The sequence below is a fragment of the Mesorhizobium sp. BR115XR7A genome, assembly GCF_020165315.1.
GTDB classification, from domain to species: domain Bacteria; phylum Pseudomonadota; class Alphaproteobacteria; order Rhizobiales; family Rhizobiaceae; genus Mesorhizobium; species Mesorhizobium australicum.
This window is the reverse complement of the sequence record NZ_JAIUHW010000007.1, coordinates 1-57671: the sequence shown is the minus strand read 5'-3', so window position 1 is coordinate 57671 and position 57671 is coordinate 1. Positions and strand designations below refer to the sequence as shown.

The 57671-nt window shown below is 60.8% G+C and carries 44 protein-coding genes and 2 pseudogenes (1 of these 46 running past the window's edge); 23 read left to right on the top strand and 23 right to left on the bottom strand.

Annotation, left to right across the window (positions count from 1 at the left end):
* Positions 1 to 272: the start of a glycosyltransferase family 2 protein gene (locus LB557_RS16365; RefSeq protein WP_210241762.1), read on the bottom strand. The gene continues 757 nt to the left of window position 1, outside the view; 272 of the gene's 1029 nt are visible here — the first part of the coding sequence; its start codon is at positions 270 to 272; its stop codon lies off the left edge, out of view.
* Between the two features lie 327 nt (positions 273 to 599).
* Between LB557_RS16365 and LB557_RS16360 the strand changes: the two genes are divergently transcribed.
* On the top strand, positions 600 to 863 hold the full coding sequence (locus tag LB557_RS16360) for a DUF6460 domain-containing protein (RefSeq protein WP_140614732.1): 264 nt from the start codon (positions 600 to 602) through the stop codon (positions 861 to 863).
* 3 nt (positions 864 to 866) lie between these two features.
* On the opposite strand, the gene LB557_RS16355 is transcribed toward LB557_RS16360, so the two are convergent.
* Positions 867 to 1769: a histone deacetylase gene (locus LB557_RS16355; protein ID WP_015319253.1), complete on the bottom strand. Its 903-nt coding sequence runs from the start codon at positions 1767 to 1769 to the stop codon at positions 867 to 869.
* Positions 1770 to 1901: 132 nt separating this feature from the next.
* On the opposite strand from LB557_RS16355, the gene LB557_RS16350 reads away from it, so the two are divergent.
* Positions 1902 to 3242, top strand: coding sequence for an MATE family efflux transporter (locus LB557_RS16350; protein ID WP_224642757.1), 1341 nt, complete (start codon positions 1902 to 1904; stop codon positions 3240 to 3242).
* On the opposite strand, the gene LB557_RS16345 is transcribed toward LB557_RS16350, so the two are convergent.
* Together LB557_RS16345 and LB557_RS16340 are read right to left on the bottom strand one after the other, a co-directional pair.
* Positions 3235 to 4314 carry a quinone-dependent dihydroorotate dehydrogenase gene (locus LB557_RS16345; RefSeq protein ID WP_224642758.1) on the bottom strand — a complete coding sequence of 360 codons (1080 nt, stop codon included), beginning with the start codon at positions 4312 to 4314 and terminating at the stop codon, positions 3235 to 3237. The genes LB557_RS16350 and LB557_RS16345 overlap by 8 nt on opposite strands.
* A complete protein-coding gene (locus LB557_RS16340; protein ID WP_140660695.1) occupies positions 4311 to 4661 on the bottom strand; it encodes a DUF952 domain-containing protein in 351 nt (116 codons plus the stop codon). The genes LB557_RS16345 and LB557_RS16340 overlap by 4 nt, the downstream gene beginning before the upstream one ends.
* A gap of 107 nt (positions 4662 to 4768) precedes the next feature.
* On the opposite strand from LB557_RS16340, the gene LB557_RS16335 reads away from it, so the two are divergent.
* Together LB557_RS16335 and LB557_RS16330 are read left to right on the top strand one after the other, a co-directional pair.
* Positions 4769 to 5203: a hypothetical protein gene (locus LB557_RS16335; RefSeq protein ID WP_015319249.1), complete on the top strand. Its 435-nt coding sequence runs from the start codon at positions 4769 to 4771 to the stop codon at positions 5201 to 5203.
* A gap of 122 nt (positions 5204 to 5325) precedes the next feature.
* Positions 5326 to 5985, top strand: a complete 660-nt coding sequence (locus LB557_RS16330) for a response regulator transcription factor (protein WP_015319247.1) — start codon at positions 5326 to 5328, stop codon at positions 5983 to 5985.
* 133 nt (positions 5986 to 6118) lie between these two features.
* Here the strand turns inward: LB557_RS16330 and LB557_RS16325 are convergent, their stop codons facing one another.
* Entirely contained in the window at positions 6119 to 9628 is a 3510-nt protein-coding gene (locus LB557_RS16325; RefSeq protein ID WP_224642759.1) for a NahK/ErcS family hybrid sensor histidine kinase/response regulator, read from the bottom strand.
* 240 nt (positions 9629 to 9868) lie between these two features.
* Here LB557_RS16325 and mscL point away from each other — a divergent pair, with 240 nt between their 5' ends.
* Both mscL and LB557_RS16315 read left to right on the top strand, forming a co-directional pair.
* Positions 9869 to 10291 carry a large conductance mechanosensitive channel protein MscL gene (gene mscL / locus LB557_RS16320; RefSeq protein WP_015319245.1) on the top strand — a complete coding sequence of 141 codons (423 nt, stop codon included), beginning with the start codon at positions 9869 to 9871 and terminating at the stop codon, positions 10289 to 10291.
* A gap of 110 nt (positions 10292 to 10401) precedes the next feature.
* Entirely contained in the window at positions 10402 to 11568 is a 1167-nt protein-coding gene (locus tag LB557_RS16315) for a pyridoxal phosphate-dependent aminotransferase (protein ID WP_224642760.1), read from the top strand.
* A gap of 65 nt (positions 11569 to 11633) precedes the next feature.
* On the opposite strand, the gene hemA is transcribed toward LB557_RS16315, so the two are convergent.
* A complete protein-coding gene (hemA, locus tag LB557_RS16310) occupies positions 11634 to 12911 on the bottom strand; it encodes a 5-aminolevulinate synthase (RefSeq protein WP_140787201.1) in 1278 nt (425 codons plus the stop codon).
* Positions 12912 to 13190: 279 nt separating this feature from the next.
* Here hemA and galE point away from each other — a divergent pair, with 279 nt between their 5' ends.
* The 3 genes from galE to LB557_RS16295 all read left to right on the top strand — a co-directional run bounded on the left by galE (position 13191) and on the right by LB557_RS16295 (position 17383).
* Positions 13191 to 14186: a UDP-glucose 4-epimerase GalE gene (galE, locus tag LB557_RS16305; protein WP_140614724.1), complete on the top strand. Its 996-nt coding sequence runs from the start codon at positions 13191 to 13193 to the stop codon at positions 14184 to 14186.
* Positions 14187 to 14304: 118 nt separating this feature from the next.
* Positions 14305 to 15555 (top strand): D-amino acid dehydrogenase, encoded by a 1251-nt coding sequence (locus tag LB557_RS16300; RefSeq protein ID WP_224642761.1) that lies wholly within the window; start codon positions 14305 to 14307, stop codon positions 15553 to 15555.
* A 1-nt stretch (position 15556) separates the two neighbouring features.
* Complete coding sequence (locus LB557_RS16295) at positions 15557 to 17383, top strand: alanine racemase (RefSeq protein WP_224642762.1); 1827 nt, start codon at positions 15557 to 15559, stop codon at positions 17381 to 17383.
* On the opposite strand, the gene LB557_RS16290 is transcribed toward LB557_RS16295, so the two are convergent.
* From LB557_RS16290 to LB557_RS16260, 7 genes are all read right to left on the bottom strand, one after another.
* A complete protein-coding gene (locus LB557_RS16290; RefSeq protein ID WP_224642763.1) occupies positions 17384 to 18760 on the bottom strand; it encodes an FGGY-family carbohydrate kinase in 1377 nt (458 codons plus the stop codon).
* Positions 18757 to 19074 (bottom strand): L-rhamnose mutarotase, encoded by a 318-nt coding sequence (gene rhaM, locus LB557_RS16285; RefSeq protein WP_224642787.1) that lies wholly within the window; start codon positions 19072 to 19074, stop codon positions 18757 to 18759. The genes LB557_RS16290 and rhaM overlap by 4 nt, the downstream gene beginning before the upstream one ends.
* Positions 19074 to 20075 carry an ABC transporter permease gene (locus LB557_RS16280; RefSeq protein WP_224642764.1) on the bottom strand — a complete coding sequence of 334 codons (1002 nt, stop codon included), beginning with the start codon at positions 20073 to 20075 and terminating at the stop codon, positions 19074 to 19076. The genes rhaM and LB557_RS16280 overlap by 1 nt, the downstream gene beginning before the upstream one ends.
* Positions 20072 to 21052, bottom strand: a complete 981-nt coding sequence (locus tag LB557_RS16275) for an ABC transporter permease (protein ID WP_224642765.1) — start codon at positions 21050 to 21052, stop codon at positions 20072 to 20074. The genes LB557_RS16280 and LB557_RS16275 overlap by 4 nt, the downstream gene beginning before the upstream one ends.
* Entirely contained in the window at positions 21049 to 22590 is a 1542-nt protein-coding gene (locus LB557_RS16270) for a sugar ABC transporter ATP-binding protein (protein WP_224642766.1), read from the bottom strand. Before LB557_RS16270 ends, LB557_RS16275 begins: the two co-directional genes overlap by 4 nt.
* Positions 22591 to 22673: 83 nt before the next feature.
* Positions 22674 to 23669 carry a rhamnose ABC transporter substrate-binding protein gene (gene rhaS, locus LB557_RS16265; RefSeq protein WP_015319234.1) on the bottom strand — a complete coding sequence of 332 codons (996 nt, stop codon included), beginning with the start codon at positions 23667 to 23669 and terminating at the stop codon, positions 22674 to 22676.
* A gap of 54 nt (positions 23670 to 23723) precedes the next feature.
* A complete protein-coding gene (locus tag LB557_RS16260) occupies positions 23724 to 24527 on the bottom strand; it encodes a DeoR/GlpR family DNA-binding transcription regulator (protein WP_140614716.1) in 804 nt (267 codons plus the stop codon).
* A gap of 188 nt (positions 24528 to 24715) precedes the next feature.
* On the opposite strand from LB557_RS16260, the gene LB557_RS16255 reads away from it, so the two are divergent.
* From LB557_RS16255 to ggt, 3 genes are all read left to right on the top strand, one after another.
* Positions 24716 to 26818 carry a bifunctional rhamnulose-1-phosphate aldolase/short-chain dehydrogenase gene (locus LB557_RS16255; RefSeq protein ID WP_224642767.1) on the top strand — a complete coding sequence of 701 codons (2103 nt, stop codon included), beginning with the start codon at positions 24716 to 24718 and terminating at the stop codon, positions 26816 to 26818.
* 112 nt (positions 26819 to 26930) lie between these two features.
* Positions 26931 to 28223 carry an L-rhamnose catabolism isomerase gene (gene rhaI, locus LB557_RS16250; protein ID WP_224642768.1) on the top strand — a complete coding sequence of 431 codons (1293 nt, stop codon included), beginning with the start codon at positions 26931 to 26933 and terminating at the stop codon, positions 28221 to 28223.
* A 215-nt stretch (positions 28224 to 28438) separates the two neighbouring features.
* Complete coding sequence (gene ggt, locus LB557_RS16245; protein WP_224642769.1) at positions 28439 to 30172, top strand: gamma-glutamyltransferase; 1734 nt, start codon at positions 28439 to 28441, stop codon at positions 30170 to 30172.
* 81 nt (positions 30173 to 30253) lie between these two features.
* Here ggt and LB557_RS16240 read toward each other — a convergent pair whose 3' ends face one another.
* Positions 30254 to 30595, bottom strand: a complete 342-nt coding sequence (locus tag LB557_RS16240) for a hypothetical protein (RefSeq protein WP_015319229.1) — start codon at positions 30593 to 30595, stop codon at positions 30254 to 30256.
* A 271-nt stretch (positions 30596 to 30866) separates the two neighbouring features.
* Here LB557_RS16240 and LB557_RS16235 point away from each other — a divergent pair, with 271 nt between their 5' ends.
* From LB557_RS16235 to LB557_RS16225, 3 genes are read left to right on the top strand one after another with little or no spacing between them, the layout of a single operon-like run.
* Positions 30867 to 31793, top strand: coding sequence for an ABC transporter substrate-binding protein (locus LB557_RS16235; protein ID WP_224588243.1), 927 nt, complete (start codon positions 30867 to 30869; stop codon positions 31791 to 31793).
* Entirely contained in the window at positions 31786 to 33834 is a 2049-nt protein-coding gene (fhuB, locus tag LB557_RS16230; protein ID WP_224642770.1) for a Fe(3+)-hydroxamate ABC transporter permease FhuB, read from the top strand. The genes LB557_RS16235 and fhuB overlap by 8 nt, the downstream gene beginning before the upstream one ends.
* Before the next feature lie 28 nt (positions 33835 to 33862).
* Entirely contained in the window at positions 33863 to 34723 is an 861-nt protein-coding gene (locus LB557_RS16225) for an alpha/beta hydrolase (RefSeq protein ID WP_224642771.1), read from the top strand.
* A 9-nt stretch (positions 34724 to 34732) separates the two neighbouring features.
* Here the strand turns inward: LB557_RS16225 and LB557_RS16220 are convergent, their stop codons facing one another.
* From LB557_RS16220 to LB557_RS16205, 4 genes and pseudogenes are all read right to left on the bottom strand, one after another.
* Positions 34733 to 35167: a hypothetical protein gene (locus tag LB557_RS16220; protein WP_140660712.1), complete on the bottom strand. Its 435-nt coding sequence runs from the start codon at positions 35165 to 35167 to the stop codon at positions 34733 to 34735.
* Positions 35168 to 36070: 903 nt separating this feature from the next.
* Positions 36071 to 36663: pseudogene (locus LB557_RS16215) on the bottom strand (integrase core domain-containing protein); the annotation flags it as partial.
* Between the two features lie 149 nt (positions 36664 to 36812).
* Positions 36813 to 37742 (bottom strand): S1/P1 nuclease, encoded by a 930-nt coding sequence (locus LB557_RS16210; protein WP_032932986.1) that lies wholly within the window; start codon positions 37740 to 37742, stop codon positions 36813 to 36815.
* 109 nt (positions 37743 to 37851) lie between these two features.
* On the bottom strand, positions 37852 to 38967 hold the full coding sequence (locus LB557_RS16205; RefSeq protein ID WP_027033115.1) for a DUF3800 domain-containing protein: 1116 nt from the start codon (positions 38965 to 38967) through the stop codon (positions 37852 to 37854).
* Positions 38968 to 39159: 192 nt separating this feature from the next.
* Between LB557_RS16205 and LB557_RS16200 the strand changes: the two genes are divergently transcribed.
* Positions 39160 to 39957 (top strand): glycoside hydrolase domain-containing protein, encoded by a 798-nt coding sequence (locus LB557_RS16200; RefSeq protein ID WP_080680385.1) that lies wholly within the window; start codon positions 39160 to 39162, stop codon positions 39955 to 39957.
* A gap of 182 nt (positions 39958 to 40139) precedes the next feature.
* Here the strand turns inward: LB557_RS16200 and LB557_RS16195 are convergent, their stop codons facing one another.
* Complete coding sequence (locus LB557_RS16195) at positions 40140 to 41876, bottom strand: metallophosphoesterase (RefSeq protein WP_051402052.1); 1737 nt, start codon at positions 41874 to 41876, stop codon at positions 40140 to 40142.
* 491 nt (positions 41877 to 42367) lie between these two features.
* On the opposite strand from LB557_RS16195, the gene LB557_RS16190 reads away from it, so the two are divergent.
* Both LB557_RS16190 and LB557_RS16185 read left to right on the top strand, forming a co-directional pair.
* Positions 42368 to 43378: a glycoside hydrolase family 25 protein gene (locus tag LB557_RS16190; protein ID WP_032932987.1), complete on the top strand. Its 1011-nt coding sequence runs from the start codon at positions 42368 to 42370 to the stop codon at positions 43376 to 43378.
* A gap of 38 nt (positions 43379 to 43416) precedes the next feature.
* Positions 43417 to 45279, top strand: coding sequence for a glycoside hydrolase family 25 protein (locus tag LB557_RS16185; RefSeq protein WP_027033119.1), 1863 nt, complete (start codon positions 43417 to 43419; stop codon positions 45277 to 45279).
* Between the two features lie 351 nt (positions 45280 to 45630).
* Here the strand turns inward: LB557_RS16185 and LB557_RS16180 are convergent, their stop codons facing one another.
* Positions 45631 to 46467, bottom strand: a complete 837-nt coding sequence (locus tag LB557_RS16180) for a hypothetical protein (protein WP_027033120.1) — start codon at positions 46465 to 46467, stop codon at positions 45631 to 45633.
* 252 nt (positions 46468 to 46719) lie between these two features.
* On the opposite strand from LB557_RS16180, the gene LB557_RS16175 reads away from it, so the two are divergent.
* The 3 genes from LB557_RS16175 (at position 46720) to LB557_RS16165 (ending at position 49541) form a co-directional block, all read left to right on the top strand.
* Complete coding sequence (locus tag LB557_RS16175) at positions 46720 to 48411, top strand: phospholipase D-like domain-containing protein (protein ID WP_051371323.1); 1692 nt, start codon at positions 46720 to 46722, stop codon at positions 48409 to 48411.
* Positions 48412 to 48600: 189 nt separating this feature from the next.
* Entirely contained in the window at positions 48601 to 48921 is a 321-nt protein-coding gene (locus tag LB557_RS16170; protein WP_152536217.1) for a hypothetical protein, read from the top strand.
* 173 nt (positions 48922 to 49094) lie between these two features.
* Positions 49095 to 49541: a hypothetical protein gene (locus LB557_RS16165; RefSeq protein ID WP_027062197.1), complete on the top strand. Its 447-nt coding sequence runs from the start codon at positions 49095 to 49097 to the stop codon at positions 49539 to 49541.
* 1425 nt (positions 49542 to 50966) lie between these two features.
* Here the strand turns inward: LB557_RS16165 and LB557_RS16160 are convergent.
* Positions 50967 to 51584: an SLATT domain-containing protein gene (locus LB557_RS16160; RefSeq protein WP_033838920.1), complete on the bottom strand. Its 618-nt coding sequence runs from the start codon at positions 51582 to 51584 to the stop codon at positions 50967 to 50969.
* A gap of 49 nt (positions 51585 to 51633) precedes the next feature.
* Here LB557_RS16160 and LB557_RS16155 point away from each other — a divergent pair, with 49 nt between their 5' ends.
* Both LB557_RS16155 and LB557_RS16150 read left to right on the top strand, forming a co-directional pair.
* Positions 51634 to 55215: a DEAD/DEAH box helicase gene (locus tag LB557_RS16155; RefSeq protein WP_051371313.1), complete on the top strand. Its 3582-nt coding sequence runs from the start codon at positions 51634 to 51636 to the stop codon at positions 55213 to 55215.
* Positions 55212 to 56987, top strand: a complete 1776-nt coding sequence (locus LB557_RS16150; RefSeq protein WP_152536216.1) for a hypothetical protein — start codon at positions 55212 to 55214, stop codon at positions 56985 to 56987. The genes LB557_RS16155 and LB557_RS16150 overlap by 4 nt, the downstream gene beginning before the upstream one ends.
* 74 nt (positions 56988 to 57061) lie before the next feature.
* Here LB557_RS16150 and LB557_RS16145 read toward each other — a convergent pair.
* Together LB557_RS16145 and LB557_RS16140 are read right to left on the bottom strand one after the other, a co-directional pair.
* Positions 57062 to 57378: pseudogene (locus LB557_RS16145) on the bottom strand (IS3 family transposase); the annotation flags it as partial.
* A 19-nt stretch (positions 57379 to 57397) separates the two neighbouring features.
* On the bottom strand, positions 57398 to 57671 hold a 274-nt coding region (locus tag LB557_RS16140), incomplete at its 5' end, for an integrase core domain-containing protein (protein ID WP_224713073.1).

Below are 57671 nucleotides of genomic sequence, written 5' to 3'. Positions count from 1 at the left end.
AGCCCGGCGCTCAAGGCGATCTGATGGCCGTAGTTGCGGGCAAGGTCGATGGCGACCACATGGTCGTCTTTTTCGGCCAGTTCGAAAACGGCATCACGGGTTCCGTCGGTCGCTCCATCGATGACGAGCACGACCTCGTAGGAGAGGCTTTGCTCGAGGCATGCCGCGCTGACGCGTCGATGAAGCTCCGCCACGCCGTCGCGCTCATTGTAGCAAGGCACGACGACCGACAACATGGGTGCGCGGTGCGCGCCGATTTTTCCCGTTCCCACCAAAGCCTGGCTCCCGCTTGGGAATGGCAATAGCGGCAATTGGTTAGAAAACAGAAAACAGGTAAGCCGGGGGTCGTGCGGCCGCCCGATGGCACGTGTCACGAACGAACTGGCAGTTCCATGCGGATGCGGGCACCGCGCCATAAGCCCGCCAGGATCCGGCTTTCACCAGCTGTGGCAGGGCAGAGCGCCCTGCCGATGGCGCCCAACATCTGCCGCGGCTTATCAATTCCCCCGCACCGGCCCCTGGCGGCTTGATGGATGGCCGCCAAGCACGTATCTCTGCGCCGTGCCCATGAATCGGGGCATCTCAATCGGGAGACGGCCTTGTCCGCACTGACGCGCTTTCTCGGCGACTCGCCGCTCAGGATTGTTCTGAAGCTGCTGGTGGTATCCTTTCTCGTCGGCCTGGTCATGAACGCTTTCGGTTGGTCGCCGATGGACGTGTTCTACGGCATCCAGAAGTTCTTCATTGATCTATGGAATCTCGGCTTCCACGCCATCGACCGTTTCCTCGGCTACATCCTGCTCGGTGCCGCGATCGTCGTGCCAGCCTTCATCCTGCTCAGGATCGCCAACTACCGGAAGTGACCTTCAGGCATAGTCCGATGCGACCTCGAACAGGATGGCGTGGCGCGCGGCAAGTGCCGGCACATCGGTGGAATAGCCGCCGCCGATGACACCGCAGACGGGAATGCCGAGCGCCCGGAAATGGCCGATGACCATCTTGTCGCGGGCGCGCAGGCCTTTGTCGGAAAGCGACAGCCTGCCGAGCCGGTCCTCGGCATGGACGTCGACGCCGGCATTGTAGAAGACGATGTCCCAACGCGCCTGGGCCGACAGCTCCAGCAGGATGGTATCGAGCCTTTCGACATAGGCGGCGTCGCCCGTGCCGTCGGGCAGGGCGACGTCGAGGTCGGAGGCGATCTTGCGCGCGGGGTAGTTGCGCTCGCCATGCATGGAGAAGGTAAAGGCGCGCGGCTCGTCGCCCAGAATATCCGCCGTGCCGTCGCCCTGGTGCACGTCGAGATCGACCACCAGGATACTGTGTGCCGCGCCCTCCTCAAGCAGCACCAGCGAGGCGACGGCGACGTCGTTGAAAGTGCAGAAGCCGGCGCCTTGCGCGCGCCGCGCGTGATGGCTGCCGCCGGCGGTGTTGCAGGCGATGCCGTGACGCAGGGCAAGCCGCGCCGCCGCCACCGTGCCACCGGCGGCAAGCTGCGCGCGCAACGAGACGCGCGGGCCGACCGGAAAGCCGATCTCGCGCTCGATTTTTTCCGGGACCGAACAACCGAGAACCTGCTCGACATAATCTGTCGCATGGGCGAGCTTAAGCCACGACGCAGGCGCGGGTTCGGCTGTGTTGAGCGCCCCGGCTCCGGCCAGGCCGCGTGCTCGCAAGGCCTCCATCAGCAGCGGATATTTGCTCATCGGAAAGCGATGGCTGGTCGCGAAGCCGGCGTCGTAGTCGGGATGGTGGACGATCTGCAGGGGCATGAACTGGATCGGACGGTTTCGCGCCAGAGCGGGATTTCGGTTGGCCGCCGCGGAAGGGCGATTGCGCGGCGGCCGGAAAATGGGGCACATCGGTTCCCCGATCAAGCCGCAAATCAGCAAGGCAGCAATCCTTTGGACAAGGGCGCCATCCCAATCGAAGCCAGGGCGTTTTCCGTCACCAACCGGTCGGTGCTTGCCATCGCCGTGCCGATGACGCTCGCCTATCTGACGACGCCGCTGCTTGGCCTCGTCGATACGGCTGTTGTCGGCCAGTTCGGTGACGCCGCCTTGCTTGGCGGCCTGGCCGCCGGCGCGCTGGCTTTCGACGTCGTCTTCACCACCTTCAATTTTCTGCGCTCGGGTACCACCGGCCTCGTCGCCCAGGCTTTCGGGCGTGGAGACGCGCTGGAGGAACAGGCGGTGTTCTGGCGCGCCGTGCTGATCGCGGTCGTTGCCGGTGTCGTGCTGGCAGCGCTTTCACCGCTCATCGCCGTTGGCGGCCGGTGGTTCATGGACGCCGGGCCACGCGTCAGCGACGCGATGGGTGTCTACATCAGGATCAGGCTGCTTGCCGCCCCGTTCTCGCTGATCAACTACGCCATCCTCGGCTACGTGCTGGGGCGCGGCGAGGGCGGGCTCGGCTTGATCCTCCAACTGGTGCTGAACGGCACCAACATCGCGCTGTGCTTCCTGCTCGGCCTTGAGCTCGGCTGGGGTGTTTCCGGCGTCGCCTGGGCAACCGTCACCGGCGAATTCCTCGCCATGCTGCTTGGTCTCGCGATCGTGGTTCGCCGGTTCCGATCCACCCCGCCCCTGCCTCGGCAGCGCCTGCTCGATATGGGCGCCTTCCTGCGCATGCTGTCGCTCAACCGCGACATCATGATCCGCTCGTTCTCGCTGCTCGCCGCCTTCGCGCTGTTCACCCGCCAGGGCGCGCAGTTCGGCACGGTGACGCTGGCCGCCAATGCGGTGCTGATGAACTTCTTTCTCGTCGCCGGCTATTTCCTCGACGGTTTCGCCACCGCCGCCGAACAACTCGCCGGCCGCGCCGTCGGCGCGCGCTCCGAACAGCCCTTCCGGCAGGCGGTGCGGCTGACCCTGTTCTGGGGCCTTGGTCTGGCCGGTGCCGCGACGCTGGTGCTGCTCATGGCCGGCACCAACCTGATTGCCGTCGTAACGACGTCGCAGCAGGTCCGCGCAGTGGCCGATACCTACCTGCCTTGGGCCGCCTTCACCGCGCTGAGCGGTGTGCTCGCCTTCCAGATGGATGGTGTTTTCATCGGCGCGACCTGGTCGCGCGACATGCGCAACATGATGCTCTTGTCGTTCCTCGCCTTTGCCGCCGCGCTGATCACGCTGGCGCCCGCCTTCGGCAATCACGGCCTGTGGGCGGCGCTGCACGTCTTTCTGCTGGTGCGTGGATTGAGCCTGCTGACAATTCTGCGGCTGCGGATGCAAACCGCGTTCAGCTGAGCGGCTTCGACGCCCATCGGTCGAGATGGCTGTCGCGCAACTCGCGCATCGACCTGAGTTTTTCCGTCTCGGCAAAACGTGCCATTCCGGCGACGATCCGGCCCGGCAGCGCCGGTCCGCCATAGATCATGCCGGTGTAGAGCTGGACGAGATCGGCGCCGGCGCGGATCTTTTCCAGAGCCGTCTCCATTGAGTTGACACCGCCGACACCGATGATGGCCATTTCGGGCCCGAGCAGCTTGCGCATCCTGGCCAGCACGATGGTCGAGCGCTCGAATAGCGGCTTTCCCGAAAGCCCGCCTGTCTCCCGCGCGGCATCCTCGCTGCGCAGCGCCGGGCGGGAAATGGTTGTGTTGGAAACGATGATGCCGTCGATCTGCTTCTCGATCACCTCGGCGGCGATATCCTCCAGTTCGGCCTCGACCAGGTCAGGCGCGATCTTGAGGAAGATCGGCGGCTGCGCGGACGCCGCGGCACGCGCGTCCCTGACCCGGGACAATAATTCGCCGAGCTGCTCGCGCGCCTGCATGGTGCGCAGGCCTGGTGTATTGGGCGAGGAAATGTTGACGGTGAGATAGCTGGCATAAGGAGCAAAGCGGGAAGCGCCGCTCTCATAGTCGCCGACGCGGTCGGTGCTGTCCTTGTTGGCACCAATGTTGACGCCGACGATGCCGCCGCGCCCCAAGCGCGCCACAAGCCTTTTTTCGGCGGCCGCATGGCCCTCATTGTTGAAGCCCAGCCGGTTGATGACAGCTTCATCCGATGTCAGCCGGAAGATGCGCGGCTTCGGGTTGCCGGCCTGCGGCAGCGGCGTCACCGTGCCGACTTCGGCAAAGCCAAAGCCGAGGCCAAGCAGCGCGTCGGGTACTTCGGCGTTCTTGTCGTAGCCAGCCGCCATGCCAAGTGGGTTCGGGAAATCGAGACCGCAAAGGCTGACCTTCAGCCTCGTATCGCGTACCGTCCGCGCGCCGCCCGGCAGGCCGCAGCGCAGTGCCGCGATCGACAAGCCATGCGCGGTTTCCGGATCGAAGGTGAACAGCAGTTTCTGGCCGATCCGGTCGAGCACGCTCATTGCCCCTCCAGGGCCGGGAACTGGTGGGTACCGTCGGCCCCAAGCGGCAGCGGCTTGACCCAGAGCACCGCTTTCAGGTCAAGCACGCCGTAGAGGTGCGGAAACAGCGCGCCGCCGCGCGAGATTTCGTATTTCAGCGCATCACCCAGGCGGGTTCCGTCGACGGCGACCAGCAGAAGGTCGGTCTGGCCCTGGAAATGCTTTGCCGCGGTTTCCCTGGCCTGCGCCGCCGTCGAAAAATGGATGAAGCCGTCGGCGGTGTCGATCGGCGCTCCGGCGAAGCGGCCTTTGGCTTCGGCCTCGCGCCAAGGCGCTTGCGGAGTTATCTTGTAGATAATCTGTGACATGGTTGCGCTATAATCCGAACCAGTCGCGCGGGGAAGGCCACGCCAAGGGTCTTCCCCATTTCCGGCGCAAACATGCGATATTTGAGGCCTTGGCCATGGAGGACAACATGCGTCTGCAGCACATTTTGATCCCCGCCGCGCTCGTTTCGCTGGTCGCGGCTTCAGCTTATTCGGAAGAAACGGACCGCTACCGGCTGGAAAAGTCGGCCACCGGCTATATCCGCATGGATACGCAGACCGGCGCGATGTCGATCTGCGAGGAGCGTTCGGGCCAGCTCGTCTGCAAGATGGCGGCCGACGAACGCGCCGCCTACCAGGACGAGGTCGATCGCTTGCAGGCCTCGATGAAGGCGATGGACGAGCGCGTCACCAAGCTGGAGAATTCGCTCTCCGCCCGTCTCGAATCGAAACTGCCGAGCGAGGAGGATTTCAACACGACGATGAGCTACATGGAGCGCTTCCTGAAGAGCTTCATGGGCATCGTCAAGGATATGGACAAGGACAGCGGCGACGGCGCCCGGCCCAACTCGCAGAAGACCTGAGCGCCATAGACGAGGGAAAACGCGGCGCGCTGGCTTTGCCGCTTGAAAACAGTGCGCAGCCCCTCATAATCGTCCAACTGATCCCGCAAAAAGCAGTAAATCGGGGATTCGGGGAGGGACATTTGCCGTCAGGCTATTCTTTCGTGATCGCCGACGATCATCCGCTGTTTCGCGGCGCGCTGCGCGAGGCGCTTGCCGGCATCGGCAATGTCGCCGCCATCCATGAGGCCGGTGATTTCGAAAGCGCCAAGGCGCTGGTCGTGGCCAATGAAGATGTCGATCTGGTGCTGCTCGACCTGTCGATGCCCGGCGCCAGCGGCCTCTCCGGCCTGATCTCGTTGCGCGGTATCCATCCTGCGGTGCCGCTGGTCGTGGTGTCGGCGCATGACGACCCGGCGACCATACGGCGTGCGCTCGATCTCGGCGCCTCCGGTTTCATCTCCAAGTCGGCCAGCATGGAGGAAATCCGCGGCGCCGTGCAGTCGGTGCTTGCCGGCGATATCGCGGCACCTGTCGGCGTCGATCTCGGCGTCGAACGCGATCCCGAAATATCGGACCTGATCAAACGATTGCAGACGTTGACCCCGCAGCAGACCCGCGTGCTCGGCATGCTGGCCGAGGGCCTGCTCAACAAGCAGATCGCTTATGAACTCGGCGTCTCCGAGGCGACGATCAAGGCGCATGTCTCGGCCATATTGCAAAAGCTCGGCGTCGACAGTCGCACCCAGGCGGTGATCCTGCTGTCCAAGATAGGCAGCGACCCGCTGCAGCCGGCGGGCTGAGTGCCGGCTGCTTGGCTCAGTCGGAACTTTTAACTTCGGCTCGCCGCATCGACCTGTTCCGATGCGCTCGCCGACATGTTCTGCGCCTATCTCGAAACCCTGGAGCACCAGGCCTGATTCAGGCGCTTCGACGTCACTCCGCCGCCCGCACCATCGGCCTGAACCTGGCCATCATCGAACGCAGCACCGCCGGCTTCAACGGCTTGTTGATCATCGGGATGTCGAGGCCTGCCGCGGCTGCTCGTACCTCGTTGGAACGGTCGGCCGTGACCAGCACGGCCGGCAGGTCGTCGCCGTGGGTGGCTCGCAGCCTGATAATGATATCGAGACCGGTTTCGCGGTCGAGATGGTAGTCGGCAAGCACGATGTCCGGACGGTCGATCGCGGCCCTCTCCAGATCCTCCGAGCCGGTCACCGTGGCGACATTGCAGCCCCAGCCCTCGAGCAGCAGCCGCATGCCCTCGAGGATACGGATGTCATTGTCGATGCACAGCACATGCAGGCCGGAGAGCGAAGCCGCCGCGCGGGCCGGCGCCCTGGTCTCGACCTCGCGTCGCGGCACCTGCGCGGCCGCCACGGGCAGGATGACGGAAAAGCGCGTGCCCTTGCCCGGGTTGGAGAAGATACGGATCTCAAGCCGCAACACCCTGGCGATGCGGTCGACGATGGACAGGCCAAGACCAAGACCTTCTGCTTCGCGTGCGCCTTCGTCCAGTCGGGTAAACTCATGGAAGACGGTGTTCAGCTTGTCACCGGCGATGCCAATGCCGGTGTCGATGATCTGGATTTCCGCCAGTTCGCCGCGCCGCCGCACGCCGACCAGGATGCGGCCCTGGCGGGTGTACTTGATGGCATTGGAAACTAGGTTCTGGATCAGGCGGCGCAAAAGGTTGCGGTCCGTCATCACGGTCAGTGAGGACGCAATGATGGTCAGCTCGAGCTTCTTTGCTGCGGCCATCGGTCGAAAATCATTGCCGATCTGGCTGAGCAGGCCGTCGAGGTTGAAGGCGGTATCGTCCGGCTTCATGGCGCCGGCATCGAGGCGCGAAATGTCGAGCACGGCGCCGAGAATGGTCTCGACCGATTCCAGCGAGGATTCGATGTTGATGGCCGCCTTGCCGGCCGGACCCTTGCCGGCCTTCTCGATCAGCGAGGAGCAATAGAGCCGGGCGGCGTTCAAGGGCTGCAGGATGTCGTGACCGGCGGCGGCAAGGAAGCGCGTCTTGCCGAGATTGGCCTCCTCGGCGAGCATCTGGGCCTGCGCCAGTTCCTCGTTGACCCGGGTCAATTCCTCGTTGACCCCAGTCAGTTCGATGGTGCGGGTCTTGACGCGCTGCTCCAGTGATTCATTGGCGCTTTTCAGCGCGAGATCCTGTTCGACGCGGCCGGAAATGTCGGCATAGGTGGCGACGATGCCGCCGTCAGGCATCGGGTTGGAGCGCAGTTCGAGGATGCGGCCGCTGGTCTTCAGCTCCATCTGCCAGGGGCTGACGAAGCTGGTCAGCCGGTTGAGCATCGTCACGCGCTGGTCGGCGGGAATGTCGCCGCGTTCGGCCAGATGGCGAAGGATCTGGTCGAGCGAAACGCCGACCTGGCCCATCTCGTCGGGCAGGTCGAACAGCGCCCGGTATTGGCGGTTCCAGCAGATCAGCCGGAAATCGCGGTCGAAGACGGTAATGCCTTGCTCCATCTGGTCCAGCGCGATCTGCAGCAGGTCGCGGTTGTGCTGCAGCGCTTCCGTGGCGTCGTCGAGCAGGCGGAAGGCGTCGCGGGATTCGCGGTCGTGGCGCCGGAACAGCAGCGACAGGATCAACCGTGCCGAGGAGGAGCCGACGGCGCTGGCCAAAAGCTGCTCGGAAAAGCGGATGACGTCCATGCTGGCCTGCTCGTTGCCATGCAGCGAGGTACCATTGCTCTTCTCGAAGGATTGAAACGACCGCTCGGTTCGTTCGACGCCGAGATAGCGTGCGATCGTATCCTTGAGGTCGTTGACGGTGATGGCGGTGCGGAAGCGGCGCAGGCTCGGCATCGGTCCGGCTTCGCGCGGCACGAAGATCGATGCCTGGATGCGCTCCAGCGGTACCGACGCGCGCGACAGTGACCCGAAGACGAAAAACAGCGCGTTGACCGAAAGGCTCCACAGCACGCCGTGGTTCAGCGGCTCGGCGACGGTGCCGAACAGTGCCTGCGGCCGCAGTGCCTCGAAGCCGAACAGTCCGTGGACGATGATGCCTGTATCGGGCGCGACGAGCGACGGGACCAGCAGCGTATAGCCCCAGACCAGGATGCCGGCGACCATGCCGAGTGCCGCACCCCGGCCATTGGCGCCGCGCCAGATCAGCCCAACAACCAGGGCAGGGGCGAACTGCGCGATCGCGGCGAAGGACATCAGGCCGATCGAGGACAGCCGGGCGCTGTTGGTGCTCTCGCGATAATAGAGAAAGGCGATGAACAAAAGGATGAAGATCGACGCCCGCCGCACATTGAGGATGAGCGTCGACCAATCCTCGTTCTCGGAGGTGGTCGTCCGCAACAGCCGGCGCACGAACAGCGGGATGATCAGGTCGTTGGAGATCATGATAGACAGCGCCACGCTTTCCACGATGACCATGGCGGTTGCCGCCGACAAGCCGCCGATGAAGGCGGCCATGGCCAGGAAATCGTGGCCGCTGAACAGCGGCAGCGACAGCACGTAAAGGTCGCTGCTCGTCCTCGTGCCGACCAGCGTCAAGCCGGCAAAGGCGATCGGCAGCACGAACAGGTTGATCGCCACAAGATACAGCGGGAACACCCAGGTCGCGGTGCGCAGTTCGGCCTCGCTGCGGTTCTCGACAATGGTGACGTAGAACTGCCGCGGCAAAAGGATGATGGCGAAGCCGCTCAGGCACGTCAGCACCAGCCAGGTGGCCAGCGATGTCGAGTAGCCCATTGCCTGCCGCACCTGGCCATTCTCGGCCAGCCGGTCGAACATGTCGCCGGGGCCGCCGAAGATCAGGAAGGTGACCATCAGGCCGATGGCCAGGAAGGCGGCGAGCTTGACCACGGTCTCGACCGCCACCGCCAGCACCAGCCCATCCTGGTGTTCGGTGGCATCGGCATGGCGCGTGCCGAACAGGACCGCGAACAGCGCAAGCAGCATGGCGACGACCAGCGAGATGTCGCTGACGAACGGATCGAAGGACGGCGGCGAGCCAGTATAATGCTCGACCATCAAGCTGACCGAGCCGGAGATCGCCTTCAATTGCAGCGCGATATAGGGCACGGCGCCGATCGTGGCGATCAGCGTGGCGATCGCTGCCACGGTGAAGCTCTTGCCGTAGCGCGCGCCGAGGAAGTCGGCGACCGAGGTGATCTTCTCGGTCTTGGCCAGCCGCACGATGCGGTTGAGCAAGGGAAAGCCGAACACGAACACCAGCACCGGGCCGGTATAGATGCCGAGGAACTCGAGGCCGCGTTCGGAGGAAAGGCCGACCGAGCCGAAGAAGGTCCAGGACGTGCAGTAAATGGCAAGGCTGAGCGCATAGATGAAAGGTCGCGCCCTGCTGGGCCCTGACAAGGCCGAGCGGCGGTCGCCCAGGCTGGCGATGGCGAACAGCAGCGTCACATAGGCGATCGCGATGATGACGATGAACAAGCCCTGCACGCCGGCAAGATCCTCCCTGTGCCGATTTTCACCTGGCCGGGTCAGACGCAATCACAGCTTGGGCGCCAAGTCCATCACGGCTTTGGGCACCTGATTTCAAAGAGGTAACGCAGGGTAAGGCGAAACCGGTTGTTTTCTCCTTTTTGCCCATGTTGCAACTTGAGGTTTTTGTTATGGTGTCGCCGGGGCGGTGCTTCCGGCATGGGACGGCTGCGCGGCCCGCCATGATAGGAGGGTCGAATGCTGAAAGAATTCCAGGAATTCATTTCCAAGGGCAATGTGATGGACTTGGCCGTCGGCGTCATCATCGGCGCTGCCTTCGGCAAGATCGTCGATTCCCTGGTCAACGACATCATCATGCCGATCGTCGGAGCGATCTTCGGCGGCTTGGACTTCAACAACTACTTCTTTGGGCTTTCCTCGGCCGTCAACGCCACCTCGCTGGCGGAAGCCAAAAAGCAAGGTGCTGTTTTTGCCTATGGCAGCTTCATCACCGTGGTGCTGAATTTCATCATCCTAGCCTTCATCATCTTCCTCATGGTCAAGGCCGTGAACAACATGCGCAGGCGCCTGGAAAGGGAAAAGCCGGCGCCAGCGGCCGCGCCACCGCCGGCCGATGTGCAGCTTTTGACCGAAATCCGCGATCTGCTGGCCAGGCGATAGACGGATAGGGTTCTTCTGGACCAAAACCCCGGTCGTTCGCGGCCGGGGTTTTCTGTTTTCGCATCTGGTAAACAGCACCTGCGAAATGCCCCGATACAATGGACCTGCCCATGACCTTGATCCAGACCCTGCGCCCCGAGGCCCTGGCCGCGCCTGAAAGCGGTATCGTCGCCGTCGTCAACTATGGCAGATTGCGCGAAGGCCTGATCCCGCTTTGGGCCGGCGAGGGCGACCTGCCGACGCCGTCCTTCATCACCGATGCGGCGTCGAAGGCGCTGGCCGGCGGTGAGACGTTCTACACCTGGCAGAGGGGCATTCCCGATCTCAGGCAGGCGCTGGCACGCTACTACGAAAGGCACTTCGCCAAGGCCTTCGCCGAGGAGCAATTCATCGTTACCGGCTCCGGCATGCATGCCATCCAGCTGGCGCTCGATGCGCTTGCGGGAGCCGGCGACGAGGTGATCTACCTGTCGCCCGCCTGGCCGAATTTCGACGCCGCCGCCGCCATCGCGGGTGCCGTTCCGGTGCCGGTCACACTCGACCATTCCGGAAATGGCTGGTTATGCGACGTCGAGAAAATAGCGGCGGCGGTCACACCGCGCACGAAGGCGTTGTTCATCAACACGCCGTCCAATCCGACCGGCTGGACCGCCGACCACGAGACCTTGCGGGCGATCCTCGATCTCGCCCGCGCCAAGGGCTTGTGGATCATCGCCGACGAGATCTATTCGCTGTTCCACTATGGGCACGGCCGCGCGCCGTCCTTCCTCGACATCGCGGAGGCGGAAGACCGCATCCTGTTTGTCAACAGTTTCTCCAAGAACTGGGCAATGACCGGCTGGCGCGTCGGCTGGATCAAGACGCATCCAAGCCTGCAGCAGGTGTTCGAGAACCTGATCCAGTATTCGAACTCGGGCGTCGCCCAGTTCATGCAGCGCGGCGCGGTCGCGGCGCTCGACGAGGGCGATGCCTTCGTCGCCGAACAGGTGGAGCGGGCGAGGCAAGCGCGCGATCTGGTCTGCGACATTCTGGGCGAAACCGGCAAGGCGCGCTTCACCGTGCCGCAGGGCGCCTTCTACCTGTTCTTCACCGTCGACGGCATCACGGATTCGCGGGCAGCCGCTTTCGAAATCGTCGACAAGGCCAATGTCGGCCTGGCGCCCGGCACCGCCTTCGGGCCCGGTGGCGAAGCGTTCCTGCGGCTGTGCTTCCACCGCCGCCTCGACCAGCTCGAGGATGCGGCAAACCGGCTGGCAAGGTGGATGAAGACTGTCTGAACTCTGACGAAGCCCGAATTGAAAGCCGCGTCAGCTGGCCGTCGGAGTAGAGTTTCAAACGGGCTTCAGCCGCCCGACTTGGGCACCAGCAGTGGAATGATGCGGTCGCTCTTGGTCACTGAGGGCCGTCCCGCCGAACCGTAGGGGATGCCGAGCGCGTCCCAGGTTTCGACCAGCGCGTCCTGCAGTTCGGCGATCAGCGCATCGGAATGGAACGGCGTCGGCGTGATGCGCAACCGTTCGGTACCGCGCGGCACCGTCGGGTAGTTGATCGGCTGGATGTAGATGCCGTGGACGCCGAGCAGGCGGTCGCTCGCCATCTTGCAGAGTTCAGGATCGCCAACCAGCACCGGCACGATATGTGTCGGCGACTCCATTACCGGCAGACCCGCCGCCGACAGGATCTGCTTGGTTCGGCTCGCCTGCTGCTGCTGGGCGTCGCGCTCGGCCTGGGAGCGCTTCAGGTGACGGATCGAGGTGGTGGCCGCCGCGGCGATCGCCGGCGGCAGCGCCGTGGTGAAGATGAAGCCCGGCGCGTAGGAGCGCACCGCGTCGATGACGGCGCTGGTGCCGGTGATGTAACCGCCCAGCGTGCCGAACGCCTTGGCCAGCGTGCCTTCGATGATGTCGATGCGGTCGGCCAGGCCTTCGCGCTCGGTGATGCCGCCGCCGCGCGGTCCGTACATGCCGACGGCATGGACCTCGTCGATATAGGTCATGGCGTTGTAGCGTTCGGCAAGTTCGACGATCTCCTTGATCGGCGCGATGTCGCCATCCATCGAATAGACGCTTTCGAAGACGATCAGCTTGGCGCGTTCGCGCCCCGCGGTCTGCAGCAGGCTTTCCAGATGCGCGACGTCATTGTGGCGGAAGATCTTTTTCTCGGCGCCCGAGCGCCGCACGCCTTCGATCATCGAGGCATGGTTCAGTTCGTCCGAGATGATCAGGCAATTGGGCAAAAGCCGCGCTATGGTCGAGATCGAGGCCTCGTTGGAGACGAAGCCGGAGGTGAAGACCAAGGCGGCTTCCTTGCCGTGCAGGTCGGCCAGCTCATGCTCGAGCTCGACCAGCGGGTTGGACGTGCCGGAAATGTTGCGGGTGCCGCCGGCGCCCGATCCCATCTTGCCGGCCGCGTTCTGGAATGCGGCGATCACGTCAGGATGCTGGCCCATGCCGAGATAGTCGTTGGAACACCAGACGGTGATTTCCTCGGCGCGGCCGTTGGAACGCCAGACGGCGCGCGGAAACTTGCCCGCGATACGCTCCAGGTCGGCGAAGACGCGGTAGCGACGCTCGGCATGGAGCTGATCGATCGCTTCCTCGAAAAACCGCTGATAGTTCATGTCGACTTCCCAATTTTGCGCGGCATCATAATCATTGGCCTTTTGGCCGTCCACCGGGCCATTTTGGTCAAAATGCCACGCCCCGCACCTGTTCCTAACGTTGGCGGATCGTGGCCTATTCCGCTTCACGACACGCTCAGTGGATCACTTTTGTTTCCGCATGATGCCACATCAAGTGAACGCCGGTTACCTCTCGTTCTAATGGTCATGCGCGGGGCTTTCCAGTAAGGCGGTTGTTGAGACAGTTTCCGATAAATCTTGGGTAAGCGAGGACTTGGGATGACGGTTTTGGTGACAGGCGGCGCCGGCTATATCGGCAGCCATATGGTCTGGGAATTGCTGGATGCAGGCGAAAGCGTGGTCGTTCTCGACCGCCTTTCCACCGGCTTCGAATGGGCAGTGGCGCCGGAGGCAAAGCTGATTGTCGGCGATGTCTCCGACAAGGAATTGGTCGGCGGGATCATCCGGGACAATCATGTCGACGCCATCATCCATTTCGCCGGCTCCATCGTGGTGCCGGAATCGGTAGCCGATCCGCTCGCCTACTACGAGAACAACACCTCGAAGACCCGCACGCTGATCGAAACAGCGGTCCGCGAAGGCGTGCCGAATTTCATCTTCTCCTCGACAGCCGCCGTCTATGGCGGCGCCGGGCTGGAGCCGGTGCGCGAGGATGCCCGCCTGGCGCCGGAATCGCCCTATGGCCTGTCCAAGCTGATGAGCGAGTGGATGCTGCGCGACGCGGCCCTTGCGCACGACATCCGCTACACGGCGCTGCGCTATTTCAACGTCGCCGGCGCCGACCCGAAGGGCCGCACCGGCCAATCCACTCCGGGCGCCACCCATCTGATCAAGGTCGCCTGTGAGACCGCGCTCGGCAAGCGACCCTTCATGCAGGTCTTCGGTACCGACTATCCGACCCCGGACGGCACCTGCATGCGCGACTATATCCACGTCAGCGATCTGGCCGCCGCGCATCGCCTGGCTTTGCAGCGGCTGCGCGCCGGGGGCGCCAGCCTCGTCGCCAATTGCGGCTACAGCCACGGTTATTCGGTGCTCGAGGTGATCGAAAGCGTGCGGCGTGCCTTCGGCCATGATTTCGAGGTCAGGATGGGCGACCGGCGTCCCGGGGATGCCGCGGCGGTGGTTGCGAATTCCGATCTCGCCCGGTCCGAACTGGGCTGGACCCCGCAACGCGACGATCTCGACCAGATCGTCAACGACGCGCTGTCCTGGGAACGCATCCTGACCAGCAAGAACTCCGCGCGGGGCTGAGCGCGCTTTCCCCAGGGGCTCACAAGCCCAGGGCTCGCAAGGCGCGTGGCGACGCGCTATGCAAGTGTTCGCGACACAGCGTGGAGGCGCGGTGTCGCAATGAGCTTTGGGGGATGGCATGAAGATAACGGTGCTTGGTGCCGGCGTCGTCGGTACGGCGGCAGCCTACTATCTGGCCGCAGACGGCCACGAGGTCACCGTGATCGAGCGTCATGCGGCGCCGGCGCGAGGCACCAGCCAGTCGAATGCCGGGCTGGTGTCTCCAGGTGACGCCACCGCCTGGGCCTCGCCCGCGGCACTCAAGACGTTCCTGCGCGGGCTCTACAATCATGATCTCGGCATCAAGGTGCGGCTGCGCTTCGATCCCTATTTCCTCGCCTGGAGCCTGCGCTTCCTTCGCCAGTGCACGGTGGCCCGCCTGCGGGCCAACAGCCAGGTCAAGCTGCGGCTGGCGCTCTATTCGCGCGACTGCATCAACGCCATATCCGCCGATACCGGCATCCACTATGACGAGCGCAAGAAGGGCATCCTCTACTTCTTCCGTTCGCAGCACAGTCTCGACACCGGCACCGACAATTACCGCTATCTGGCCGAGCATGGCCTGCCGATCGAGATCGTCGGCCGCGACCGGCTGGTCGAGCTTGAACCAGGTCTTGCCGGGGTGAAGGAAAAGATCGCCGGCGGTGTCTACTCGCCGATCGACCAGACCGGTGATTCCCGGCAGTTCGTGGAAAACCTCGCTGCCTATGCCGCCGAAAAGCTCGGCGTGAGATTCCTTTATGGGACGACGGTCGAGGGCCTCGACATCGAAGGCGACCGGGTGCGCGCCGTGATGACCTCATCCGGACCGATCGCGGGCGATGCGGTGGTCATATCGATGGGGCCGGAGAGCGGCCTGCTCGGCCGGCGCTACGGCATCGACCTGCCGGTCTATCCGGTGAAGGGCTATACCGCGACGATTCCGCTGGAGGATGAGAGCAAAGGCCCGACCATGGGCGGCGCCGACGAGGATCAGCTGATGGCCTATTCGCGCCTCGGCAATCGATTGCGGTTGGCTTCGACCGCCGAATTCACCGGCTTCGACCGCACCCACAAGCCCAGCGACTTCGCCATCATGTTCAGAACCGGCAAGGACCTGTTTCCCGGTGCTTTCGACGAGAGGAAGGCCGAGCTATGGGCAGGTTTGCGGCCGATGATGCCAAACTCGGTGCCGGTCATCGGCCAGGCGAAATACCGCAACCTTTACCTCGACACCGGCCACGGCCATGTCGGCTGGACCATGGCGTGCGGCTCGGGAAAATTTCTCGCCGACCTCATCGCCGGCCGCAAGCCGGAGATCGACCCGCAAGGCCTGGTCTACAGGGGATAGGATGTCGGGACCGCAAGTCGCCATCGACCTTGGCCGCATCGAGCGCAACGCCCGCACCGTTGTGGACCGCTGCGCGCTTTCGGGCATCAAGGTTTTCGGCGTCACCAAGGGCACTTGCGGCATGCCGCAAGTGGCGCGCGCCATGCTGCGCGGCGGCGTCTCCGGGATCGCCGAGTCGCGTTTCGAAAACATCCGCCGGCTGCGCGACAGCGGTATCAGCGCGCCGATCATGCTGTTGCGCAGCCCGCCGATGGCGCGCGTCGAGGAGGTGGTGCGCACCGTCGATGTCAGCCTGCAGTCGGAGCTGACGATCATCCGCGAGATCTCGCGCATCGCCGAGCGTATGGGCCGCGTCCACGACATCATGCTGATGATCGATCTCGGCGACCTCCGCGAAGGCATCTGGCCGAACGACCTCATCCCCACCGTCGAGCGGATTCTCGACATGAAGGGCGTGCGCATCGCCGGCATCGGCACCAATCTCGGTTGCTTCGGCGCCATCATGCCGACGGAGGAAAATCTCGGCCAGCTCGTCGCTCATGCCTACAAGACCGAACGCCTGTCCGGGAAAAGCCTGGACTTCATCTCCGGCGGCGCGTCGTCGTCGCTGCCGCTGCTGCTCGAAGGCAAATTGCCGGCCGGCATCAACAATTTGCGCATCGGCGAGGCGATCCTGCAGGGCGGTGTCGAGACCTTCCGCGATGTCCCATGGGCGGAACTCGAACCCGATGCCTGCCGGCTGACCAGCGACGTCATCGAGGTCAAGCTCAAGCCGTCGCGGCCGATCGGCACCTCCGGCTACGACGCCTTCGGCAATCAGCCGGTCTTTCCCGACGAAGGCGACAGGCTGCGCGCCATCGCCAATATCGGCCGCGAGGACGTACTGGTCGAGGGACTGACGCCGATCGCCAAGGGGATAAGGGTGCTCGGCGCCTCCAGTGACCATCTGCTGCTCGATGTGCAGGATGCCGACCCGCCGCTCGCCGTTGGTGACCGCGTCGCCTTCCGCATGAGCTACGGCGCCATGCTTCTGGCGATGACCTCGGAATATGTCGAAAAAGCACCGATGCACGATGTCGCGGATTTCTCCGGCCGCAAGATGGTGTCGATCTCGGCCGAAGCGGAAGCGGCTCGCATCCTCGCGCGCGAAGCAACCGGCGCCCGGCTGGAGGCGATGAATTTCGACGTCGTCGAACTGGCCGATGTCGATCGACCGCCCTCGGGCCTGATCCGGTTCGCCGCCGGCGCCGATCGTCGCATCGCGCACAAGGCGCTGACCGCAACGGCCCGCGCGACCCACTCCTTCGGCCTGATCTGGATCGATTCCATCGCCGCGCTGATGCCGGAGGACGAAGATGGCATCGACCTGCCGGAGGCGTCGGTACTGGCGCGCTCGCTTGGCCTCGACCACAAGGCCGGCGCGCTGCAGCCGCAGCTGTCGCCGGAAAACGTCGTCATCATCGGGCTGCGCCATGCCGACCCGGCGGAAGTGCGGGTGCTGAAGGATTCGCGCGTCTCGGCCTTCACGATGACCGATATCGACGCCATGGGCATGCGCGACCTGATGCACGAGGCAATCCGTATCGCCACCTCGGGCACGCAAGGGTTTCATGTCAGCTATTCGCCCACGGCGACCGAATTCGCCGGCTGGGCGGCTGGCTCCGGCGGCCTCACCGTCCGCGAGACGCATCAGGCGATGGAGGCGATCGCGCTTTCCGGCGGGCTGCTGTCGATGGATGTCTCCGGCCTGGGTACCGATCTGGAGCCCAGGATCGGTAGCGACGCGGTCAACTTCGTCATGTCGGCCTTCGGCAAGCGAATTCTCTGATCAGCCAATAGCCTCGACGCCCGCTCGCCACGCGCTGATATATTCCGCCCAGGCCGGATCGGCCGGCGGCTCCAGTGTTTGACCTTTGCCATGCGCCGCGCGCTGGTCCGATGCAAGCAGGGCGGCCCCGATGCTGGTGCCGGTAGCGGCTTCCGATGCGATGACGGCGCGGCCAGTGCTCGCAGCGAGCATCCGCGTGAACAATTGATTGCGCGCGAAAGGACCCTCGACGGTCGTCGGGCCATCGCCGCCGACGAGGTCGAAGCAGGTCGCCGTCATCAGCGCCAGGTAGAAGGAGATGGCGGCAAAGCGTTGGCCGGGAGGGATCGCCTCGCCCTTGCGCCAGGCGGCGGTGTGATGCGGAAACGGCCCCGAGCCTTGCTGGATCGAAGGCAAAAGCAACGTCTTGCGCGCCAGCACCGCGGCGACATCGCTGTCGCTCCAGCTCTGCGCCGAGCCCTCGGTCAGCAGCGAGAATTCGCGGCCGCCCATGAACCGCGCAGAGGGCACGGGGTTGCCGAGCGCATTGACATTGACCAGCGTATCCCTTGCCGGATCGAGCGCCACCGTCTTGCCGCCGACCGCCATCGACACCACCCAGGTGCCGGTCGAGACCACGCAGAAGGGCGGCGCATCTGACAGGAGGTGGGGCAGCAGCGAGGCGTTGGAATCGTGCAGGCCGCAAAAGACCGGGGTTTGTGGATCGAGCCCGGTCCGCTCCGCAAGCGCGGGCAGGATCGAGCCAAGCCGGTCCCTGGCCGGCCGCACCGGCGCCATCAGCTCGCGCCAGCCCAGGCGATCGACCAGCGCCGAAAAATCCCCCGTCCAGGGGTTCCACAAATCGGTGTGGCAGCCGAGCGAGGTGACCTCGTTGGCGGCCACGCCGGTCAGGCGCAGCGCCCAGTATTGCGGGTACATCAGCATCGCGGCGGCCCTGGCGAACTCCGTCGGGAAACTTTGCTGCTGCCAGAAGAATTGCGCGCCGAGATTGAGGCCGAGCGGCAGGCGCGGCGTGCCGGTCTCGGAGAAGGGCGGGCGGATCGCGTCATAGTCGGACGCGAGCTCATCGGGCCCATCGTATTCATAGTCGAGGACAGGCAGCACCAGCTCGCCCGTGGCATCGACCACAACGCCGGTCGCGCCATGCGTGGTGATCGAAACTGCGTCGATGCGCTGTTCGCGATTGAGGTCGGCAAGGCTGTCGAGGATGAACGCCCATAGCGCGTCGACATCGTGATGCGGGTAGGGCGCTTGTCGCACCGGCGCGTTCGCCATCCGGCGCAGCGTCACCTCGCTCAATGTGGCGAGATCGACCAGCGCCACCTTGGCGTTGGTCTTGCCGATGTCGATGACGGCGATGTGGCGGACCGCGCTCATTCCATATGGAACATTATTTCCAGCGGCACCGCCACCGGCTCGTTATCCGGTTTCGCCTCCATGATGTCGGCCATTTCAGCCCACCAGCGCTGCATCACCGGATGCTTAGGCAGATCGTCCATGCCGTGATCATCGCGCCGCCACAGCACGCCGAACAGGATGTTCGTCTCTTCGTCGAGATGGATGGAGTAGTCGGAGATGCCGGCCTGCTTCAGCAACGCGACCAGCCACGGCCAGATTTCATCGTGGCGCTTTTTGTACTCGGCCTTCATGCCGGGTTTGAGCATCATCTTGAATGCGTATTTCTCGGGCATCAGGCCAAGCATCCCCCGCGCAGCCGCCGCCAGACGATCGGCAGCGCAATGACGATGATCAACAGCAGGCCGATGAAGATCGACATGACGATGCCGGGCACGTTGAGCAGGCCGAGGCCGAAGGTCACCAGCCCCATGATCAGGGCGGCAAGCACCACGCCGACGATGCTGCCGGCGCCGCCGAGGATGCTGACGCCGCCGAGCACCACCATGGTGATGACCTCCAGCTCATAGCCCTGTGCGATCGACGGACGCGTCGAGCCGAGCCGCGACGTGATCAGCACCGAGGCGATGCCCGACATCAGGCCGGTCAGGCAAAACAGGATGAATTTTATGCGGCCGACGCGCACGCCGGAAAACTGCGCCGCGACCGGATTGTTGCCGATCGCGAAGACCCGGCGGCCGAAACTCGTGCGGTGCAGCAGGACCCAGTAGACCACCGCGGCGATGAGGAAGAGCACCAGTTCGAACGACACCACCCACCAGACATAACCCTGGCCGAAGAAGGCGAAGCTTTCGGGATAGCCCTTGTAGGCCTGGTCGCCGAGAGTGATGAAGGCGATGCCGCGAAACAGGCTCATCGTGCCGATGGTGACGACGATGGAAGGCAGGCCGAGGCGCGTGACCAGCAGTCCGTTGAAGGCGCCGCAGCCGAGCCCGACGACGATGCCGATCAGGACAAGCACTGGCGTGCCGGCGCCGGCCTGCACCGCCATGCCCATCATGGTCGAGGCGAGCGCGATGATGGCGGCCACCGACAGGTCGATCTCGCCCGAAATGATCAGCAGCGCCATGGCGAACGCGATCAGGCCCTTCTCTGTGAAATTGAAGGTCAGATCGGACAGCGAATACGGATCGAGAAAATAGGGTGAGGCGAAACTGTTGACGGCAAAGATGGCGATGGCCACCACGACCAGCAGCGCTTCCCAGGAAAAGATCGCCGAAGAGAGCGGCTTGTCGAGCCGGTCGGGAATGTGGCGAGGGGCGGGGACGTCGGTCATGTCACCGCTTCCACTTTCTTGAGGATGATGCGGCCCTGCTGGCGTTCGCCGCGCGCGTTGAGCACGACCGCCAGGATGATGGCGCTGCCCGAAATCGCCATCTGCCAGAAGGGCGAGATGTTGATGACCGGCAAAGCGTTGGAGATGATGCCGAGGAACAGCGCGCCGAGCACGGCGCCGCCGATCGAGCCGATGCCGCCGGCGATCGAGATGCCGCCGATGACGCAGGCGGCGATGATGTTCAACTCATAGCCGTTGGCGACCTCGACCGAGGCGATCACATAGCGCGAGATCCAGAGATAACCGCAGAGGCCACCGATCATCCCGGAGATGCAGAAGACGATGAATTTGGTCCGCCCGACATCGATGCCGGTGTAGACGGATGCCGTCGGATTGACGCCGATGGCATAGATCGAGCGGCCGAGCGCGGTGCGCGTCATCAGCACGAAGAACAGCGCGATCACCAGGATGGCGATCCAGGACAGAACCGGAATGCCGAGGAAAGCAGCGCGCTGGAAGCCGATGAAATCCGGACTCATCTTATCGGCGTTGACCCAGGCGCCGCCGGACAGGACGAAAGTGGCGCCGCGATAGATGGTGAGCGTGCCCAGCGTCACCACGATCGAGGGGATGTTCAGACGCCACACCAAAAGGCCGTTGATGGCGCCGAGCACCAGCCCGACTGCGAGCGCGATGACGATCAGCAGCGGGATCGGGATCGCCGGGTGCGCGGCGTTCAGCATCGCCACCACCATTCCGGTGAAACAGAGGTTCGACGCCATCGACAGGTCGATCGAGCGCGTCAGGATGACGACCATCTGGCCGAGCGCCAGGATCATCAGGATCGAGGTGTCGTTGAACACCTGGCGCAGATTGCCAGGGTCGGCAAAGGCGGGGAAGCGCGTCGAGATCAGCCCGATCAAGGCGACGATGGCCGCGAGCAGCCAGATTTCGCGGTATTTGAGGAAAGCTTTCATGCCGCGATCCCTGCTGCTGTCCTGACCAGCGTCTCGGCATCCAGTCCCTTGTTGTCGTAGACCGCCGCGACAAGGCCCTCGCGCATGACGACGACGCGATCGGACATGCCGAGAATTTCAGGCAGTTCGGACGACACCATGATTACCGACAAGCCCTGCGCCACCAGTTCGGCCATAAAGCCGTGCACGGCGGCCTTGGAGCCGATGTCGATGCCCTTGGTCGGCTCGTCCAGGATGATCACCTTGGGCGACGTCGCCAGCCATTTGGCGATGACCACCTTCTGCTGGTTGCCGCCCGATAGCGTGCCGACATCCTGGCTGAGCGAGGAGGCCCTGAGGTCGAGCCGTTCCGTGTAGGAACGGGCCAGCGAAAACTCCTCCGCCAGCCGCAGCATGCCTGATTTGGAGGTGCGGGCGAGCGATGGCAGCGAAACATTCTGGAAGATCGGCAGGCCGATAACCACGCCCTGCTTGCCGCGTTCTTCCGGGACGTAGACGATGCCGGCCTCGATCGAATCCGCGGCCGATTTCGGCGCGATCGCCTTGCCATCCAGCGTGATCGTGCCGGCGCTTATGCGGGTAATGCCTGAAATCGCCTGCATTACCTCGCTGCGCCCGGCGCCGACCAGGCCATAGAAGCCGAGAATCTCGCCCTTGTGCAGTTCGAACCCGATATCCCTGAACTCGGTCGGATGCGACAGGCCGGAAACGGAAAGCACCGGCGCGCCGATCTCGGCCTTGCGCTGCGGAAAGATGTGGTCGACCGAACGGCCGACCATCATGCGCACGATCTGGCTCTGGCCGGCATCCCTGATCAGGCCTTCGCCGACCATCTCGCCGTCGCGGAACACCGTGTAGCGGTCGGCAATGCGATAGATCTCGTCGAACTTGTGGCTGATGAACAGGATCGCCTTGCCCTGCTCCTTGAGGAATTCGATCAAAAGGAAAAGTTCCTCGATCTCCTTCATCGAAAGGGCTGCGGTCGGCTCGTCCATGATGACGATCTGGGAGTCGATCGACATGGCGCGCGCGACGGCGACGAGATGCTTGTTGGCGATGCCGAGATCCCTGAGCCGCGCATCGGCATCGATATGGCCAGCATGCATGGTGTCGAGCACTTCGCGCGCATTCTTGCGCATCGTGCGCCAGTCGATGGTGCCGAAGCGCGTGCGCGGCGCATGGCCGAGGAAGATGTTTTCGGCGACGCTGAGATCATCGAACAGCACGGTTTCCTGATGGATGGCGGTGACGCCATGGCCGAAGGCGGCGTGCGCGCTGGGCAGCGCGACGGCCTGGCCGTCGATGCTGATCGTGCCGGCATCGGGCTGGTAGATGCCGGTCATGATCTTGACCAGCGTCGACTTGCCGGCGCCGTTCTCGCCGATCAGCGCGGTCACCTGGCCGGGATAGAGCGACAGGCTGACATTGTGCAGGGCACGGACACCGGGGAAGCTCTTGGAGATGCCGGACAGTGCCAGGCGCGGAGCGGAGGCCGGAAGCCGCTCGTCAGTCTCGCTGTGTCGGGCCGTCGTGTCCATATCCGTATCAAGCCCTGAAACTAGGTCCGTTTGAAGTCGCGGCGGGATGTGAGTCCCGCCGCGCCAGCTTGAAAGCTCCGAGATCAATAGATCTTGGAGAACTTCTCGATGTTGCTCTTGTCGAACTGGAAGGGCGGAGCCATCGCGGCCGAGTTGGTGTCGTCGAGCGTCACCTTGCCGACGCGGCCGATCGACAGCGTCGCACCCGGCTTGGCCTCTTCCTTCTTCACCGCCAGGTCGTGGGCGAGGTAAACGGCGGAGTAGCCGAGGTCGATCGGGTTCCACAGCGCAACCGCCTGGCTGGCGCCGTTGTCGATGAACTTCTTGAACTCCGACGGCAGCGCAAGGCCGGTGACATTGACCTTGCCGATCAGGTTCTCGTCGGTGACGACCTGGGCGGCGGCGACGACGCCGACGGTGGTCGGCGCGATGATCGCCTTGAGGTTCGGATAGGACTTCAACAGGCCCTTGGCCTCGTCCGTGCTCTTGGCCGAATCGTCATCGCCATAGACGGTGGCGACCAGCTTGATCTTGGGGAACTTCTCCGGCAGCACCTTCTTGGCAGCTTCGATCCAGGAATTCTGGTTGGTCGCGGTCGAGGAAGCCGACAGGATGGCGACATCGCCGCCTTCCGGCAGATAGTCGGCGGCGAGCTTGATGATGGTCTCGCCGATCAGGCCGGTGTCGGACGGATTGAGGTGAAGCTGGCGGCCTTCCTTGGCGACGCCCGAATCCCAGGAGATGACGGTGATGCCGCGCTCCATCGCCTTCTTCAGCACCGGCACCAGAGCGTCGGCGTCATTGGCGGAAATCGCGATGGCGTTGACCTTCTGCGCGATCAGCGAATTGACCACTTCGATCTGCGCCTCGGCGGTCGCCTTGGTCGGGCCGGTGTAGATGATGTCGACGTCGCCGAGTTCCTTGGCCGCCTCTTGCGCGCCCTTGTTGGCGGCATCGAAGAAGCCGTTGCCGAGGGACTTCACCACCAGCGCGATCTTGACGTTTTCCGCGTAGGCGGCATTCACGAACATGGCGGCCGAGAAGGCCGCCGTCACCATCAATTTCTTCAAGAAGCTCATCGAATTTCCTCCCTTGAGCGTTGCATTCCATCGCCGCTGCGGGCGTGAGGTGTCTCAGGCCTGCAGTGAAGATTCTTCTTTTGTCGACTTGCGGGCGACGATCAACGTCACCCCCGCGGCTTCCAGCATCTTTGCCTCGCGGTCCTCGATGCCGTCGTCGGTGATGACGGTGGCAATGCGCGAAAGACCGCACAGGATCAGGCTGGAGCGTTTGCGGAATTTCGAGGAATCGACCAGCACCACCAACTCGTCGGCCTGGTCGATCAGCTTCTGCTCCGCCTGGATCAGCAGTGGATCGCCTTCCATCAGGCCGAGCGGCCCCAGTCCCTGAGCGCCCATGAACATGCGGCGTGCGTAGAAATTGCGCGTCACGTCATTGTCGAAGGGCGACAGGATGATGTTCTGCTCGCGATAGATGGTGCCGCCCGACAGCATGACCGTGTTCTTGGAGTGCTTGAGCAGGTGCTCGGCGATCGGGAACGAATTGGTGAAGATCGGCATGCGGAGGCCGGTCAGGAAATGCACCATCTGGAAGGTGGTGGTACCGCCATTGATGATGATCGGCTCGCCGTCCTTGCACAACTCGACCGCTTCACGAGCGATCGCCCGCTTCTGCGCCGCGTTGAGCGTTTCGTTGACGGAGAAGGGCCGGCCGGCCAGCCCGATGAACTGCGGCGGCGATATTGCTTCAGCACCGCCGCGCACACGGCGCAGGCGCTTCTGGACATGGAGAGCCGCGATGTCGCGCCGGATCGTCGCCTCGGACGATTCCGTCAGGTCGACCATTTCCTGCACCGTCACCACAGGTTTTTCCTGGACGGCGGACAGAATGATCCTGTGGCGCTCTTTTTCGTGCATGGTTCCTCCCTGCCTGAGCATCTAGGCACCCAAACCGAGCAGTGTCAATCATTTCCGATCATATAATTTCATTGTGCAGTGCAATATGATTGATATTGATCGTTTGTGATTGACAAGCTCGCCTCTTGCGTAGACATTCCCGAGCGAAAAAGGAGCGCATGGTGCGCGCTCCAAATGGAGGATTACCTATGCTCGACAAGCGCTCCGGCTCGCGCCTCGCCAATCTGTGGGACGATGCGAAGGCGAAGGGGATGAGCGAGCCCGAGCTGCTGGTCTATCGCTCGAACACGCTCGGCTCCGACAAGCGCGTCACCAATTATGGCGGCGGCAACACCTCCTCGAAGATATGGCAGAAGGATCCGCTCACCGGCCAGGATGTGGAAGTGCTGTGGGTGAAGGGGTCGGGCGGCGACAGCGCCTCGATCAAGCTTGATGGCTTCGCAACGCTCTACATGGACAAGCTGCGGGCGCTGAAGGGGCTTTATCACGGCGTCGAGCACGAGGACGAGATGGTGGGCTATCTTCCCCACTGCACCTTCAACCTCAATCCGCGCGCGGCCTCGATCGACACACCGCTGCACGCCTATGTGCCGAAGCCTTTTGTCGACCACATGCATCCCGATGCCATCATCGCCATCGCCGCCGCCAAGGATTCCAGGGTGCTGACGAACGAGATATTCGGCGATGCCATTGGCTGGCTGCCGTGGAAGCGGCCGGGCTTCGAACTCGGCCTGTGGCTGGAGAAATTCTGCCTCGAACACCCCACCGCCAGGGGCGTCATCCTCGAAAGCCACGGGCTGTTCACTTGGGGCGATACGCCGAAGGAGTGCTACGAAACGACGATTTCGGTGATCAACCAGGCGATAGAGTGGTTCGAGCGCCGCGCCGAAGGCGTGGCGATCTTCGGTGGGGAGGTGGTGAAGTCGCTCGATGCGGCTGCCCGCCGAGCGATTGCCGCCAAGCTGATGCCCAGGATTCGCGGCCTGATCTCGGAAAAGAGCCACAAGCTTGGCCACTTTGATGACTCGCCCGCCGTGCTCGAATTCGTCAACTCCAGGGATTTGCGCCCACTGGCCGCACTCGGCACCTCGTGCCCGGACCACTTCCTGCGCACCAAGATCCGTCCGCTGGTGATCGAATTCGATCCCGCAAAGCCCGACGTCGATGCCGTCATCGCGCGCCTCGCCGACGACATTGCCGAATATCGTGTCGGCTACCAAGCCTATTACGACAGCTGCAAGCATGCGGATTCGCCTGCTATCCGTGACCCCAACGCGGTGGTGTATCTGATGCCCGGCGTCGGCATGTTCACCTTCGCCGGCGACAAGGCGACAGCGCGCATCTCGGGCGAATTCTACGTCAACGCCATCAACGTCATGCGCGGTGCGTCGACCGTCTCGTCCTATGTCGGCCTGCCGGCGCAGGAGGCCTTTGACATCGAGTATTGGCTGCTCGAGGATTTGAAGCTGCAGCGCATGCCGAAGCCGAAGTCTCTCGCCGGCCAGATCGCACTGGTCACCGGCGGCGCCGGCGGCATCGGCCGCGCCACGGCCAACCGCCTGCTGCGCGAAGGCGCCTGCGTCGTGCTGGCCGATATCGACGAGGCGGCACTCGCCGGCGCCAACGAGGAACTGGCAAAAGCCTATGGCAGGGATTTCGTCCGCCCAGTTCTCATCAACGTCACCTCGGAGGACCAGGTCGTCGCCGGCTTCGCCGAGACGGCCGTCGAGTTCGGCGGCATCGACATTCTGGTCTCGAATGCCGGCTTGGCATCGTCGGCGCCGATCGAGGAGACGACCCTGGCGCTGTGGAACAAGAACATGGACATCCTGTCCACAGGCTATTTCCTGGTCTCCAGAGAAGCATTCCGGCTGTTCCGGGTACAGAAGATCGGCGGCAACGTCGTCTTTGTCGCCTCCAAGAATGGCCTGGCGGCATCGCCCAACGCCGCCGCCTACTGCACCGCCAAGGCCGCCGAAATTCATCTCGCCCGCTGCCTGGCGCTGGAGGGCGCGGAAGCCCAGATCAGGGTCAATGTCGTCAACCCGGATGCGGTGCTGCGCGGCTCGAAGATATGGACCGGCGAGTGGAAGGAACAGCGTGCCGCCGCCTACAAGATGTCGACCGACGATCTGGAAGAGCACTACCGCTCGCGTTCGATGCTGAAGCGCTCCGTCTTCCCGGAAGACATCGCCGAGGCGATCTATTTCCTCGCCTCCGACATGTCGGCCAAGTCGACAGGCAACATCATCAACGTCGACGCCGGCAACGCACAGAGCTTTACGCGGTAGCCGCTCGCCGGCGCTCACGCTGGCCCCTTCTCTCCCGTCGCTATACGGGGAGAAGTTTCCGGCAGGCGGATGAGGGGCGCCGCCGACCGAATGCATTCTGGGAGGAACAGCAGTGTCAGAATCCATCATTTCCGCCGACATCGTCGCCAGCAGTAACGCCGCGCGCAAGATTGACCTCGAGCGTGACTATGCCTCGCTCGGCGAGCGCCTCGACCGACGCGGCATCGCCATCGACTCTATCCGCGACAAGGTGGAAAAGTTCGCGGTCGCGATCCCGTCCTGGGGCGTCGGCACCGGCGGCACCCGCTTCGCCCGCTTTCCCGGCGCCGGTGAGCCGCGCGACATCTTCGACAAGATCGAGGATTGCGCTGTCATCCAGCAGTTGACGCAGGCGACGCCGACCGTGTCGCTGCACATTCCTTGGGACAAGGCCGATCCGAACCGGCTGAAGCAGGCGGCCTCCCGCTTCGGGCTTGGCTTCGATGCGATGAACTCCAACACCTTTTCCGACGCGAAGGACCAGACGCTTTCCTACAAATTCGGTTCGCTGTCGCATGCCGACGCCGACACGCGTCGTCAGGCGGTCGAGCACAATCTCGAATGCATCGAGATCGGCAAGACGCTTGGGTCGAAGGCGCTGACGGTGTGGATCGGCGACGGCTCCAACTTCCCCGGCCAGGTCAATTTCGCCAAGGCGTTCGAGCGCTATCTCGACGCGATGAAGGAGATCTATGCCGGGCTGCCGGACGACTGGAAGCTGTTCACCGAACACAAGATGTATGAACCTGCCTTTTACTCCACCGTCGTGCAGGACTGGGGCACCAACTACATCATATCAAGGGAGCTCGGCGACAAGGCCTTCTGCCTGGTCGACCTCGGCCATCATGCGCCCAACGTCAACATCGAGATGATCGTCTCACGGCTGATTCAGTTCAAAAAACTCGGCGGCTTCCACTTCAACGATTCGAAATATGGCGACGACGACCTCGATGCCGGGTCGATCGACCCCTATCGGCTGTTCCTGGTTTTCAACGAATTGGTCGATGCCGAGCTGTCAGGCCCCGAGGGGTTCGACCCCGCCCATATGCTCGACCAGAGCCACAACGTCACCGATCCGATCGAAAGCCTGATGCTGTCGGCGGTCGAGGTGCAGCGCGCCTACGCGCAGGCGCTGCTGGTCGACCGAAAGGCGCTTGAAGGGTTCCAGGACGGCAATGACGCGCTGATGGCGACGCAGACGCTGAAGGCGGCCTACCGAACCGATGTCGAGCCGATCCTTGCCATGGCACGGCTGAAGACAGGTGGCGCCATCGATCCTGTCGCCGCATACCGGGCGGCGGGCTATCGCGCCAAGGTCGCGGCGGAGCGGCCAGCCGTCGCAGGTGGTTCCGGCGGGATCGTTTGAGGTAGAGCCGATCTTCCCCTTTGCGGGGGAGATGTCCGGCAGGACAGAGGGGACGCTGTCGCGCCGACGTCCGAAAGTTGGCGATCCTTCACGCCTCCTCTGCCCTGCATCTCCACCACAAGCGAGCAGTCACCAACCCGTGAATGTCTTTATTGAAGATGGACTCGATCGCTCCAAGTAGCTCTTCTAGGCAAGCACCACTTGGAGAACCCGCCATGCATCTCACCCGTAGGACATTGATCGCCCTCGGTCTTTCCATCGCCTTCGCCTTTTCGCCATCGGCTTTCGCCGCGTCGCCGGCACCGGCCAAGGGCGAGAACGGCATGGTCGTCACGGCCCAGCATCTGGCTTCCGAAGTCGGCGTCGAGGTGTTGAAAAAGGGCGGCAATGCCGTCGATGCGGCGGTCGCCGTCGGCTATGCCTTGGCCGTCGTCTATCCCAATGCCGGTAATATCGGCGGCGGTGGCTTCATGACCATCCGCTTCAAGGACGGCAAATCGACCTTCCTCGATTTCCGCGAGCGGGCGCCGCTTGCCGCGACCAAGACCATGTATCTCGACAAGGACAGCAACCCGGTGAAGGGCGCTAGCCTGAACGGCTATCTCGCGGTCGGCGTACCAGGCTCGGTGGCTGGTTTCGAGATGGCGCGCCAGAAATACGGCACCTTGTCCAGGCAGGACCTGATGGCGCCGGCGATCGCCTATGCCAGAGACGGGTTCGTCCTCAACCAGGGCGATGCGGCTTCGTTCGCCGGCAGCGCCGAAAGGTTGGCGAAGGACCCAGCCGCGGCGGCGGCCTTCCTCAAGACCGATGGCAAGCCCTATGGCATCGGCGAGAAGCTGGTTCAGCCCGACCTTGCCACGTCGCTCTCGGCCATTTCCGAGGGAGGTCCCGATGCCTTTTACAAGGGCGCCATCGCCGACGCCATCGTCAAGGCGAGCGGCGCCAAGGGCGGTATCCTGGCCAAGGGTGATTTCGAACAATACGCGGTGCGCGAGTTGAAGCCCGTCACCTGCTCCTATCGCGGCTACGAGATCATCTCTTCGCCGCCGCCGAGCTCAGGCGGCGTCATCATCTGCGAAATCCTCAACGTGCTGGAAGGCTATCCGCTGTCCTATCTCGGCGCCGGCTCGGCCGAGACCGTCCACGTCATGGTCGAGGCGATGCGCCACGCCTATGTCGACCGCAACTCCGCGCTCGGCGATCCCGATTTCGTCGACAACCCCGTCTCCAGGCTGCTGGACAAAGCCTATGCCAAGGACATCCGCGACAAGATCGATCCGTTCCGCGCCGGCGTGTCGCAGGATCTGATGCCGAAGGGCTTCGGCGAGTCGAAGGAGACGACGCATTATTCGATCATCGACAAGGACGGCAACGCGGTCGCGGTCACCTACACGCTGAACGGTTCGTTCGGTGCCGGCGTCGTCGCCGACGGCACCGGCATCCTGCTCAACAACGAGATGGACGACTTCACCCAGAAACCCGGCGTGCCCAACCTCTATGGCCTCGTCCAGGGCGAAGCCAATGCCATCCAGCCGAAGAAGACGCCGCTGTCCTCGATGAGCCCGACCGTGGTGGCCAAGGATGGCAAGCCGTTCATGGTCATCGGCAGCCCAGGCGGCTCGCGCATCATCACCATCACGCTGGAAGCCATCGTCAACGTGATCGACCACGGCATGAACATCCAGGAGGCTATCGACGCGCCGCGCATTCATCACCAATGGCTGCCCGATACCGTCTATGTCGAGCCGTTCGGCCTTTCGCCGGATACAGAAAGACTGCTGGCCGGGATGGGCTATCGCCTTGATCTCAGTGACCAGAGCTGGGGCCAGGCGGCGGGCATTCTCGTCGGCGGCAAGAGCCTGGCGGAAATCGAGAAGGGCGGCGGCGCGCGCTACAATGGCGCCATCGACAGCCGCGCGGCATCCGGCGAAGCGCTCGGATATTGATAGGCCGCAAGACCGTTGCTTTCCGGATGAGGCCGGATTCCGCCTTTCGGGACCGGCCTCCGCCTCATGGCCCGGGAGCCGTCAGGTCACCAGCGTGATGGTCGACGCGATCAGCATCAAGGCGGCGATGCCGACGAACAGCGCATAGATGCGTGGCCGGTCGAGCAGCAGCGCGTTTCCCGATATCCAGGCCGACGTGGCACCGCCCAGCGCGAACAGGAACCCGTTGCGGTGGCCGAAAGTCATCGACGCGGCCATCAAGCCGCCGATGATCAGGGCGCCGAACACGATGATCACGGCGACCGCGTATTTCTCGAAGTCGTTATTGCCGATCCCTGGTCCGATCGCGTTCAAATTCGGCAGGTCGTCCGGATCGAAGGGGTTCGCCGACCCGTATTCGTCTTGACCCATGGATTCTCGCATCACTTGATCTCCGCTGACCGGCAACAAACCATCAACGCCTGCCGAGCGCAACCCGATCACGCTGTGGCGGATGCGCCCGGCACCGCCTCCGACCCCTTTTCGTGGATAGTTTGCTGACGGATTTTAGGAGCTGTTGCCGGATCGCGTCACCTGCCTTCTTGGGGTTTGTCGCCGCCGGCCTCGTCTTAAAACTTGACTAAGAATATCCTGTTTAATAGTCAACTCGGATTGGTCTCCGGAGACCAGGGCCCCGGGCAACAGGCAAGCCAAGTTGAATACAGATCATCAACCCCGGCCAGGAGAGGTCAATCGTCCGCGCGTCCGGATCACGCGTCGCCACGCGCTCGCGCTGTTCACTCTGCCGTTCACCGGCGTCGTGACGCCAGCCGCGGCCAGCCCGCCGCGCATCGTCTGCCTCGATGACGGCTTGGCGGAGACCTTGCTCATGCTCGGCATCACGCCGGTCGCTATCGCCGACCGTGAGGTCTGGGAAAGGTGGGTGGTCGAGCCGCCGCTGCCGCCCCAAGTCGCCGACATCGGCACGATCCTGGAGCCCAATCTCGAATTCCTGCAACAGCTTCGTCCCGACATCATCCTCTCCATCCCTTATCTCGACGGCATCAAGCCGCTGCTCGAGCGCGTGGCACCGGTGACGACGATCGGCATCTATACGCCCGACGGTCAGCCCTATCAGCGCGCCATCGAGGCGACCCGGCAATTGGCCAGGCTTGTCGGCAAGGAAAGGGAGGGCGAGGCGCTGATAGCGGCGACGGAGGCGCATTTTTCGACCATCAAGCAGCAGCTGGAACCGCTTTCGGCGCGGCCGATCTATGTCGTCAGCTTCCTCGATCCGCGCAATGTGCGCGTCTATGGCGAAAAAAGCTTGTTTCAGGCGGTGTTCGACCGCATCGGCATCCGCAACGCCTGGGCCGGAGAGACTAATTACTGGGGATTTGCAACCGTCGGCATCGACGGGCTGGCAACGTCTGATGATGCGCGCCTTGCCTATCTCGAACCCTTGCCCGAAGGGGCGGGCGGAACGCTGACCGAGAGCCCGGTCTGGAATGCCATGCCGTTCGTGCGCAAGCGCTCGATCATGCGCCTGCCTGCGGTGCTGATGTTCGGCACGCTGCCCTCGGCGAGCCGTTTTGCCCGCCTGCTGGCCGCGGCGCTGACGGCGGAGACCGCCCGTGGTTGAGCAGGAAGCGATCTTGCCCGACAATGCCGGCCTCGTCCGCGGTCGCGCCCCGTCGCCTCGCATATCAGGCGGTTATCCTCTGGGCGCAATCCTGCTTTGCGTCGTGCTTCTCTGCGCGGCCGGCGCCGCGACCCTCTCCAACATGAGCGTGCAATTGCCGCCGGCACTCTGGCTGGGGGCGCTCGCAAGCCCCGATATCGAGGATATCAGGCAGGTGCTCGTCCACTACGCCTTCCTGCCCCGGCTCGCCGTCAGCCTTCTCTGCGGTGCGGCCCTCGGACTGGCCGGGACGGTGCTGCAGCAGGTTTTGCGCAATCCGCTCGCCTCGCCCGAAACCGTCGGTGTCTCGGCCGGCGCCTATCTGGCGCTGGCGCTGGCGACGCTTCTGGCGCCGCCGCTGTTTGCCTTCGGCCGCGAATGGGTGGCGCTTGCCGGCGCCTTCACTGCCCTTGCGGCGGTCCTGGCACTCTCCTGGCACAAGGGCCTGTCGCCGCTTTCGGTTGTGCTCGCCGGGCTGGTCGTCAGCCTTTATGCCGGCGCCATCGGTGCTGCGTTTGTGGTGCTTCGGCATGAATGGCTGGCCAGCCTGTTCCTCTGGGGCGCCGGTTCGCTCGGCCAGCAGGACTGGTCGGTGACGCGGTGGCTCTTGCCGCGCCTTGGCGGTGCCGCGCTGGCGATCGGCCTCATGGTGCGGCCGCTGACCCTGCTTGGCCTCGACGACGAAGGCGCGCGCAGCCTCGGCGTCCCGCTCGGTGCCTATCGCTTCGCCGGACTGGCGGCGGCGGTCGCCCTGATCGCCTTCGTCGTTGCCGCCGTCGGCGTCATCGGCTTCGTCGGCCTTGCCGCCGCCACGCTCGCGCGCATCGGCGGCGCCCGCCGGCTCGGCCAGCAACTGGTGATGGCGCCGCTGATCGGCGCGGCACTGCTGTGGGCCGCGGACCAGGGAGTGCAGGTCGCGACCGGGCCACAGGGCGACCTGCTGCCGACCGGCGCGATGACGGCGCTTCTCGGCGCGCCTCTGCTTCTTTGGCTCCTGCCGCGCCTCGCGCTTGGCGCGGAAGCACCGGCACTCGCCGCCGAGCGCTTGCCCAGAACGAAAAGGCCCGGCCTTGTGCTGGCGGCGATCGGCGGCCTCCTGCTTTTGCTGCTCGTGCTGGCGCTGCTCTACGCGCCGGGCACCGATGGTTGGACATTCGCGTCCGGCGATCAGCTGCGGCCCTTGCTGGCCTGGCGGCTGCCTCGAGTGTCCGCGGCACTTGCCGCCGGCGCCATGCTGGCGCTGGCCGGGCTGATGATGCAGCGGCTGACCGGCAATCCGATGGCCAGCCCCGAAGTGCTCGGCATCAGCGCCGGTGCTGCGCTCGGCATGATGGTGGCGCTGTTCGCGCTCGCCGATGCCAGCCGCCCGGTACAGACCCTGGCCGCCACGATCGGCGCCTTCGCCGCCCTTCTGGTGACGCTGGCGATCGGCCGCCGTACCGCCTATGCGCCAGAGCGGCTGCTGCTTGCCGGTGTCGCCTTGACGGCCCTGTTCGACGCGCTGATCCTGGTGCTCACCGCCACGGGCGATCCGCGCGCCATGCTTTTGCTCAATTGGCTCACCGGCTCGACCTACGGCGTCGACGCCGGCTCGGCGCTTCTGACCTCGACGTTTGCCTTTTGCCTGTTCCTGCTCGCACCGTTCTTCCTGCGCTGGCTGGACATGCTGCCGCTCGGCTCCGCCGCGGTGCAAAGCCTCGGGGTCAACCTCAAGGCAACACGGCTGCTGGTGCTTTTGATGGTGGCAGCGCTCACCGCCGCCTCGACCCTGGTCGTCGGGCCGCTGACCTTCATCGGCCTTATGGCGCCGCACCTGGCGTGGCGCCTTGGCCTGTCGCGTGCGCTGTCGCAAGCGATCGGCGCGATGCTTGCCGGCGCGCTGATCATGGTCTGCGCCGACTGGATCGGCCGCACCGCCATCTTCCCGCGCCAGATTCCGGCCGGCCTCGTCGCGACGCTGATCGGCGGCCCCGTCCTGATGTGGCTCTTGCGCCGCCGCTGAGCCTTGTCCCGTGGAGATATCCAAGCCGATGGCGACGCCAGCCTTGATTGCCGACACCACCGTCCACGACTTCGTTGGCAAAAGCGGAGGCGATCCCTGGCGGGTCTTCATCCATGTGCCGTCGGGGCCAATGCCCGAGGCCGGCTGGCCGGTGCTCTACATGACCGACGGCAACGCCGTTATCGGCACTGCGGTCGACGCGATGCGCGCGCAGGCCTTCTATCCCGCCGGCACCAATGTCGGCTGGGGCGTCATCGTCGCCATCGGCTACCCCGTCGAGGGCGCCTATGACCCGCTGCGCCGCTCATGGGATCTGGGGCCACCGCCGGGCAGGACCTATCCGCCCTTCCACGAGGGCACGCCGGAAGTCAGGACCGGCGGGGCGGGGGATTTTCTGGCCTTCATCGAAGCCGAGCTGAAGCCGTGGGTCGCCAGCCGGTCCAGGATCGATGAGAGCCGCCAGGCACTGTACGGCCACTCTTTCGGTGGCCTGTTCGCGCTCTACGCCCTGTTCACCCGCCCGCTCTCATTCAGCACCTTCATTGCGGCCAGCCCAGCCATCTATTGGGAAGATCGCGTTATCGACCGCTTTCTCGAAAGGTTCGAAGCCGCTGTTCCTGAAGGCCTGAAGGCCGACGTAATCCTGTCGGCCGGAGAGTATGAGACCGAAAAGCTGGCGCCGTTCCAGGTCGGCGCGGAAGACGAGGAAAAGCGCCTGGCGCAGAAAAAGCTCATCCTTACCGACGAATTCGCCAGGGCGATGGCGGAACGCCTCGACGCGCTCCCGGGCCTGCGGGCAAGCTTCGAACTCCATGCCGGCGAAAACCACATGTCGATCCTGCCGGTGACGGTCAACCGAGCGGTGCAGGCGGCATTCGCGGTGCGGTAGAATTTCTATTCAGCGCGCAGGCGGCAGTTCGAACAGCTTTGCGCCGTTTTCCTGGCCGCGCTCGACATAGCCGATAATGCCGAACCACCTGGCGACATCGGGCCCCTGGAGCCAACTGCGCGAGTGGATGGGAAGGTTGCCGGCAAGCGCCTGGATATGCCTGATATGCCGCTTGCAGAAACGGACGGTCGAGCCGCGGAAGAAATCCTCCTGGGCGGCGAACAGTGTATCGGCGGCATCGCTGTTTTCATGCCACGCGATGATCGCCACGGCCTTCTCGCCCTCGACAAGCGCGTGCGCGCGCCCTTCCTTCAAATTCATCATCAGATTGTCGTAGGCGATCTTGCTGTCCTTGCCGGCCGCCGCGTACTCGTCCGACATCCGCTTGGACAGGCCATGGAAGACATCCTCGAGATCCCCAAGCGTTGCTGCGCGTGCTCTCATTTCACCTCCTGCAGCCCCGGCAGGGAGTTTGCCCTAGGGTTGTGGGATCACCAAGCAAATTGAATCCTCCATAAGCCCGGCGAAGGCAAAGTCGTTCCGTCCATCGATCTTTGTGACAGGGCGGGCACCCGCACCAAGCCGACAGAAGGCTTCGGCCTCCCGGTTCTTTAAGACACGAGGGAACAAGAGCCTGTGGTTGCGGTTAACTGGATATGCCAGCCAAGATCCAAGAACCACGGCCGAAGCCCGGCCCGCAGCCACCCGTCCGTCGGCCGGACAAGGAAGCACCGTCAGAGCCTGAGCATGTCGATCCGCCACCACGAGACGTGCGAGAGGCACCGGCACCAAATCCCGATGGCGACAAGAAAACCTAAGCGACGACACGCGAACGCCCGTGCAACAGGCGCATGCGATTGATAGCGATCAGGTGGTCACGCCATAAGCGCTTGGAGTTTTTAAAATGATGGTGCCCAGAGGCGGAATCCAAGAGAAACAAATTTGACTTTGTTTACAAATGTTTGGCCTCCAACATCGTCCCTGCGTGCCAACAGAAGTACCAACTAAATATTTCTGTGGATTAGTTTGGTTCCCAAACCTCGCTCTGCACGCTACGACGCCGGCATACCTGCACCTTATCTCACAAGCCGATAGCGGTTGCTACTTGGGGTGGCCCAGTTCGTCCCCCTCAATGACATCCCATGATGCGGGGGGTCGAGTCGGGAGAGCGCTACCGCCAATACAGCGCTGCAACCGAGTTCGTCTATTGAAGGGACTTCGCAAGCGAAGTCAGCAGATTCAAATCCTGGCCCCGCAACCAATTTCATCATAAATCAATAAGCGTCCTGGTCTAACCGGGGCGGTTTTTGCGTTTCAAAGCGGCGAATGGGACGCAATGACGTTGCCCTATTGGGCGGTTTGAACGACGGGCACAGGCGCGGAGCTGATCATCGTGCGCAGCGCTGCGTCCCGTCGCGGGGGGAAGGTGTGGGCGAACTCGAAGGGGTCTGCCATCCGAGCCGCGAATGTGGGCTATTGAAGTTGTAACCTGCCCGCCAACTGGCCAAGACCGCGCGAGCCTGTGCCAATGAGGTGAACAGCATCTCGTTCAGCAGTTCGTCATGGAGGCGACCGTTGAAGCTGTCGATGAAGCCGTTCTGCATTGGCTTGCCCGGCGTGATATAATGTCAGTCCACGCGGCTTGCATTGGCCCAGGCAGGGATCGCATTGCTGGTCAGTTCGCTGCCATTGTCACTGACCACCATCTTCGGCTTGCCGCGTTCGATCATGAACCGATCGAGTTCGTGGGCAACCCTCACGCCGGACAGAGACGTATCCGCGACCAACCCTGGGCACCGGCGCGTGCAGTCGTCGACGACGGTCAATATCCGGAAGCGACGGCCATCGGTCAGCTGATCCGACCCGAAGTCCAGTGACCAACGGTCGTTGGGTGCAACGGGGACCATCATCGGTGCCCGCGTTCCAATGGCTCGCTGGCGGGCCGACATCTCCTACCGACCGCAACATCTGCTGCAATGGGCAAAGAGGATCGGAGCTGACCGTCTGGGATTACGCAGTCGGTCCTTGCCGCCGATCCGAAGATCGTCGTGCGCATTGCTTGAGTCGAGAGGCGAGGGCGGGATAACCCTTACTTTCCGCCCTTAAGCGCCTCATTCAGTTCCGCAGCCAGATGCAGGCCGCCTAAAGCCAGTTGCTGCGTGACTACAGGATGGAACTTTTCAAAATACGCCTGATCCAGAATCACGGGATGACCAATATCCGACTTTAACGGGGTTCCTGCCGGCAAGGCCTGATACGCAGCCTCGGCTTGGCGGTGACATTCGGCAAGCCATTTCTCCGGTGTGTCGTCGGCCAGCAGGTCGGCCGCGAGGGTCGGAAGCAGCTTCTCGGCCTCGGCGGCCGCCAGCCCCCAGTCGTAGTATTTGAATGTAATGAGGTCGGTGTCCCAGACAGAATGGAAGGTCGTGAAATCCCTAAAAGTCGAGTTGTCGGGCGCGGGCCGGGTGACGTTGAAGGTCACCGTCAGGGTGTTTCCTCCCTGGTCTTTCTGGCTCCCATCAACGCGTTGAACGCAATGCAGGGGCTGGGCCAAGTCGCCCGTCAGGTGGATCACAAACGCCAAGGCCTTCCACCGGGATTCATCATCCTTTGTTGCATCCGACAATATCGCTTCCTGGGCGGGCAGGGCCTTTAGAAGGCAGCTTCCATAGGTGGCGTCATCGGCACAATCACGTATCGCATCATAGTCGGTTGTAGCGCTCGATCCTCCGGGCAGCGACGCCAGCGGGATGTCAACAAAATGCCAGTTGCTGGTATCCTTGTGTCCGTCTGCCCGATAGTCGTCAGCCCAGCTGGCAATCGACGCCATCGAGACGACCTGCTGACCTGTCAGCCCCAAATGCGCCCGCAAGAGCCGCTGAACGACATCACTAGCCGATGAGGTGAGGCGGTGCTGCGCGATCTCGGCAACGGCCGCGTGACCTTCCTGACCCCACGCGAAGGCGTGCGTGGGGGACGCCAGGACCACCGCCGCCGCAATAATTTCTCTGACTTTCATGGTTTTCCTCCCGTAGAGACACGCCGTTCGGAGGCGTCGATGATCAATCATTTACCCCTGACTGCGGCGTCGTAACCCACCTCGGCCGCATAGTGCGTTCGCGTAGCCCTCATGAACCCGTTCTATCCAGGAAGAACGCTGCCCCGTGCCTGTCACGCTCGCTCAAGATGTAGTGGGCAAATACTGCGTTCTCTTCAACTGACTGTTCCATAAGCGCAGCCAAACGTTCCAGCGTGCGGGTCTGCTGAGCAGAGAGATTCTGACGGTCCTGAACAAGCTCCTCGCCGGCCGTGACGCAGACGTAGGTGAAGAACTTTCCAAGGAGACCAGCAACGACGTCAGACAATTGAATGCCCGGCTCGTCATGGGATGACGCGAACCGGTAGTTCGCCAAGGGCTTGGCCCCGTTCGTGAGCCCCAGTCCGGAGAGATAGGGCTCGACTCCGTATTCGTCGTCGAGAATGTGGGTCGAGTTTTTGAGCATGGCAATGCGCTCTAGATAGAACGGACCAAAACCCTCGATCAGGACATTTGGCGTCTCGTCTTCGAGGAAGGGCAGGGCGTCAAGACGGGTGGCGATTTGCAGGACGCCCTTCAGCATGTTTCGTCGCAGAGGCGGGAGAAGGTTTGCGCGATGCGTCAACAGATCCAGGAGCTCGTTGACAAACTCCCGGCGCCGGGCTCTGCCCACGTCCGGGTAGGTGTAGCGGCGGAACATGTCGACGGTGGTCTCATAGTCGTGTCGCAAGACCGTATAGAGGTCGTTCTTGAGGGCTTGGTTCCAAGGTAGGAGAGCATTTTCGCCGGCTTCAGCGAGGATCGAGTCAATGATGTCGACGATCGACCAGTACAGCGGGTCGAGGACGGTGAAGTGCGTGTACAAATCCTGGGCTGACAGCCAAGCTAAGAAGGCCTCCATCTTTGGCGAGGTGAGCGCCTCCAGAAAGCTACCAGTGGCGATGTGCTTCAGTTTGATCTCTTTGGCGCTGGCTTGGATCCTAAGCTCCGACCGAAGAGCCTCCAGTGATATCGGCCGAGGCGGTCCTCGGTGTGCAACACCGGCAATGACGAAACATTTTGGGTCTCGCTCGTTGAGACCGTCTGCGCGGACATGCAGTCGGCGGATGTTGTTCGTTTCATCGTAGTAAACGGCATAAGCGTCATCAGCCTTGACCAAACCGTGGAGTGCGATCGTAGGGTCCCGAAGCATGTTCACGTCACTCACGGTTCACCTTTGTGGGTCGCTTCTCGCATCCCGATTTAACATAATGGATATTATACGAATATTATCAAATAGTTAGAGAGTATCGATATTTTCACACTAACGCACTTGCGAGGCAAGACCTTTCGATAGCAATATTTAATCCAAGCAACAACAATGCCAGAGGACCGGCCAGTAAGGGCGAAGTGACGAACCATGGGACGCCTTTCCAGACGAGCATTCCTCTCAGCTTCTGCGTCAGCGGCTTCATCGCTGCTGTTGCCATCGGGCAACGTCCCCACTGCACGAGCAGACGATAAAACTCCGCGAACTTACAGCGCAGTCGACTGCTACTCATACCCGGGCGACGACGCCATCAAACAGCTCCGCGAGCAGCTCAAATTCGATATTGTCGGCTTCTATCTCAACCATGTCCGCGGTACGCCCGACCTCACCTGGACCTATGATCGGCGATCTGATCTGGCTATGAGCGGCTGGGGCTTTTTTCCCACGTACATCGGCGGAGATCTCAGCCTGATGGTTTCGAAGCCGGAGCTCGGCATAAAGCATGGACTGGAGGCGGCGCAATTCATGACGGACGTTGGCTTCGGTCAAGGTTCTGTTGTGTACCTGGACATCGAAAAGCCGGCAGGGGAACTGCAGCTTTCCCCCTACCTCAACAATTGGATCAAAGCGGTGAAAAGCCGGAAATTTTACCCTGGGTTCTATGGATCTTACAGCATGGCCGATTGGCTGAAGAACCTCAGCAGCGCACTATGGTCGGTTGAGTTACCTGCGCCTGTGGCGGCGGTAAGCTACGACTCTGACGACAATCCAACAGGCCTCATCACGTCTCGCTGCATAGCCACTCAGTATCTGCAAAAACAGAAACTTGCGATTATAAAAGGAACACCCGGCGGTGATGGGACCTATGATTTGTCGCGCTCGCTGGCAGCTGATCCGTCGGACACCGCTTGCATTGCGGCGGCACTAAATATTAAAACATTGAAATGAGGTGTCCCTACATTTATTATAGAACCAATTTTTCACAACCTATTGGTTTTGATTAATTTTCTAAGTGCCGTAATTACACTTGTACAAATTTGACTTTTCACTGTGATATATTAGCTTGTATGAAACACCCATTGCCATCAGGTGTTATCCTGCTCAATACGGCCAATGGAGCGTGTCTAGACCTATGCTAGGCTGTCCGTATCGTTTTGAGCCGGTGTGGCTCCAACTGAGAATGGCTGCTCGATCAGTTGCGGCTTGAGCGCTGATTGCGGCGTGTAGACTGGCGCCGGATTTCCCAGCTTCTCGGAATTAAGCCGCCAATCTCTCCGTTTCGGAACATCCGTGAGTCCAACCGGGAAGACGGTAACAGTATCCCCCTTGATCCTCATCCTCAGAAAATGGCGGTGGCTGTCGCGCCGCATGGAGCTGAAGGCGTCGTTGTGGTTCATGTTGAGCCAACGCGACGTCACGTAGAGATAGGCGCCAAATAGCGAGCCACCCACCAAGCCGCCGATCAGGATCGTCTCGGCAGCGGTCAGCAGGAAGGACGTCCGAGGCCACCCGCCCAGTCCGCCAAAGCGGCCATTGAACCAAGCGACCAGAGTTACGGTTGCCGCGACGCAGAGACTGTGTACAATTCCGTTCGCCAACGACACCAGCCCCGTTTTGGCGCCACCACCTTCCTGGTTCTTTGTGTATCCCCAGAAACCTGCGACCAGCAGAATAGGGGCGATATAGTAGATGTCATAGGTCAGCGCTTTCCCCATGAGCGATATTAGCCAATAGGCAGATCCCAGGACGAGCGCGAATGCCGGATTGTAAGCAACGAACACAAAGTTGCCTCGCAGCATCGACAGGCTGTCCGCCTTCGAGGGATAGACCGCCTCCCTGCCCTGTTCATTCGCGCCGAGGCGGAGCCCCTTGATTTGCCCGCTCAGCCAGGAATACCCATCACTGACCCGGTCGAGATTAACGCTCGGCTCGACCTGATGCGTGGGATGAAGGAAGGCCCCGCCGCCGCCCGACGTCACGAACTGCGCGCTGCCGTCGTCAGCGACGTATCGGCTGTAGTGATGGGTGTCGCCGGACAGCACCAGCGGAATTGTCAGCCCACGGCGCTGCTTCAAGGCGATCGATCCAATGTAGCTCATGACTCTAAGCGCCCTGTTCCCAGCCTTGCCCGTATAGAGCCATCCCGGCTCCGGCCCGCAGAGAATGATTTTCGCGTTGTCAGGCATCGCCTTGGCTATTTCGAGGAAGTACTCTTTCTGGGGTTGATCGACATCGTCCACGAGCTGGGCATCGATCGCCCACAACCACCACTGATCCGTCAATTGCACGGCAAAATAGCTCCGGCGCTGATGTGTGCGCCAGCCACCAAGGTGCATGTGGTCCTTGCGGCAGAACAGGGCAAGAAACAGAACGAGACCGTCATACCAGTCATGATTGCCTGGTACTGCGTAGACCGGCGGCCCCTTGAGCAGCCCCGGATTAGGGTCTGGAAAGGCCCAGTCATACGGATCGCGGAGTTGCTTCTGATAGGTTTCGGAGGCGGCACGTGGATAAACTTCATCGCCTCCCATGACCAGGAGTTGCCCGCGCCTCGTCTGCTGTCCGCCGACGGTTAATTTCTCCTGGCTAATTAGCGACGCGATCGCGTAGGTCGCATCGAACCCGTCTCCCAAATCGGCCACGAAGTCGACCCAAACAGCTCCGTCGCTATCGGGACCGAAGTTCCAAACTTCCTGGTTGTCTTGCCCCGGCAAAAATTGCCTAGCCCGCTTCACGAGTTCGTCCTCGGGCACCGTGTCGAGGGCCGCCACGATAAGCCGCCTGTCCGCGTATTGGCCGAAAAGATCCGAGAGGACGACGCGCCACAACAGTCGCAGCAAGAGCCCTGGACTGAACCAACCCGTCATCTTGGGGTATCGAGCGAGTCCGGCTAGATCGGGCGGCGGCGTCGGCACGTTGGTTCCCCCCATCGCAGTTTCTGCAAAGTGGGAACATATCGTTATTTCTATAGAAAAGGACTGTAATTCAACATAATCCCCAAACATTTTGGCGATCAGTCATACGATTTTAACATGGCCAGTCGCGCCGCAAGGCGGCTGCAACTTGTCTTTCGGGCCGCAATGCTTACGGGCGGCAATTGGGGCCAGCAACTTGATCGCCTCCGAAGTCTCTGCATGGGTCACATTTTCGTGAATACGACATGTGCTGAGCTTCTATCATCTCCTATATTCACAGCCAAATCGCTAGCCTTTTCAGTTGGTTCCTGCCCTGTCCGGGAACCGCTTTTTCACACCCGGCCCGGCGCGGACGACCTTCTTGGGGCATAAGGCCCGTATGCAAAGCGGATCAGATAGTTCATTCTACCCGCAGGTTCCATTTACATTTGGGGGATGAAGAAATGTGTGCCGTTAGACTGAATCGCCGCTCTGTTTTGTTATCCACCTTGGCTTCGGCAATCTATGTCGGAACAAACAATTCGCTGGCAAAGAAGGCCCCGGCGGGCCAGCTGCCGACTGACGATTTGACCAGAAGTGAGATATTCAACGAATACCTCGTCAAACCTTGGGATGCGGCAAATCCTGCCAACGGTGGGACACTCGCGATCCCAGCGAAATTCAGTTTCCCTGACGACGCCCTGTATGACTGCAAGGTCAACGCCCGGAATGAGTGCGTGACCGATCCAAAAACGCCTCGGCCCGCAGACATGATGTTCGGCATCGACATCAGTCACTACACGGATCCGAACTTCTCGTTCAACGAGTTGCGTAGCCAGCAAGTTCGTTTCGTGCAAATGAAGACAAGCCAGCGGCACGACATCAGGGATAAAAGATTCCCGGATTTTTGGAAACGCTGCGGCAGCCTGACGGGAGATGCCAAAGTCTATCGCGGTCCATATCATTTCCTGGCTTACGGAGCCAAGGGCAAGCAGCAGGCGGATTGGTTTATTCAATGCCTCGAAAATGCCGACCCCCACGGTCTCGGCCCTGAGGACATGGCCCCCGGCGTCGACCTCGAGTGGGACGTCTACAAGAGCACGGGAAAGACGGACCACTGGGCCGGCAAGGGTGCGGATCATATCCAGGAAGTCGCGCTGGAGTGCCTCGAGACCTTGAAGAGCCGTTTGGGAAGAACGCCCATTCTCTATACGGGAAAGAGCTGGTTTAGCGATCAGACGCTGCCCCTGGACCGCTTCAAGAACTTTGCTGACTACCCGCTCTGGGTCTTCGACTATAACCCTCGGCGCAAGATCCAAGAAAAGCCGGTGCTCCCGGATGCGTCGAAGCCGGCGGCGCTCTGGCAGTATACCGCTTCCGCAAAGGTGCCGGACTACAAGAAGACGGTTGACGCATCGGTGTTTTATGGCACGGAGGCCGACTTCCGCAAAACGTTCGGCATTGCCCCAGTTTGAGCCGCCGGCAAACAAGTTCGTCTAGCTCAGGGGGACAGATGCGCAAGATCGCCTTGCTTGTAGCGCTGCTTTTGGGAGCGTTCGTCGATGACGCCTCAGCGGCGTATGATTGCGAGAACCACCCTGTATCGGTGGCCGACGCTGACTGGTGCAAGTACTTCGATGAATTTCCATACACCCGGCAAGATGACCTTGGGAGGAAGGTCAATTGGCTGGTGAAGGAGTCGATGGCGGCAATCGACCTGCCAGATAAGGCTATCAGGAGCTACGCCTTCGTGGTCTCGGTGTGGGACTATCGCAAAGGCCAGGTCGATGAAGACGAGGTGGAGGGCATCAAGGCTGATAAGCCGGCCATCCTCAAGTTTATTTCGGGACAGGGCTTCGACGAGGCCATCGTCCTGAACAATGGCGACGCCACAGCTGATCGGATCAGGAAGATTTTCACGGAATACTATATCCCTAAGTTCGAATCGGCAGCTGCCGCTGGCCAAAAGATCAGGTTCATGTTCATTTTTGACGGGCACGGATGGCAGCCGCGGACCAGCGGGGGCACCGGCGCCTTGGCGCTGGCCGAGATAACCGATGATCGCGACCTCGACTACGACCACCGCTTTTCACTGGCCGAATTGCGCGGGCTTCTCCAGGACGTATCGCAATACACGCAGGCCAGTATAGCGCTACTAGGTTCGTGCTATTCCGGCAGCGTGTTCGAGGACGGCGCCGGTCACGAAGAGGATTTCGCACCGGGCAGCGCCGCGTGGATCGCGGCGGCCGCTCCGCGCGGTATCGAAGCCTGGGAGCTCAAAGATCGCAGCGGCACCGTGTTTTTCACGAATCTGTTCCGAGCCGTGGAAACCTGGCACGGCGCAAGCGCCGATCTCGTACCGCAGGATCCGGGCGGGAATATCGCCCTAGACATGACCCAGTACGCGCCCACATTGCGGGACGTCACAACTCTGATCAATACTCGGAACTTCTTCGGCGGAAAGAACCCCGAAACCGGCCAGCCCTACCCGCCCTTTATGGTGGACACCATTGAGTTCAGCGGTGGCAAGCGTGCCGCGTATCGCTTCGTTGCCGGACAAGACCTGGCCGACAAGGTCGGGCAAAACATCGGGCTCAACCTTGACAAGGTTGCTTTCACAGGGTCGTCCATCGAGGGTCGCTCCGACATCACCGTCGTCCACACGCCTGCGACCTACTCAATTCGAGGAATCGATCTCTCGCCGGGAAACATAAAGGACAGTTTCGACTTCGAGAAAATCAAGAGCGAGGCCGGCATATCCTTCGTGTATTTCAAGGCAAGCGAGGGCCAGAAGCCTTCGAACCCCGAGGACCAAAGCAAGGAAGACCAGAAGTTTGGTTTGGTCAAGCGCGCATGGGACAAGGCTCGAGCCGCTGGCTTGTCAGTCGGCACCTACCATACCTTTCGGTTTTGCGAAGAAGCCCAAGACCAGTTTGCATACATCAAGGAGCGTGTTCCGCGAACCGAAGGCATGCTCCCAATTGCGATAGACGTGGAATGGTACAACGGTGCACCCAACCCCCTTGTCGGAAACTGCGGCTCCACCGCCAGCAAGGCCCACGCAAAAATATACGAGCTGGCGCGCGATCTCGAAGACTACTACGGGAAGAAGCCTCTCATCTACCTGGTCTCGTCTTCCGTGAAGGAGATCGTTGGCGACAGCGCGGATTACCCGCTGTGGATCGCAAACTACAGTGCCAACGCGGCTGCAATCGGCCCTGGCGAACCTTGGACCCTGTGGCAATACACGGGCCGGGGTCGCATTCCGGGCAGCCAGAACGCCGTCGATTTCAACTATTTCTTCGGCAATGAGGCACAGTTCGCTCTATTTCGGAAGAGCGGAACGAATATCGCCGGAGAGGTTGCGAGCAAGTAGCCCTGACAATTCCACTTAGGCAGATTTGCCGAGACCGCTCGTCGACGAGTTCGACGCACAACATTGACCAATCGGGATCGTACGGCACCTTGTGAGGGTCAATTGTTCCCTGCACATGAAGGCTGGTTCCTGGTTTGAGGATGGCGCGGCTTCGGCCATTCGCCGCGCGTCAACCAGTTTGAAAACGAAACGGTTCGATTTTTGCCCGGTGGAACCGGGTGGCGCCTGCTCGAACGCAAAATACGTCGGCTCGGTTGGGGGTTGTAGCGAACGTTGGCGCAGCCATGAGCGACGCCCCGGCAAATGCCCACCCTGCGACCGATTGTATGAGAGCGATTTTCGGTGAGCCTCCTATTGGCAAGAACTCGGTATTCGTTCATCGGTCCAGATGTTGCCATCGCAAGCGCTCAGGTCCGCGACCGCCGCACGAAACAGTAGATTCCTTTCAGCTCGCCAGCCGGCCCGGAACGCTTGTCCGACTGCGAAGGCCCATTGGGGCGATCGGAGGTCTGCGTCGCCGACATCACCAGTGCCGCCGGCCGCTGTGTAAGACTTGCGTGTTGCTGATACTGGCCTGCCGTAGGAAAACGCCTTCACCGGAGCTTCAAAAGCGGCAGCGGGGGGCCCACAGGCCTTGTCAACCGCATGGGTGGTATCTGGATAGCTCGCGGTCGTCACGCTCACACCGTCACGAAAAAGGAAGCAATAAGGTTCATTCGGGTACTTCCACTTTTTGTCCTGAGCGGGCTCAACGACGTAACCAGCGACTGGAAACTGAGCATTCGAAGCCATCCAGAGGCGTGATGCTAACCGACCCGTGCAAGTGGTAAGGTCATCCCGGCCGGCGTCGACGCATGCGTTGACGATCCAGCTTGCGAGCTGGTCTGCACTGGGAAACAGCAGATATGCGGTGGCCTTCACCGGATTCTTTGGAAACTGGGTGTCCGTATAGGTACAGACTTTAACGGGCAGGCCTTTCCAGTCGGGAAGCTGCTCCAGGTTTGCGTGGCTGCACCCTTGTCGCATGTACTGGCCCTCATGGTGGTCCTCGCTCACGTGAGGCTCCGCCCACGCCGCGATCCGTTGCTGCAGCATCGCCGGCGAAAGCTGACGAACTTTTGCCCTCGCTGGCGCCAATATTCCAAAAGCAGCCAGCAAACAGACCGCAGTCCGAAGTGCTTTCATCATAAAATAGTCCCCCCACTCAACGGCGATAATGTCAGCACCACCATTTGATTTATTTCTGCTCCTTAGCACCCGTCGCTATGTCATCTGAGAGCATTCCTATCACTTTTTGTAAGGAACTCCACTGCCTTGCTGATGAAGCATTCGAGCCATCCTCCAGAATTCGTATACTTACTTTGTGCGAGGTCCAGGATTGCACTTTTCGATGAAACGCGTCACCATGCTTTGTCGCAGACTGTAATGGGGGGAACGGTCATGGCAAGCAATTTTCAGGCTACTGGAAGCAACGCTAAAGCCGCATTTACGCTCAAGGTTCATCGCGGCGAGAGAATGGCACTGGTCGCCATGAACTGGCGAACCGGAAAGCCGCCGACCAGCTTCGTGGGGTTTGCCATCCAGTACCAAGCTCCGGGAGCGGCTAAACCCTCCACGGTCTATAACAGGCTCAATTTTGAAGGATCTCCGAATCCCAAGGGGTATAAGACTTTTCGGACGACCGAGGCGCCTATCCAGAAATTCAGGTGGGTTGTTTTCCCGCACGATGACCCGCCGCCGGGTCCGTACGCTTTTATAGTCACCCCCTTGTTTATGGATCCCGCAGGAGCTCTTTCCCCGGGCAAAGCTCAGACTGCGACGATCGATCTCGGGAAGGAAACCTATCCTGGTCAGATCAACGTGGCGTTCACACGGGGCTATGTGGCATCTCAAGCTTTCGTAGATAGGTATCAGGATGGCGGCTCTCTAAAGACACTTCTGCCTGCCCGGGTAGATCAAGGCACTAAATTTGTCCCAACGCATCCGAAGTCGGCAGAGGCCTACGAATGGATGGGTTTAGAGGCCCGCAAGGAAATTCTCGCCCTGCTGGATGCGGCGGTGGCTGACCCTACCGCCAAGGTCAGCATGGTCGCTTACGACATGAGCGAGAAAGAGATCATGGACCGCCTGCTGGCGCTCGGTCCGCGCCTCAGGATCATCATTGATGACAGTGACAAGCACGGGCTAAAAACTAGCGGTGAAACCCAGTCCGAAACATTACTCATCGCCTCCGCAGGCTCCAGCAACGTCAAACGTGAACACATGGGCGGCCTGCAGCATAACAAAATGATAATCGTCGACACGGCGGTGCCGCGCGCCGTCTGCGGATCAACCAATTTCAGCTGGCGCGGTCTGTATGTCCAGTCGAACAATGCTTTGCTCTTGACCGGAGCTCAAGCCGTGGCTCCTCTCAAGGCAGCGTTCGAAGATTATTGGAAAAAAGATGGATTCATAGGCAGTCCCTCACCTGACTGGCATCCACTCCGCTTGGCCGGCATCGATGCCAACATCACTTTTTCGCCCCATGACAAAGCCCGCGCGCGCCTGGCCGAGATCGGCAAGGACGTTGAAAAGGCCAAGACCTGCCTGCTGTATTCTCTGGCCTTTCTAAGTATCACGCCCGGAGCTGTGACCGATGCCGTCGAGGCTGCTACCAACAGTCCGATCTTCACCTACGGAATTTCTGACAAAAACACCGGTGTCATCGTGCATAAGCCCAATGGCAATATGGCGCCGGTCTACTTCGCCCGGCTCAACAAGCACGTGCCGACGCCATTCAAGGTCGAGCCTTCCAGCGGGATGGGGCCGAACCTGCATCACAAGTTTCTGGTTATCGATTTCAACACCCCCGACGCTCGGGTGTGGACCGGGTCCTACAATTTCAGTGCCGCAGCAGACCTTCAAAATGGGGAGAATCTGTTGCTCATACGCGATCAGAAGATCGCGACATCGTACATGGTGGAAGGGGTGCGCATCTTCGACGACTATCATTTCCGCGTTACGCAAGAAGACGCAGCAAAGGCCAAGAAAACGTTGTCACTGCAAAAAGCACCTCAGGCTGGCGAAGACCCGTGGTGGGCAGAGGACTATAAAGATCCGTTCAAGATCCGAGACCGCGAGTTGTTCGCTTAGGCGCCTTGATCCGGCCAAAACGCAGAGATTTTCTGGGGTATTTTGATCCGCAATCGTCCACGACAACGCACCATGGCGCCGGCTATTTCCGGCTGGGAGGCTTGATTGCCTACAAAACTGACCGGTTCTGACGGAACATCTATTGCCATCCCGGACGGATGGACAGGACTTCAAGGCAGGGATGGGAGAATGGTGCCGATCCCGCGTGGCGGCCTGGGCCTACAGGGGCGTGACGGCCGCATGGTAGCTGTTCCCAAAGGAGCGCTCGGCCTGCAGGGCAGAGATGGCCGCATGGTAGCCATCCCTAAGGGCGCGCTTGGACTTCAAGGCAAGGATGGACGAATGACCGCCATTCCATCCGGTGCCTTGGGTTTGCAGGGCAAAGATGGCCGCATGGTCGCGATTGCCAAAGGATGTTTGGGTCTCCAGGGGCCAGATGGACGCATGGTTGCCATTCACCCTGGCAAGATAGGCGTACCGGACGCGAACGGAAGAATGAGGAACAAGTGACGCGGCCAAAGCTGCGGTCGATCAAGCAAAGCAGGACCCTCGTTACGCCATTGTGGATGGCAGAACCGTTCTCTCAAGTATTTTGTTTTGACGTACTTTAAATCTCTGCCCGAAGTTGCTAGCCTCTCCTAATACATAGGGCTGGGGGAGCCGAATAGGCGCGGGGGACATCAATGGCTAGGAAAGTAAGTGGCGCTACGGCGCCACCTGGCGGAGCACGTGTTGAAGCGAAGACTCGCCGCAGAGGGATCTCCGACCAAGGCGCGCTAGTTACTGCGTTGGAGTCCCATACAAAGGCGCTCCACCGGATCTCGGATGTTCTTGAGAAGGCGAATTTCGATACACTCCTCAAGAAGATCCCGCCCCCGCTTGATAACGCTGGCATTCTAAAAGTGCTTGCTACGTTTTTCCACAGACCGGACCTAAAGACAGGTAGCGCTTTCAACATTATCTCTCAGGGCGCCCCTCTATCGCTTATCGCGAATGTCTTCAACAATATCAAGGAGTTCAACGACAGAGGGTTGGCGATTCAATCTAACGATATTGATGACATCAACACAGTCGGCGAGTTGGTTGGCCGCATCAAGGTAAAGCTCGACGAAGCAAGAGGTAAGCTCTGATGAGCGGGATTGGCCTGTCTGCTTTGAAGAGACCTGCAGCGGCGATGGCCATTGGTTTGGTGGCTACACAGCCCGTGTTTGCCTCCCAAAGCAGTGAGCTCGCAAAACTTCGGGCTGAGAACGCCGCGCTGAAGGCTGAGCTCACCGCCCTGAAGTCACAGCCTCAGCCGCCGTCCCCAACGCCTAGCGCCGACGATCCGGCGAAGAAAGCGAAGGCCTCTGCTGAGCGCAAACGGCTCTTCATCCGCAAAGATCACTTCGAGACGGTTTACTACATCGCGCCTGGCGGAATGCCCGAGGGTAGGAGGCAGGGTCGCCCTCTACGGCATCCTCTTCCAAAACATGAAAGAGGCGGGTCCGTTGCTATGCGGGCGCATCGGCTTTAACACGTCCTTTGAGTATCTGCGCGACCCCATAAATGGGCGCGGGCAGCACGATTACCATGCCGAGGTGGATTACGCGTTAGGCGCGAGCAAGGCGACTTTCGGCAACGATCTGTGCGAGGGACCGGAAGGCGGGGGGCTTGGCACGTCCACGCTCGCCTTGACCTACGATAACGGGACCGACAAGGACAGTAACGAGACTAGCAGCTGAAGCTTGCTCTGACCTACCAATACTAGGCAAATGGGGCAAAATCGCACATCCATTGCGCTGAGCGCGAGGGTCGAGTCCAGGGGACCGTCGCCGGAGACGGTTCAATACCGGGACCAATCTCGCACAACACGCAAAGCCGGGGCATCGCTGTCCCGGCTCGCTTGATGGGACCATCTCCCATTCGCTGGCGATCGACACCGTCTCGATTGCCTCGTTTGGCTCCTTTAGGGCTGTGGGCAGCCAGCTGTTGCCATCGATCTCATACCAGGAAGCTGTTGTCAGCCATGCCAGCTCGATGACGTCGATGTTCAGATTCGTAACCTTTTCGACGATGCGTTCAATCGCCAGATAGTCGCTGAGATCTACAATCTGCGCGTCAAAATGCCTGGGTGAGCATAGGTTAGTGGGAATGGCTATGCCTTACCGGCAGGGCCGGCACGGGCACCAGTTGCCCGCTGCCGAGTTCAGCCTCGATCATTCATCCTGCGATGTCCTAGAGCAACGCTCTGCCTGCTTCGGGCCGAAGAAACGGGCCTTGGAACTGAGTTTGGCGCTCAAAGGGGCAGCTCCGGCGGTGCACTGGGGACGACGATGCCTGCGGGTTCGGGGGATTGATAAAGCGGCTTGAGCGTCCTGAGTGAGCGTTCAACTTGAATGCGCAGGACGGGAGGAGAGCACGATCGGCTTCACACCGTCATCGGGTTTTGCCCGTACTTTGAAGTTGAATGTCCTTCGCAGCTCACTCGTAGTAAGATCAAACTAGGCGTCGCTTACGCGCCTGTCGAACCGCCGATTTATCGAGGGATGGGGCACACGCGGAAACCAAATTGTTCAGAGCCCTATTTCTGATCTATAGCAATAGCCCAATACCGTGGGGCCAATTATTAGTACAAAATAAAGCCAATATTCTGCAATGATCAGAGCTACGTAGCGAATAAACATTAACGTCAGAGAAAATATTCCAATTTGCATATCTTTATGGAACATCAATTCAAATCTAATATAGTCAACATCTTTGTGATTTAGTTGGTGTTTCTTTAGAATATCACTGTAAGTTGCGCTAAATTCAGGTCTACGGCTGTTTGCTTCCTCCAAAGTCAGCGCCTGAAATTGGTTGTATATTTCAGAAATCTCCAGCGCGCACTTCTGCATCCCGTCTGCCTCGCCGCTGTAATTTTTGGCGCTCTCCAGCAAAGTGATGATAATTAGGAAAATGGATATAATGAGGGACACAACCGACAGAAATTTCGGTCCGCCCGGCGGGAGGCTTGCCTCATAGAGCAGAGGTATGAGCGCCACGATTACCAGGTAAAAGGCGAGGAAAGATGTTGCTGTGGTGGACAGCGACTGTTTCGCTTTGAGCCGTGTGTGGGCGTTAAAGCGGGCACTTTTTGTTTTCCACATCTTTCCTAGGAGCGGGTCGGTGGTTCTGCCGGGATGTGGTTGCATGATCTTCTAAACTCGCGAATTAATGGATTGATCTAGATAGTGGATAATCATGGCCCGACGCAATCAGAGAATTCGACTGGAAGATACCTTCTCGCTTTCAGAAGACTATCTACAACGTCCTCAAGTCGAAGAGCTACGCCCTGGATTGATCACGGCTGTCGTCAAGGAGACAGGCGAAGATCGAACACTTAAGATCTGGTGGAAAGCTGGAGATCAGGCAGACGGGGAATTTAGGGAGCTCTGGAACCATGAAAGGCTTCAGGTTGATCGGGTAATGAACTATCCTGACGCCGATGAAGTCATGGTCGAAATCATCGAGATGATCGAGACCGCAGATTCATTTTGCGTGGTATATGAGGCCGCAGCCACTCCGCTGGCGGCACGTCTGCGCACCTTAAGCTCTCGCCATTGGCTGAAGGGGCTGGACATCGTCTCCAATCGAGCAATCCTTTGGAGCAACCTTTCCCGCTTAGCAAAGGCCATAGGGCTATTGCATGCCCGGGGACTGGTTCACGGAAGGCTTGACCGGCATGCAGTGTTCACGAACGGCAGCAATTCTGCGGACTTCAAACTTGGAGGCTTCGAGTGGTGCGTTGGCATGGGGGAGGCCAAACCCCTTGATCCGATGTTGGCGAAAGCGCGCGCGCGGATCGACCGGCTGATTTATTCCTATGGTGACGATTGGAAAGCTCTAGGCGCGCTTTTTGCTGATATATTGGGTGTGGACGTGACTCGGCTTCGGTCGGATGACCCTTTTCAACGGGGCCGACCCGTAATTGATCTAAGCGAAGGCGAGATCGATTTTCTGCGTCGACTAACTGATCCCCATAGAGAAGACGCCGCTGATGCACGTTGGGTCATGCGTTCGGTCGACGCGCTACTACGCGAGCTCGTCCGGTTTGGGACCACGAAAGCGGCCCGCTTCATTCTACTTGCCCGTCCTAACCGAAAAATGGCGGAAGCTATCGATCAGGCTACTGATGGGGGCATCCCAATCGACGATTTGGATGGTCAAATAGCATACATAGAGGGCGATATTGCGAGTGGCGCCAAGATTGTCGTTTCCAACCAGAACGATTTGGAGACGCTCGATACGTTGACAATCATTACAGAGGCTCTCTCGTACCGCGTTCGACAGTTCACGGACGAAGGTCCACCCACCTGGCAAATCGCTACTGTGGTTTCGATCGTTCCGAGGGATCGAGCTCGACTGCCTGGCGATCGAGAGGTTCATCGCCTTAACCACGAAGTCCTAGTTGCCCGCAACAAGCACGACGCGCTGGCATTGCTCGGCCGCTTGAGAAGTATGGCGATTGACTGGACTATTCCAATAGTCCCTGCAAAAGTCGACGATATCAATCGCGAGAGCGTGCCTTTGCAGCGAGCAGTATTGCTTGTTCAAGTCGTCGAGGCGTTAGTCAAATCGTTGGACATCCTGCCTGTCAGCGTCGCGTCAGCGAAGACGGATGGAGGGAGAAATGTTGTTCGCCTTGCCCCTCGTTTGGGTACAGCTCGCGACAATCTCGCGGCCGAAATTGAAGAGCGCAACACCGCCGAGGTTATGGATCGGATATTCGAAAAAGAAGATCTTGGAACTGACGTCGATTGGAGGCTCAGTGTATCAGGAACATTATCCTCAAAAAATGCAACCGAGATAAGGGCGCGTTTTCTCGGAGTAGTGGAAGGCCCCAACGGCTCTCCGCTCTACGAGTTTGACGTTCTGGATCTCATCCGTGACGAAAAGAACCTGTTTCTCAAGCGCAGCGGAGAAGCGGGGACGGAAGCGTTGATCCGGCGCCGTTTGCGAACAACCAAGGCGCTTGGCGAGCAGCGGGATTTGGCATCGCTGTTTGTCGACTTGAGAAGGCGGATAAGAAGCTCACAGGACGTCTTGGTAGAGGATAGTGAATATCGTGACCTAGATGGCCCAAAGCGGGAAGCATTGGAACAGATCTGGAAAACATTGCCCAACCATCTAGTCGTCGGGCCCCCAGGTGTCGGGAAAACGCGACTAAGCGCCGAGGTAGTCAGGCGACGCCTTGAAGGCGACCCAGCCGCCCGAATTCTCCTGAGTGCTCAAAGCCATCAAGCACTTGATCACCTACTCTCAACCGTCCGAAAGAAGGTTGTCGCGGCGCTGCCGGAAACGATCATAGTTCGGTCTAGGGGAGGAGATGATTCAGTCTCGACGGATGAAGATCTTCGAAAGACCGCGGCTAGCTATCTCGATCGGGTTCTGAGTTCAGCTTTGATAAATGAGGCTCCAGGCCCCTTGCAGCTCGGGATCTCGTCGCTCAAAGAGGCTGTGCTGCACGCCACATTTGATGATGAAGGCAAGGTTACCCGACCGCTTAACCGCCGTGAGGAAATTGGCTTACGTGCATTAGACGCATTAGTTTTAGAATCGGCAAACGTTGTTTTTTCAACAAGTAACTCTTTCGACGTTGAGCGTTTATGTGAAGATGGTGCGCAATTTGATTGGGTTCTAATAGAAGAAGCGGCTAAAGCGACAGGCCCGGAATTGATAGCTCCATTATCGCTGTCAGGGCGCCGGCTGCTGATAGGAGATCATCATCAGCTCCCCCCCTTCGATGCGGAGCGGCTGACGTCAATTCTTTCAAATAACACCGCAGTCCGTAATGCACTACAGCAAGTCGAACATGTACTTGGAGCCACGTTCTTTGAAAGCGGTTTGGATGAGCTAAGATCTGCCGTCCGAGACGAAGCGGTGTTAGAAACGACGACACAACTCGCACTTCGTATGCTCGAGCCCTTTCGTTCACTCGTTGAGGAGGAGGAGCGTAAGCGCACCGTGGCTGGAGGGCAGAGACGCACTGTATCAAGCGAATTGTGGTGCCAACATAGAATGGATCCGGCGATCGCCGAGTTGGTCTCACGTTGCTTTTACAAAAACCGGCTTTACACAGGTGATGACAGGATTGAGAGCGCCAAGTTACCATTGCCTTTTACGTTCGATAGTAAAATTCCAAGCTCGCCGATCGTCTTCATCGACATGCCATTTGCCAGCCGATCTGGTCGAGCTGAGCCGGTTGAGAAGGGGCGGCCACGATGGCATAATCCGTCTGAGCGCAAGATTGTCTTAGAGATACTCCGTCGTCTGAAGGTCGCGGATTTGAAACCCGCCCCTGCCGACCTGAACACTCTGGCTGTGTTATCCCCCTATAGGGCTCAGGTTGAGCGTATGGCCAGAGACTTGGACGTGTTGCGAGATAGCGGTGCGAGTTCTATCGCGCAGTTCTCAGGTTTCACCCACGATAGCCGCATGCATGGAACGGTCGATTCTTCTCAAGGCAGCGAGGCAGACTTGGTGATCGTTTCTTTAGTACGAAACAATCACCGCAATGGCGTCGCCTCGCTCGGCTTTCTAAGAGATCCGCGACGGATGAACGTGCTTCTAAGCCGGGCAAAAATGCAGCTAATCGTCGTCGGGTCTTTGGAGTTCTTAAAAGAAAGCACGCGGCACGCCTCCGCCGTCGAACAGGATGACCTCGCATTCATACGTTTGTTCCTGGACACGCTAGAGTACCTTACTACACAAAAAGCATACCGAGGTGGACCCGCGGCGGTTGTCACTAGGGCGGCTGATGCTCTTGAAGGAGTGACATTTTGATCACGAGCAAAAGCCGTCCACTGGCGATTGCCGCAATCCCCATTCTTCGTGTTTCGGCCCGGGTTGTTCTTGAGAAGGGACGGGGCTGGAGTGCCATTGATGAGCTTGTCCTATGGGCATTTTCAATTAAGGCACGATCAGCAACACAGATGGCGAGAGAGTTGAACCTCCCGAGGCGCGTTATCCTGGAAATCGTCTACCGGATGATGCGCTTCCGGCTGATCGAAGCGGTGTTGCTGCATGGCGTTCCGGCATTTCAGGCCACCGCATATGGGTCGGCAATTGTCCTTCATGGTGAGGAAATCCCCACACTTCAGCGAAGATTTTCTCGCAAGATTGCCTTCGTGGTCGATAAGATAACTGGAACGGTCTTTCCTAAAAGGGACGTTCGGGTCGAGAATGCTGGGGCGCTGACGGCTTTCAAAGAGAGTGGGGCCGCTGTCCATGAGATCGAAGTACGTGGACAAAAGGTTCAAACGAGTCCGTCTCAAAATGTAGCAAGATTTCAGGAGATTCTTAATCCTGATGAGACTTTAATTTATTTTGATGGCGATACTCTAATCGAGCGAGATGACGAATACATCATCGTGACTGCTGACGGTCATGATCTAAGGGGTCTGCCAGCAAAGGCACCTGCGCAGCTAAAATCCCAAGTTGTTTATGCCCTTTCGCTTCCCGTATCGGGAAAGAAGGTCGTGATGAACTCTCTCATTTCGAAGGACGACGAACCGATCGTGCCGTTGATGGCCCGAATTGATTTTGATCCGCGCACAGACCTGATCGTGGGTGGTCAAGAGCACATGGATGCATTCCATGCCATTCTTGCGACGGCCAGCCGTCGAATATACCTCCACTCGTCATTCTTGAAAAAGGACAGCTTCGACAATGTCGTTGACCTTATGCGTGGCGCTGTAAGGAGGGGGGCGCGCATAGATATATTTTGGGGAGCCGGAAGCTCGAACGAGCCAAAAGAAAAGACTCTTTTGGAGGCGACTGCGATCTCAAAGGCGATCTCGGGTGATGACTCTCTTAGAGGAAGCGTCACTATTCATCTGCGCTCCACCGGGTCGCATGCCAAACTGATTGTTGCGGACGATGGGCTTGGTGGTTGGATCGGAGCAATAGGATCTTGCAGCTGGCTCTTCAGCAAGTTTGATCGCCTCGAAGTCACTGCAATATTGCGATCGCCGGGTATCGTGGCGCAGCTGGTTAGCAGCTTCTGTAAACTTATAGCGCAACCCGGCTTTCGGCCCGAAGTCGGTAGTGAACTTTACCTTTTGGGGAACGCTCTCAGGCTTCAGCCTCAACAAGGAAAAATGACCGCGGGAGTAGTATCGGGCCAGATGCATGAAGCCCTCTTGCGCCACGCGAGTGGAACCGCCGAAAAACGCTTCCTGATTGCCAGTGATCGGCTAGGAAATGCCGCATTTGCCAATGCAATAATTCCTGCTGAACACTTCCATTCGAGGACAGGTTTAACCCCCGTAGTCGTATACAGTCAGAACTCCGGTGCCATCGCAGAGGCCAGCGCAGCTATGTCGGTCGCAGTAGAAGCACTGGCAAGAGGCGTTCAGGTCGTGTCACCGACAGAGAGTTTCCACGCGAAGTTCCTCCTATGGGGCGAGGATGACGTGGTGATCACGAGTCTCAACATGGGCTCTGCAACAATCAGCCCAGACCTTCCGATGGGGGAATTGGGCGTTCACCTGTCAGGTTCGCAGGTCGCAAGCCACCTTATTGATAGGCTCCGGGGGCGGTGGGCCTTTCTTTAGGGAGTTGTTGCTGAATGCGAGGATGTGGGCGTGCCTTTTGATGTAACCACCGATGAAGTTAGCGTCGAAGTTGGAAGGATGCGGAAGCGGCGCCCGTCGGTGAGCTGGTCCGATACGAAGTCGAGCGACCAGCGCTCGTCGGGCCTCTGCGGCACCAGCATCGGCGCCCTGGTCCCGATCGCCCGCTTGCGGCCGCCACGGCGGCGAACGGCGAGCTTCTCTCCCGATAGAGCCGGAACAGCTTCTTGTGGTTCACGACCAGGCCCTCCCGCCTCAGCATCACGAGAAGACGCCGGTAGCCGAACCGGCGACGCTCCTGCGCGATCGCCTTCATCCGCTCGCGAACCTCGCGGTCGTCCGGCCTGCTGGTCTCGTAGCGAACCGTCATGCGGTGACCTGCCTCTGAACTGTCATCCAGCTGCGATTAGAGCCTCGACCGTTTTTGTTACGCCATGTGGCGCGGGTTGAGCAACCGGCGGAGGCGCGGAGCCTTCCATCAGCACAGCGTCGGAGCCGGTTGCGGTGATGACCTCGGCATAGGCTGCCGGGGTCTGGTAGCCGAGCGAGGAATGCGGCCTCGCGGTGTTGAAGTCCTCCTTCCATTCGGTGACCTGCCACTGAGAATTTCCTCCATGTGAGATTAGAGTCCGGCCCTTGATCGAAGGACGGACTGATGAAGAGAAA

What these genes read in the sequence shown, in the direction of transcription:
- galE (WP_140614724.1), top strand. Translation starts at nt 13,191, where the DNA reads ATGACGGTTTTGGTGACAGGCGGCGCCGGCTATATCGGCAGCCATATG.
- LB557_RS16335 (WP_015319249.1), top strand. Translation starts at nt 4,769, where the DNA reads ATGCGTCTGCAGCACATTTTGATCCCCGCCGCGCTCGTTTCGCTGGTC.
- LB557_RS16180 (WP_027033120.1), bottom strand. Translation starts at nt 46,467, where the DNA reads ATGATGAAAGCACTTCGGACTGCGGTCTGTTTGCTGGCTGCTTTTGGA.
- LB557_RS16200 (WP_080680385.1), top strand. Translation starts at nt 39,160, where the DNA reads ATGGGACGCCTTTCCAGACGAGCATTCCTCTCAGCTTCTGCGTCAGCG.
- LB557_RS16345 (WP_224642758.1), bottom strand. Translation starts at nt 4,314, where the DNA reads ATGAGCGTGCTCGACCGGATCGGCCAGAAACTGCTGTTCACCTTCGAT.
- LB557_RS16290 (WP_224642763.1), bottom strand. Translation starts at nt 18,760, where the DNA reads ATGAGCGCGGTCCGCCACATCGCCGTCATCGACATCGGCAAGACCAAC.
- LB557_RS16170 (WP_152536217.1), top strand. Translation starts at nt 48,601, where the DNA reads ATGGTGCCGATCCCGCGTGGCGGCCTGGGCCTACAGGGGCGTGACGGC.
- hemA (WP_140787201.1), bottom strand. Translation starts at nt 12,911, where the DNA reads ATGAACTATCAGCGGTTTTTCGAGGAAGCGATCGATCAGCTCCATGCC.
- LB557_RS16210 (WP_032932986.1), bottom strand. Translation starts at nt 37,742, where the DNA reads ATGAAAGTCAGAGAAATTATTGCGGCGGCGGTGGTCCTGGCGTCCCCC.
- ggt (WP_224642769.1), top strand. Translation starts at nt 28,439, where the DNA reads ATGCATCTCACCCGTAGGACATTGATCGCCCTCGGTCTTTCCATCGCC.
- LB557_RS16160 (WP_033838920.1), bottom strand. Translation starts at nt 51,584, where the DNA reads ATGCAACCACATCCCGGCAGAACCACCGACCCGCTCCTAGGAAAGATG.
- LB557_RS16185 (WP_027033119.1), top strand. Translation starts at nt 43,417, where the DNA reads ATGCGCAAGATCGCCTTGCTTGTAGCGCTGCTTTTGGGAGCGTTCGTC.
- rhaM (WP_224642787.1), bottom strand. Translation starts at nt 19,074, where the DNA reads ATGCCCGAGAAATACGCATTCAAGATGATGCTCAAACCCGGCATGAAG.
- LB557_RS16270 (WP_224642766.1), bottom strand. Translation starts at nt 22,590, where the DNA reads ATGGACACGACGGCCCGACACAGCGAGACTGACGAGCGGCTTCCGGCC.
- LB557_RS16255 (WP_224642767.1), top strand. Translation starts at nt 24,716, where the DNA reads ATGCTCGACAAGCGCTCCGGCTCGCGCCTCGCCAATCTGTGGGACGAT.
- LB557_RS16260 (WP_140614716.1), bottom strand. Translation starts at nt 24,527, where the DNA reads ATGCACGAAAAAGAGCGCCACAGGATCATTCTGTCCGCCGTCCAGGAA.
- LB557_RS16275 (WP_224642765.1), bottom strand. Translation starts at nt 21,052, where the DNA reads ATGAAAGCTTTCCTCAAATACCGCGAAATCTGGCTGCTCGCGGCCATC.
- LB557_RS16165 (WP_027062197.1), top strand. Translation starts at nt 49,095, where the DNA reads ATGGCTAGGAAAGTAAGTGGCGCTACGGCGCCACCTGGCGGAGCACGT.
- LB557_RS16175 (WP_051371323.1), top strand. Translation starts at nt 46,720, where the DNA reads ATGGCAAGCAATTTTCAGGCTACTGGAAGCAACGCTAAAGCCGCATTT.
- LB557_RS16300 (WP_224642761.1), top strand. Translation starts at nt 14,305, where the DNA reads ATGAAGATAACGGTGCTTGGTGCCGGCGTCGTCGGTACGGCGGCAGCC.
- LB557_RS16280 (WP_224642764.1), bottom strand. Translation starts at nt 20,075, where the DNA reads ATGACCGACGTCCCCGCCCCTCGCCACATTCCCGACCGGCTCGACAAG.
- rhaS (WP_015319234.1), bottom strand. Translation starts at nt 23,669, where the DNA reads ATGAGCTTCTTGAAGAAATTGATGGTGACGGCGGCCTTCTCGGCCGCC.
- LB557_RS16340 (WP_140660695.1), bottom strand. Translation starts at nt 4,661, where the DNA reads ATGTCACAGATTATCTACAAGATAACTCCGCAAGCGCCTTGGCGCGAG.
- LB557_RS16315 (WP_224642760.1), top strand. Translation starts at nt 10,402, where the DNA reads ATGACCTTGATCCAGACCCTGCGCCCCGAGGCCCTGGCCGCGCCTGAA.
- mscL (WP_015319245.1), top strand. Translation starts at nt 9,869, where the DNA reads ATGCTGAAAGAATTCCAGGAATTCATTTCCAAGGGCAATGTGATGGAC.
- LB557_RS16225 (WP_224642771.1), top strand. Translation starts at nt 33,863, where the DNA reads ATGGCGACGCCAGCCTTGATTGCCGACACCACCGTCCACGACTTCGTT.
- LB557_RS16240 (WP_015319229.1), bottom strand. Translation starts at nt 30,595, where the DNA reads ATGCGAGAATCCATGGGTCAAGACGAATACGGGTCGGCGAACCCCTTC.
- LB557_RS16220 (WP_140660712.1), bottom strand. Translation starts at nt 35,167, where the DNA reads ATGAGAGCACGCGCAGCAACGCTTGGGGATCTCGAGGATGTCTTCCAT.
- LB557_RS16190 (WP_032932987.1), top strand. Translation starts at nt 42,368, where the DNA reads ATGTGTGCCGTTAGACTGAATCGCCGCTCTGTTTTGTTATCCACCTTG.
- LB557_RS16355 (WP_015319253.1), bottom strand. Translation starts at nt 1,769, where the DNA reads ATGCCCCTGCAGATCGTCCACCATCCCGACTACGACGCCGGCTTCGCG.
- LB557_RS16295 (WP_224642762.1), top strand. Translation starts at nt 15,557, where the DNA reads ATGTCGGGACCGCAAGTCGCCATCGACCTTGGCCGCATCGAGCGCAAC.
- LB557_RS16155 (WP_051371313.1), top strand. Translation starts at nt 51,634, where the DNA reads ATGGCCCGACGCAATCAGAGAATTCGACTGGAAGATACCTTCTCGCTT.
- LB557_RS16195 (WP_051402052.1), bottom strand. Translation starts at nt 41,876, where the DNA reads ATGACGGGTTGGTTCAGTCCAGGGCTCTTGCTGCGACTGTTGTGGCGC.